A 40,701-nucleotide genomic window follows, 5' to 3' on the forward strand; every position below is an offset into this window, starting at 1 on the left:
CAGGCCGGCAACGGCATGGCCGGTGGACGCGCGCAGAACGGCGGCCTGGACGCCGGTGCCGGCATGGACGCCGACGGCGCCCTGGTCGGCGGCGGCGCGAACTAGGGGTTACCCGGCCAGGAGGCCGACCCACCCGTCGAGCGTTGACGTAGGGGAACCGCCGGGCGGCGTGCGCCTGTCGACGGCGCACGCGCCCCGAGGTTCCCCGGACCGACGCTCACGCTCGTCCGACTGGTCACGGCCGTCGCCCGCCGGGCGACCGGGCTGCCGTCAGGGAGTGATCGTGGCAAGGACCGCTGGCGTCCGGAAGGGGCCGACCATCGCCGCGCCTTGTTGTCGGTGGGTAGGTCTAGCGTCGGTGGTTGCAGGAGACCAGCGCGCTAAGGAGACACCGTGACCACACTCGAGAACCGGCCGAACACCGCACTCCTCGTCGTCGACGTGCAGAACGGCGTCGTCGAGGGGGCGCACGAGCGCGACGCGGTCGTGGCGAACGTCGGCAGCCTGGTCGAGAAGGCGCGGCGGGAACAGGTACCGGTTGTCTGGGTCCAGCACTCCGACCACCATCTCGTGAGAGGAAGCGACGCCTGGCGGATCGTCCCCGAGCTGAAGCCGGGCGACGCCGAGCCGCTGGTCGAGAAGAGCTACGGCGACTCCTTCGAGGACACCACCCTCGAGACCGTGCTGTCGGGCCTCGGGGTCGGTCGACTCGTCGTCGTCGGCGCGGAGACCGACGCGTGCGTCCGCTCGACGCTCCACGGCGCCTTCACCCGGGGGTACGACGCGACCCTGGTCGGCGACGCGCACACGGCCGGGGACAAGACGGCATGGGGGGCGCCGGCGCCGGACCAGGTCATCGCGCACACCAACCTGTACTGGGCCTATCAGACTGCGCCGGGGCGGACGGCCGGGACGGTCGACACCCGGGATGTCGACTTCGGCGGCGCCTCCTGACGCCGGGCACCGCGGAGGCGGGTCGGGCCGTACGTCAGACCAGGCCCGCGTCCCGCAGCAGCTTCCACAGGCCGGCGCCGTCCGGCGCGGAGAGCCACTTCTGCCCGACCGGTCCGGCGGACGGGCGGCCCGCGGGCGCGGGCAGGCTGCCGGCGAGCACCGACTGGGTCGGTGACAGCCGGCGGATCGCCACCCCTGCCACGTTGTCCGGGTGGGCGGCGGCGAACTCGCGGTAGATCTCCTGGTCGTGCTGGCCGTCGTCGCCGATCAGCAACCACCGCACGTCGGGGAACTCGCGGGCCAGCCGGGCCAGGGTGGCCCGCTTGTGCTCCCGGCCGCTGCGGAACCAGCGGTCGGCCGTGGGACCCCAGTCGGTGAGCAGCAGCGGCCCGGCCGGGTACAGGTGCCGGGAGAGGAACCGGGTCAGCGTCGGGGCGACGTTCCACGCCCCGGTGGAGAGGTAGAAGACCGGCGCGCCGGGGTGCGCGGTGACCAGCCGCTCGTAGAGCACCGCCATCCCGGGCACCGCGGCCCGGGCGTGCTCGTCGAGGACGAAGGTGTTCCACGCGGCGAGCAGCGGGCGGGGCAGCGCGGTGACCATGACCGTGTCGTCGATGTCGGAGAGGATGCCGAACCGGACCTCGGGGTCGAGGATGCGGACCAGCGCCTCCACCGGCTCGGCGTCGGGCACGCTGAGGCGTACGGAGGCCCAGCCGGGGGCGAAGTCGGCCTCGATGACGGTGTCGACGAAGCCGCTGCGGTCGGCGGTGGCCTCGTGTCGTACGCCGCCGGCCTCGATGGTGACGGTGGCGTGCTTGGCGGGCAGGGTGGCGAAGCTGCGCCAGCCACGTACCTTCTCCAACCGGCCGCGCTGACGGATGTCCGGGCGGCCGAGCAGCACCCGGCAGAGCACCCGCGCCCAGCCCGGGCCGCCGTAGCCGGCGTACGCGATGATGTTGACCCGCCACCCGGTGCGCCGCAGCCGACGTGCCACCAGGTTGTGCACGGCGTCCTCGATCCGCGCTGCCCGGTGCAGGTTCGGTACGGCCAGTTGGCCAGCGGCTGTGGGTGGCACGCTGCCACCCTGCCACACCCGGGCGAGGGCGGCCACGCGAGTGGGCCCGGGAACCGGCTCCGCCGATCCACCCCGCCGCCGGCGGTCACCGTGACAAACTGCGGTCGGGACGACGACGGGGGCGTTGGTCGTGTCGACACCAGTGCAGGACGGGCGGTGGCGCCCGACGCTCGACCGGCCGGCGCTCGTCGCGCTGCTGCTGGGGCTCGCGGGGGTCGGCTACCGGCTGGTCCTGACCCTGCTCACGCTGCCCGCCTCGAACAGCGACGAGGCGACGTTCGGCCTGGCCGCGCTGCACATCGCCGCCGCTCGGGACCGGCCGGTCTTCCTGTACGGCCAGCGCTACATGGGGATGCTGGAGTCCTATCTGGCGGCGCCCCTGATCGGGCTGGCCGGGCCGAGCTGGCCGGTACTGCGGCTGCCGCTGCTGGCGCTCTACGCGCTCTTCCTCTGGCTGATGTACCGCCTGACCCGCCGGCTGTTCTCCCCGTGGTTCGCCGTCCTGGTCGTCGGCCTGCTGGCGCTCGGCTCGGAGCGGGTGGTCCGGGACCAGCTCACCGTGGTCGGCGGCCGGCCCGAGGTGAAGCCGGCGGTGGTGGCGATGCTGCTGATCGCGGTGGCCCTCGCCGAGCGCCGGGTCCGGCACCGCTGGCTGGCCACTGGCCTGTTCGGGCTGCTCGCCGGGGTGTCGCTCTGGTCGGACTGGCTGATCGTGCCGTACCTGCTGGTGGCCGGGCTGTTGCTGGTCTGGGCCGCGCCCCGCGATCTGGTGGGCTGGCCGGGGGTGCTGCTGGTGGCCGGGTTCCTGCTCGGGGTGTCGCCGATGATCAAGGACAACCTGGTGGCCCCGGACGGGCAGGACTCGCTGTCGGTGTTCCGGGAGATCAGCACCAAGGCCGGGACGCCGCCGCCGTGGTCGGACCGGCTGCGCGGCGGGCTGCTGGAGGGGGTGCCGCTGGCCTCCGGGCTCTGCCCGATGGACGGCTGCGCCCGCTGGCAGCAGTGGTTCGGCCTGCTCTACCCGGTGCTGCTGGTGGCCGCCGCGGTGGCCGCCGCGGTCGCGTACCGGCGGGCCGCCCACCGGGCCGACCGGGTCCGGGCGGTCGCGCAACTCGCCCTGGTCGCCGGCGCCACGCTGACCCTGCTCGCGTACGTCCGCAGCCCGCTCGCCGCGACCGACCCGTTGGGCAACTCGCGCTACCTGTCGGTGCTGCAGATCTCCCCTGCCGGCGGTGCTCTGGCCGCTGTGGCTGGCCGCGGTCCGCACCGGCGGGGCGCGGCCGGGACGCGGACCGGCCCCGGCGGGGCGGGGGCGCGGCCGACGGAGACGAGCTGCTGCTTGTACCGGGCGGCCAGGTCGGTGTGGTAGCCGCGGAAGCCGCCGTACCGGCCCCGGGCGAGCCGGTTGAGCCGGCGCCGGGTGCCCCGGACGTACGTACCGGAGCCGGGTTTGGTGATCAGGATGCCCTCGACCCGCAGCTGGTCGACGGCGCGCTGCACGGTCTGCTTGGCCACGCTGAACATCTCGGCGATGGCCGGGATGGACGGCAGCCGCTCGCCCGGCGCCCAGTCGCCGCGGCGGACCTGGGCCTTGAGCTGCGCGGCGATCTGCCGGTGCGGGAACTCGGCCGCGCCCGGGTTGATCTGCATGCCCGCCTCCTCATGACAGCTAGGTTCCTAGGATGCCCTAGCGGGTGTGACGGCGCCAGCCCGGACACGCCGAAGAAGCGGGCCCCGGACGAGTCGTCCGGGGCCCGCTGAGCGACAGGGGGGAGGGGCCGGCTACCAGGAGCCGGCGGTCGGGCCGGCGGAGCCGCCGCGGCGGCGCAGGTACTTCTCGAACTCCTGGGCGATCTCGTCCCCGGTCAACGGGGTGATGCCGGCGTCGCCGACCCGCTCCTCCAGCTCGCGGACGTACTCGCCCAGCTCGGCGTCCTGCTCGGCGGCGCTGCGCACCCGCTGCTCCCACTCGGCCGCCTCCTCGGCCAGGTCGGCCATCGGCACCGGCAGGTCGAGCACCTCCTCGACCCGATGCAGCAGCGCGAGGGTGGCCTTCGGGCAGGGCGGGTTGTTCGCGTAGTGCGGCACGTGCACCCAGAACGAGACCGCGTCCACCTCGGCGCGGGTGCAGGCGTCGTGCAGCACCCCGACGATGCCGGTCGGCCCGTCGTAGCGGGTGGGGGTGAGCTGGTAGCGCTGGGCGGCCTCGGCGTCGGACGCGCTGCCGCTGATCGGCAGCGGCCGGGTGTACGGCACGTCGGCCAGCAGGGCGCCGAGCAGCACCACCCGCTCGACCTCCAGGCTGTGGCAGATCTCCAGCACCTGCTCGCAGAAGGTGCGCCAGCGCATGCTCGGCTCGATGCCGCGGATCAGCACCACGTCCCGCTCGGTGCCCTGCGGGCTGGCCACCATGAAGCGCGTGGTGGGCCACTCCACCCGGCGGGTCTCGCCCTCGGCCATGGTGATGGTCGGCCGGCTCACCTGGAAGTCGTAGAAGTCCTCCGGGTCCAGCTCGGTCACCTGCCGGGCCTGCCAGACCTGCTCCAGGTGCTCCACGGCGGCGGTGGAGGCGTCCGCGGCGTCGTTCCAGCCCTCGAAGGCCGCGATGGCGACCGGGGACCGCAGCACCGGCAGCCCGTCGAACTCGGTCACGCCGTCACCTCGCACTGCTCGTCGGGAGCGGCGCCGGGACGCTGCCCCGACATCCGCCCGCCGGGCACGCTGGCGTCCCTGATGTCCTTCACGTCCGCCAGCCTACGTGCCGGCTGGGGATGCGGCCCGCCGGCCGCGCCGGTCGCGGGTCGGACCAGCCGCGCCAAACAGTCAAACCGGACTCGGTGATCCCGCTGACAGTATGTGGGAAGGCCAGCATGGCTCGACCAGGGCGCGAGACGTCGCACTAACCTGGCCGTGTGCGGACTTCGTTGCTGGATGTGCTCGCGGACCGGATCCTCATCGCCGACGGGGCGATGGGGACGATGCTGCAGGCGGCCGACCTGACCCTCGACGACTTCGAGGGGCTGGAGGGCTGCAACGAGATCCTCAACGTCACCCGGCCGGACGTCGTCCGCGGGGTGCACGACGCCTACCTGGCGGCCGGCGCGGACTGCGTCGAGACCAACACCTTCGGCGCGAACCTCGCCAACCTCGGCGAGTACGACATCCAGCACCGGATCCGGGAGCTCTCCGCGGCCGGCGCGCGGATCGCCCGGGAGGCCGCCGACGCGTACGCCACCCCGGAGCGGCCCCGCTTCGTGCTCGGCTCGATCGGCCCGGGCACCAAGCTGCCCACCCTCGGGCACGCCGCGTACGTCACCCTGCGGGACGCGTACCAGGAGAACGCCGCCGGTCTAATCTCCGGCGGCGCGGACGCGCTGATCGTGGAGACCTGCCAGGACCTGCTCCAGGTGAAGGCCGCGGTGGTCGGCTCGCATCGGGCGATGGCCGAGACCGGGCGGAAGGTCCCGCTGATCTGCCACGTCACCGTGGAGACCACCGGCACCATGCTGTTGGGCAGCGAGATCGGCGCGGCGCTCACCGCGATCGAGCCGCTCGGCGTGGACCTGATCGGCCTGAACTGCGCGACCGGCCCGGCGGAGATGAGCGAGCACCTGCGCTACCTCTCCCAGCACGCCCGGGTGCCGCTGTCGGTGATGCCCAACGCCGGCCTTCCGCAGCTGACCTCCGACGGCGCGGTCTACCCGCTGACCCCGGTGGAGCTGGCCGACGCCCTCGAGCGCTTCGTCTCCGAGTACGGCGTCTCGCTGATCGGCGGCTGCTGCGGCAGCACGCCGGAGCACATCCGGGTAGTAGCGGAGCGGCTGCACGGCGTCCGCCCCGGCCCCCGGGAGCCGCGGCAGGACGCCGGCGTCTCCTCGATCTACCACCACGTGCCGTTCGCCCAGGACGCCAGCGTGCTGATGGTGGGGGAGCGGACCAACGCCAACGGCTCGAAGGCGTTCCGCGAGGCGATGCTCGCCGCCGACTGGCAGGCCTGCGTGGAGATCGCCCGTAGCCAGGCCCGGGACGGCTCGCACCTGCTGGACCTGTGCGTCGACTACGTGGGCCGGGACGGCACGCAGGACATGCGTGAGCTGGCCGGCCGGTTCGCCACCGCCTCCACACTGCCGATCGTGCTGGACTCGACGGAGCCGCCGGTGATCGAGGCCGGGCTGGAGATGCTCGGCGGACGCTGCGTGGTCAACTCGGTGAACTTCGAGGACGGGGACGGCCCGGAGTCCCGCTACGCCCGGGTGATGCCGGTGGTCGCCGAGCACGGCGCCGCCGTGGTCGCCCTCCTGATCGACGAGGAGGGTCAGGCCCGTACGAAGGACTGGAAGGTCCGGGTCGCGAGCCGGCTGATCGAGGACCTGACGACCCGGTGGGGGCTGCGCCGCTCGGACATCCTGATCGACGCGCTGACCTTCCCGATCGCCACCGGCCAGGAGGAGACCCGCCGGGACGGCATCGAGACCATCGAGGCGATCCGGGAGATCGCCGCCCGCTACCCGGGGGTGAACTTCACCCTGGGCATCTCCAACGTCTCCTTCGGGCTCAATCCGGCGGCCCGGCAGGTGCTCAACTCGGTCTTCCTGCACGAGTGCGTGCAGGCCGGGCTGACTTCGGCGATCGTGCACGCCAGCAAGATCCTGCCGATGTCGAAGATCCCCGAGGAGCAGCGGGAGGCGGCCCTCGACCTGGTCTACGACCGGCGTCGCGAGGGGCACGACCCGGTGCAGCGGTTCATCGAGATCTTCGAGGGGGTGGACGCCGCGTCGGCGCGGGCCACCCGGGCCGAGGAGCTGGCCGCGCTGCCGCTGGACGAGCGGCTGAAGCGGCGGATCATCGACGGCGAGCGCAACGGCCTGGAGGCCGACCTGGACGCGGCGATGGCCGGCGGCCGGTCGCCGCTGTCCATCATCAACGACCTGCTGCTCGACGGCATGAAGGTGGTCGGCGAGCTGTTCGGCTCCGGCCAGATGCAGCTGCCGTTCGTGCTCCAGTCCGCCGAGGTGATGAAGACGGCGGTGGCCTACCTGGAGCCGCACATGGAAAAGGCCGACGACGGCGGCAAGGGCCGGATCGTGCTCGCCACCGTCAAGGGCGACGTGCACGACATCGGCAAGAACCTGGTCGACATCATCCTGTCCAACAACGGCTACGAGGTCGTCAACATCGGCATCAAGCAGCCGATCAACGCCATCCTCGACGCGGCCGAGCAGCACCGGGCCGACGCGATCGGCATGTCCGGGCTGCTGGTCAAGAGCACCGTCATCATGAAGGAGAACCTGGCCGAGATGGCCACGCGCGGGGTCGCCGAGCGCTGGCCGGTCCTGCTCGGCGGGGCGGCGCTCACCCGGGCGTACGTCGAGGACGACCTCCGGTCGGTCTTCCCCGGCCAGGTGCACTACGCCCGCGACGCGTTCGAGGGGCTGTCCCTGATGGACCGGGTGATGACGGCCAAGCGCGGCGGCGCGCCCGTCGTCGACCCGGAGCGGGAGGCGGCCCTGGCCGCCCGGCGGGCGCGGCGGGAGCGGCAGCGGGCGATGGTCAGCGAGGCGCTGCCGGAGCTGGACGATGCCTCGGTCCGCTCCGATGTGGCCACCGACGTAGCGGTGCCCACCCCGCCGTTCTTCGGCACCCGGGTGGTCAAGGGGGTGCCGCTGGCCGACTACGCGGCGCTGCTCGACGAGCGGGCCACCTTCCTCGGCCAGTGGGGGCTACGCGGCGCCCGGGGCGGCACGGGACCGTCGTACGAGGAGCTGGTGGAGACCGAGGGGCGGCCGCGGCTGCGGTACTGGCTGGACCGGCTGATCGCCGACCAGGTCCTCGAGGCCGCGGTGGTGTACGGCTACTTCCCGGCGTACTCAGAGGGCAACGACCTGGTGGTGCTGGACGAGAACGGCAACGCGGAGCGGGCCCGGTTCTCCTTCCCGCGGCAGCGGCAGGAGCGGCGGCTCTGCCTGGCCGACTTCTTCCGTCCCAAGGGCGACGAGCTGGACGTGGTGGCGTTGCAGCTGGTCACCGTCGGGCAGCCGATCAGCGAGTACACGGCGAAGATGTTCGCCGCCAACTCCTACCGCGACTATCTGGAGGTGCACGGGCTCTCGGTGCAGCTCACCGAGGCCCTGGCGGAGTACTGGCACCGGCGGATCCGCACCGAGCTGACCCTGCCGGGTGGGCGGACGGTGGCCGAGGACGATCCGGCGGACCTGGCCGGCCTGCTGCGCACCGACTACCGCGGCTGCCGGTACGCGTTCGGCTATCCGGCGTGCCCGGATCTGGAGGACCGGGCGAAGATCGTGAAGCTGCTGGGCGCCGAGCGGATCGGCGTGCAGCTGTCCGAGGAGTTCCAGCTGGTGCCGGAGCAGGCCACCGACGCCATCGTGGTGCACCACCCGGAGGCGAACTACTTCAACGCCAAGTGACGGCGGTGGCGGGCGGCCCGCCCGAGCCGACCGGCCCGGCCGCGTAGGCCATCCGGGACGGCGCCGGCACGGCCACCTACGGATCCGGCGGATCGACGGCCGAGAGGTGACCTCGGCTCGTAGGCTCCCCAGCCATGGGGTCACTTAAGCCGTCGGTCGTCGCCGTCCTCTGCTTCCTGGTGCCGTTCGCCATCGCGGCCGCGGCGATCTGGTGGGCCACCCGCCGACGCCGAAAGTGAAGGGGCGACCGATGGTCAGCATCGGTCGCCCCTTCAGATTCGGCACCTGCGTTCCGAATCAGCCCTGCTCGCGTAGCCACGCCTTCAGCTCGTCGACCGGCCGCTCGCCGTCGATCTCCGGCATCTCGCCACGCCGGCCGCTTCGGCAGGTCGTGGCCGCCCTGCTCGCGGCTCAGCTCGGCGAGCAGGCTCGGGTCGCCGTTGGCCGCCGCGTCGGCGCCCGGGCCAGCCGGGTGATCTGCTCGTCTCGCACCTGGTGCCGCTTCGCCTCGTCGGCCCGGCCGCACTCGTAGCCGGTATCGAAAGCCACGTCGAACTCGTGGTCGGAACCGTAGGTCCGGCGCTGCCGGCGGACCCTCTTTCGCCGGTACCGGCGGACGTCGGGCGTGGAGGCGTGACCGTGGCCTACTCCCCCTTCACCCCGGTCCGCTCGGGTTCGGCCGTCTCCGGCCGTCTCAGCCGGCCCCTTCCGTTGATCGCTGCCGGCCGCCTGCCGGCGTGCGTCGCGGCGGGTCAGCTCGTCGAGGCAGGCACCGCGGCGGGCAGCGGGGCCACCCCACCGCGGCGAGGGCGTCACCGCGACGGTGCCGCCCTCGGTCAGCGGATGCGTGGCCGGGCTTGCTTCGCTACGCCGACTTGCAGGTCTGGTACGCCTTCCGGAAGCCGGGGTCGCTGGCCGCGTCCGGCGCGGCGGTGAACTCGCCGTCGCCGAACCCCCACCCCGCCGGCGCGCCCGTCGAGGCGTCCGCCAGCCACAGGTTGCGGCCGTTGTTGCAGCGGAACGCGCCGAGGACCCGGACATCGCCGGCAGGGTCGAGACATCCACCCTCAGCCTTCGCCTGGTCGATCTTCTGGCCCGGCTTCAGCAGGTCGCTGCATGCAGGCAGCGTGGCCGGGGCCGGCGCGGGCGCGGTGCTGCTGCTGCTGTCTCCACCATCCCCGCATCCGATCAGGGCGAGCAGCAGGGCAGTGGTGGCGGTGTGTGTGAGCATGCGGACCATGGCGGGCACCATACAGAAATCGGCCGAGCTCTCGCTGCCCCTATCGGCGCGCCTCGCGAGCCGAACGGTGGACTCTGTCCAGGCCAAGGATGCGGACGACCTCGCCCACCCCCATCTGACCTGGACAGAGGAGCCCCGGTCGCGTCCTCGGTGACCGGGGCCCCTTCGCGTCAGGCGAGGTCGTACCGGTCCAGGTTCATGACCTTGACCCACGCCGCGACGAAGTCCCGGACGAACTTCTCCTGCGCGTCGTCACTGGCGTAGACCTCCGCGATGGTGCGGAGCTGGGAGTTCGAACCGAAGACGAGGTCGACGGCGGTGGCGGTCCACTTGACCTCACCGGTGGCGCGGTCCCGAATTTCGAACACGTTCTCGGCCGAGGTGGACGCCTTCCACTCGGCGCCGTTGTCGAGCAGGTTCACGAAGAAGTCGTTCGTCAACGTCTCGGGCCGGTCGGTGAAGACGCCGTGTCGCGCCTGCCCCACGTTGGCGTTCAGGGCCCGCATGCCGCCGATCAGGACCGTCATCTCCGGAGCGGTCAGCGTCAACAGGTTGGCCCGGTCCAGCAGCAGGGTCTCCGGCGACAACTTCTCTCCGGCTCGCAGGTAGTTGCGGAACCCGTCCGCCTTCGGCTCGAGCACGGCGAACGACTCCACGTCGGTCTGCTCCTGGGAGGCGTCCGTGCGCCCCGGCGCGAACGGGACCGTGACGTGGTGCCCGGCGTTCCTGGCCGCCTGCTCGACGGCCGCGCAGCCGCCCAGGACGGTCAGGTCGGCGAGCGAGACCTTCTTCCCACCGGACTGTGAGTTGTTGAAATCCTGCTGGATCCGCTCCAGGGTCTGCAGCACCGTGGCGAGTTCGGCCGGGTCGTTGACCGCCCAATTCTTCTGCGGTTCGAGGCGGATCCGCGCCCCGTTCGCCCCGCCGCGCTTGTCCGTGCCGCGGAAGCTCGCCGCCGACGCCCAAGCGGTCAGGGCCAGCTGCGAGATGGACAGTCCCGATGCGAGCAGCTTGGCCTTGAGGTCGGCGATGTCCTCGTCCGCGATCAGCTCGTGGTCGACCGCTGGGACGGGGTCCTGCCACAGCTGCGGCTCCGGAACCCACGGGCCGAGGTAGCGCGTGGCGGGTCCCATGTCCCGGTGCAACAGCTTGTACCACGCCTTGGCGAACCCCTCCGCGAACTGGTCCGGATTCTCCAGGAAGCGCCGCGAGATCTGCTCGTAGATCGGGTCGACCCGCAGCGCGAGGTCGGTCGTCGCCATCATCGGGGCGTGCCTGACCGAGGGGTCGTGCGCGTCGGGCACGGCGTTCGCCCCCGCACCGTCCTTCGGCTTCCACTGCTTCGCGCCGGCCGGGCTCTGGGTCAGCTCCCACTCGTACCCGAACAGCGTCTCGAAGAAGCTGTTGTCCCAGGTGATCGGGGTGGGCGTCCACGCGCCCTCGAGCCCGCTGGTGATCGTGTCCTTGCCCTTGCCGCTGCCGAAGGAGTTCTTCCAGCCGAGGCCCTGATGGTCGATGGGGCAGCCCTCGGGCTCGGGGCCGACCAGGCTCGGGTCGCCCGCACCGTGGGTCTTGCCGAATGTGTGGCCGCCGGCGATGAGTGCGACGGTCTCCTCGTCGTTCATCGCCATGCGGCGGAAGGTCTCCCGGATGTCCCGGGCGGACGCCAGCGGATCCGGGGTGCCGTTGGGACCCTCCGGATTCACGTAGATGAGGCCCATCTGCACCGCGCCGAGAGGACCGGCGAGTTCCCTGTCACCGGCGTAGCGCTCGTCTCCGAGCCACGTGTCCTCGGGCCCCCAGAAGATCTCCTCGGGCTCCCAGATGTCCTCTCGCCCGAAGCCGAAGCCGAAGGTCTTGAAGCCCATCGACTCCAGGGCGACGTTGCCGGCGAAGACCAGGAGGTCGGCCCAGGAGACCTTCCGGCCGTACTTCTGCTTGACCGGCCAGAGCAGGCGGCGGGCCTTGTCGAGGTTCGCGTTGTCGGGCCAACTGTTCAGGGGGGCGAAGCGCTGGGCGCCGTCGCCGGCGCCGCCACGGCCGTCTTCGATGCGGTACGTGCCGGCGGCGTGCCAGCTCATCCGGATGAAGAGCGGCCCGTAGTGGCCGTAGTCGGCCGGCCACCAGTCCTGCGACGTCGTCATCACGTCGAGGACGTCCTGCTTGAGTTCCTCCACCTTGAGGGTCTTGAACTCCTCGGCGTAGTCGAAGTCGTCGCCCATCGGAGTGGCTCGCGGCGCATGCTGCTGGAGAACCTGCAGGTTCAGCTGATTCGGCCACCAGTCCTGGTTCGTCCTCGGCCGCCAAGTCGGCTTGGGAGCCGGGGAGGGGATTGCGGGGTTCTCGCTTTCGCTGATGCTCTCAGTCGCGGCCTTCTTGTCAGACACGTCGGTCCTTCTCCTGTCTTGATGTCTCGTCCTGTCAACTGTTTGCTGGTGCCGCGAGACACTCGGGGCACACGCCCCAGTAGGTGACCTCGGCCTCGTCGATCGAGAAGCCCTGGTCTTCGGACGCGGTCAGGCAGGGAGCCCGGCGCCCGGTCGGCGCCGTCGCTGAGACGTCGGGGCCGAGGAGCCGTCCCGGACATCCGCCGCCACGGATCCGAGGGTAGGTGGGGATCAGTCCACCCGGCCGCAGGCGAGCAGCGCGGCGGTCGGCAGGGCGAGCTGCGCGTCGGTGTCGCGGTAGCGGGCGCTGAGCAGGTCGTACTGCTGGCGGATCCGCTCGCGCACCGCCGTGGGCTGCCGTTCCAGCGCCAGGCCGATGGTCCCGATGCCGTTTGCGGGGCCGGCCCACCAGGCCTCCGGGTCGGCGCGGTGCTCCCAGGCCAGGGTCACGCACCGCACGTCGGTCAGGCCGGCCGCCGCCAACAGGCCGGTCAGGCCCTCCTCGGTACGGGGGAAGTCGTGCTCCGGCGCCAGGCGGGGCAGGTCCGTCGGTGTCTCGACGCCGGCGGCGGCGACCGCCTCGCCCCAGAGCCGTTGCAGCGGTGGCCGCGGACTCGGCCAGATGGTGACCGCCACCGCTCCGCCGGGTCGCACCACCCGGCGCAGTTCGGCTGCTGCGGCGGCCGGGTCCGCGACGTGGTTGAGCACGAAGTTGGCCACGGCCGCGTCGAAACCGCCGGCCGAAACTGCGCTCGTACGCTGCGGCCCGCCCGACCCAGCGGGATCGTTCGTCGGCGTCGAAGTCCGTGGCGATCATGGACGGCAGGGTAGTCGTGTCTCGCCTGACCAGCCGCCCCACGACATGCGCGCGGGTCCTACCGTGCAGGGCATGATGACGACTCTGGTGGTGCTCGCGGTGGTGGCCGCGGTCTTCGCGGCCGGGTACGGCTTCGTGGCCTGGCGTGATCGGGCCCGCCAGGCCTCCGGCGAGGAGTCCGCCGCCGCCCGGGACGCCCGCGCCCGGCAGCAGCGGTACGAGGCGGAGCGGCACGGGGCGCAGGGCGAGGCGCGGCACCGCGACCGCGGTCAGTCCCCCTTCTGACCCGAGCGCCGGAGCGGCCCGGCCGGCCCCCCATCGGGTGCGCGACCGTCCTACCGTTCGGGCATGAGGAGTCTCGTGGTGGTACTCGCGGTCCTGACCGTGCTCGTGGCGGCGGCCGTCGCGTACGTCAGCTGGCGTGACCGTCGGAGGCTGAGCTCCGACGATGACCCGGAGGTCGTCCGGGCCGCCCGGGGCGAGCGGCACCGTCGCGAGGCCGAGCGGCAGCACGCGCAGAGCGACGGCTGGAACCGCGGTGGCCACGGCTTCACGGGCTGAACGGGCGAGCGGCAGTACCCGTTGGCTCCGGCGGACGTTCTGGGCCCGGACCGGGCACTGCTACGGGGTTCGCCGCTGCGACCCGTGAACGATCGCCCGCGGTGGTGCGTGATCACCGGTGGGCATCATCCGCGCGCGGTCGGGGTACTGGGCAGGGACAGTTACGAGGCCGGGAGGCAACCGTGGGGGAGAGCGCGGGACGTCGGCGGCCGGGCCCGCTCGCCGGTCTGCTGGTGGCGGTGGTGGTCGCCGCCGGCTGCATGGGGGGCGGACTGGACCAGGGTGAGCCGCAACAGCCGGGCCCGCGGCAGACCCGGCAGCCCGCCTCGCCGGGGGCGCAGACCACCCGGGCGGACGCACCACCAGTGTCGCCGAGTTCAAGCAGGACTTCAACGACGCCGTGGGCAGCGCCGAGGCCTACTGGACGGCCCAGTTCCAGGCCTCCGGCAAGCGGTTCCAGCCGGTCCGGCGGGTGGTGCCGTACACCCGGGAGGGGGAGGTCTCCTGCGGCGGGCAACGGCTGCCGCGCAACAACGCCGTGTACTGCTCGGCCGGGGACTTCATCGCCTACGACGTGAACTGGTCGGTGGCCGCGTTCCGGCAGATCGGCGACGCGTTCCTGTTCTATCTGCTCGGCCACGAGTACGCCCACGGCATCCAGGTCCGCCTCGGCATCCGCTACAACTTCACCATCCAGCAGGAGTTGCAGGCCGACTGCATGGCCGGGGCGTACCTGGGCGACTCGGTCCGCGACGACCGGTTGACCGTCGAGGAGGGCGACCTGGACGAGTTCCGGGAGGGGCTGCTCGCGGTCGGCGACGACCCGGACCAGCCCTGGTTCGCCGAGGGCTCGCACGGCACCGCCGAGCAGCGCACCGACTCGTTCTTCCGCGGCTACGAGAAGTCCCTGGATGCCTGCGGGCTGGGCTGAGCGCGGTGATGCCGCAGGTCACGCCCGGTCCATCCGGCGGGCGGCGGACCGGGCCCGGCTGAGAGGATCGGCGGGTAGGCCCGCATCCGTCAGGAGGCTCCGCTGAGCAGCAACCATCCCGCCGCCGTGCTCTTCGACATGGACGGCACCCTCGTCGACAGCGAGAAGCTGTGGGACGTCGCGTTGCAGGAACTCGCGGCGGTGTACGGGGGCAGCATGTCCGACGCGGCCCGCAAGTCGATCATCGGCACGAGCATGGCCGACTCCATGCGGATCCTGCACGACGACCTCGGCCAGCCCGAGCGTGACCCGGAGGTCAGCGCCGCCTGGATCAACGCCCGCATCCTGGACCTGTTCCGCACCGGCCTGCGGTGGCGGCCGGGCGCGTTGGCGCTGCTGCGGGCGGTCCGCGCGGCGGGCATCCCCACCGCCCTGGTCACTTCCAGCGGCCGGCCGCTGGTCGAGGTCGCCCTCGACACGCTGGGGCGGGACAGCTTCGACGCGGTGGTCTGCGGCGACGAGGTGGACGCGGCCAAGCCGCACCCGGAGCCGTACCTGACCGCCGCCCGGCTGCTCGGCGTGCCGATCGGCCGCTGCGTGGCGATCGAGGACTCGCCGACCGGGGTGGCCAGCGCCCTCGCCGCCGGAGCCGCCGTGCTGGCCGTACCGGCGGAGGTGCCGCTGCCGCCCACGGACGGCGTACACCAGTTGGAAAGCCTGACCGCGGCGGACCTGGAGCTGCTGGCGGCGCTGCTCGGCGAACCGCCGGCCTGACCGCGACACGAAGGGGGCCCCGCCGGGTCGGCGGGACCCCTCGTCGTGTGCGGGGTCAGTCGTGGGCGATGGCGCCCAGCACGTTGATCCGCGCGGCGCGCACCGCGGGCAGCACCGCGGCGATCACGCCGATGATCGCGGCCAGGACGAGGAAGACCCCCATCTGGCCCCAGGGCAGGATCAGGTCGGTGATGCCCTCGTCCTTGAGCGCCCGGACCACCGCGGCGCCCAGGCCGGTGCCGACCGCCACGCCCAGCAGCGCCCCGAAGATCGAGATCACCACCGCCTCGACGGTGATCATGCGCATGGTCTGCGCCCGGCGCAGCCCGATCGCCCGCAGCAGGCCCAGCTCGCGGGTCCGCTCCAGCACCGACAGGGCCAGGGTGTTGATGATGCCGAGCACCGCGATCACGATGGCCAGCGCCAGCAGGATCTGGATCATCCGCAGCGGGGTGTCCAGCTGGCTGGTCTGCTGCTTGATGAACGCGTCCCGGTCGGCCACCGACACCTCCGGGCTGTCGGCCAGCAGCGTCTCCACCCGCGGCTGCACGTCGGCGACCTTCGCGCCGGGCGCGAGCTGCACGAAGCCCTGGATGGGCTGCGGGATGGCGAAGTCGGCGGCGCCTGCGGCGGCAGCAGCACCGGGTTGGTCAGCTCGGAACTCTCGTAGATGCCGCTGACCGTGTACGTGCGGGCCTCGCCCCGGGACAGCTGCACCGTGACCTGGGAGCCGACCGACACGTTGCGCGACTTGGCGGTGTCGGAGCTGAACAGCATCTGATCGGGGCCGAGCCGGCTGATGTCACCGGCGGTGGCCTTCGCGCCGAAGATCCGCTGCAGCGCAGCGACGTTGCTCGACGCCGCCACCCAGGTACGGGTGCCGTTGACCGTGCCCATGTCGCCGTACTCCCCGTCGACCAGCTGGACGCCCGGGATCGCCGCGGCCTTCTCCAGCACCGCGGGGTCGAAGCTCGGCGGGCGCGGCCCGCTCTGCGCCCCGGAGATCACCAGTTCGGCCTTGATGGTGTCCGCGGCCAGCTTGCTGATGCTGCCCTTGGCCGAGTCGAGGATCACCGTCACCCCGGTCACCAGGGCGATGCCGACCATCAGCGCGGCCGCGGTGATCGCGGTGCGGCGCGGGTTGCGGCCCGAGTTGAGCCGGCCCAGCTTGCCCGGCACCGACCAGGAGAAGAGCGCGCCGAGCAGGGAGACCACCGGCCGGCTGATCAGCGGGGTCAGCAGCGCCACCCCGATGAAGGCGAAGAGCACGCCGCCGAGGATGGTGGCCAGGGTGTTGTCGCCGGCGTGACCGTCCAGGCCGAGGAAGAGCAGCACGGCGCCGATCGCGGTGACGATCCCGCCGGCCACCGTGACCTTGGTCAGCGGCCGGTCCGGGGTGGCCACGTCCTGCATCGCGGCGATCGGCGGGATCCGGGACGCCCGCAGCGCGGGCAGCAGCGCCGCCACCACGGTGATCACCAGGCCGACGCCGAAGGCGCCGATCACCGCCGCCGGCGGCACGCCGAGCCCGGCCAGGCTCAGCCCGCCGGCCAGCTTGCCGAACAGGTACGCCAGCAGCGCGCCCACGCCGATGCCGGCGGCCAGCCCCAGTACGGAGGCGATCAGGCCGACCGCGATGGCCTCCAGCACCACCGAGCCGATGATCTGCCGCCCGCTCGCCCCGATGGCCCGCATCAGGGCCAGCTCCCGGGTGCGCTGGGCGACGATGATCGAGAAGGTGTTGAGGATCAGGAAGGTGCCGACCAGCAGCGCCACCGCGGCGAAGCCGAGCAGGACCTTGTTGAAGAAGGAGAGCGCCTCCTTCAGGCTGGCCGCCTGGTCGGCGGCGGCCTGCTCGCCGGTCTTCACCTCGTAGCCGGCGCCCAGGGCGGCCGACACGTCGTCGCGCAGCCGCTCGGCCGACACGCCGTCCGCGGCCTGCACACTGACGCTGCTGAACGTGTCCGGCTTGCCCAGCATCAGCCGCTGCGCCACCGGGGTGGTGAAGACGACCTCGTTCACCCCGCCCATCGAGTCCCGGCCACCGCTGTAGCCGAAGACGCCGACGATGGTGAACTCCTTCTTCGGCTCCAGGGTCAGCACACCGACCCGGTCACCGACCTTGACCTTCGCCGCGTCCGCGAGGGCCTGGTTGATGACGATCTCGTCGTCGGCCCGGGGCTCCCGGCTGCCGTCGCGGAGCTGGATCAGGTCGTTCTCGCCGACCCAGTTCTCGCCCAGCTGCGGCGGACCGAACGAGGTCACCACCTTGCCGTTGCTGCCGATCAGCCGGGCGCCGTCGGCGTTGACCAGGCCGGTGACGTCCGTCGCGCCCGGCACCTTCGCCTTCACCTGGTCGACCACGGACGCCGGCACCGGGGCGGCGACCTGCTCGCCCTCGGCCTCGCTGAGCTCGACCTTCGGCTTCGCCGAGACGATCACGTCGATGTTCGAGTACCCGTCGGCGAAGACCGCGTCGAACGACCGGCCCAGGGTGTCGGTCAGCACGAACGCGCCGGAGACGAACATGACGCCCAGCACGACGGCCAGGCCGGACAGCAGGAGGCGCACCTTGCGCGCCAGCAGACTCTTCCACGTGGCGCGGAACATCAGCGCGCCACCTCGGCGGGAGTGTCGAGCTTCTTCATGGTGTCCAGCACCGTGTCGGCGGTCGGCTCCACCAGTTCGGAGACGATCTGCCCGTCGGCCAGGAAGATCACCCGGTCGGCGTACGCGGCGGCGGTCGGGTCGTGGGTGACCATCACGATGGTCTGGCCGTGCTCGCGTACCGAGTTGCGCAGGAAGTTGAGCACCTCCGCGCCGGAACGGGAGTCCAGGTTGCCGGTCGGCTCGTCGGCGAAGATCACCTCGGGGCGGGCGACGAGGGCCCGCGCGCAGGCCACCCGCTGCTGCTGGCCGCCGGAGAGCTGCGCCGGCCGGTGCTTCAGCCGGTCCCGCAGTCCGACCGTGTCGATCACCGTGTCGTACCAGGCCGGGTCCGGCTTGCGGCCGGCGATCGACAGCGGCAGCAGGATGTTCTCCTGGGCGGTGAGCGTGGGCAGCAGATTGAACTGCTGGAAGATGAAGCCGACCTTGTCCCGGCGGAGCTTGGTCAACCCGGAGTCGCCGAGCCCGGTCACCGTCGTCTCGCCGATCGACACCGTGCCCCGGGTCACCGAGTCCAGGCCCGCCAGACAGTGCATCAGCGTCGACTTGCCCGAGCCGGACGGCCCCATGATCGCGGTGAACCGGCCGCGCTCGAACTCCGCGGTCACCCCCCGCAGCGCGGCGACCTGCGCCTCACCGCTGCCGTACAACTTCCACACCTCGTTGGCCCGGGCCGCGGCCTGCACCTGCGGACCCACCGTCGCGGTCACGTCATCTACCTCTTCCGTCTGCCTGCTTTTTCCGCACCGCCCCCGCTGGCCGGTGCGGCAGTTTCCATCCTCGGCCCGGCGGCTGGAGGATCCGTCCACCCCCGGACGTATCCGGTGCCGGAGATCGCGCTGCGGGTCGGCCCCGATCCCGACTCAGGGTTGCCCCTGACCCGGCCGGAGTCGACCGGTTTCCCGCACCGCCGGGACGTCGTCGTCGACGCCGACGCTAGGGCCTGACGTCGCGTCATGGTCAACCCCGCCGCGCCGCCGATGGTCACGGTAGGTGACAAGGGCAACTGCGCGGCCGGGCCGCCGATCACGCCCCCGGACGCACCAGACCCGTCTCGTACGCCAGCACGACCGCCTGCACCCGGTCGCGCAGCCCCAGCTTGGTCAGCACGTGCCCGACGTGGGTCTTGATGGTGGTCTCGCTTACCGACAGCGCCCGGGCGATCTCCGCGTTGGACAGCCCCCGGGCGACCTGCACCAGCACCTCACGTTCGCGCTCGGTCAGCGTCTTGAGGGCCTTCGGCGGGCTCGCCGCCGGGTCGGGCAGCGCGTCGGCGAAGCGGTCCAGCAGCCGCTTGAGGATCCGCGGCGCCACCACCGCCTCCCCGGCGGCCACCGTCCGGATCGCGGTGACCAGGTCCTCCGCCGGCACGTCCTTGGCCAGGAACCCGCTCGCCCCGGCCCGCAGCGCGCCGACCACGTACTCGTCCAGGTCGAAGGTGGTCAGGATCAACACCCGGACCGGCAGCCGGGCGTCGACGATGGCCCGGGTCGCGGCGACCCCGTCCATCCGGGGCATCCGGATGTCCATCAGCACCACGTCCGGCAGCAGCCGCCGGGACAGCTCCACCGCCTCCAGGCCGTCCCCGGCCTCGGCGACGATGTCCAGGTCGTCCTCCGTGCCGAGCACCATCCGGAAGCCGGTACGCAGCAGCGGCTGGTCGTCGGCGAGCAGGATCCGCACCGGCCGCGCCGGCGCAGTGCTGTCGGTCATCGGATCTCCCCGTCGTGCTGCTCGTGCCGCCCCGGCCCGCCGGGCCGACGTCGTCCGTCGTGCCGGCGTCGCCCGCGTCGGCCGGTCACGCGAGAACCACCCCGACCGGCTCCAGCGGGATCCGCGCGTACACCCGGAAACCGCCGCCCGGCCGCGGACCGGTCCGCAGGATCCCACCGTAGAGGGCGACCCGCTCGCGCATGCCGACCAGCCCGTGCCCGATCCAGTCGGGTGTCGGACCCGGGCCGCGCCCGGTGTCGGTGACCTCCACCGCCAGGGGGAACCGTCGGCGAAGGTGAGCCGGACCAGCGCCGTCGCCGTCCCGGCGTGCTTGAGCGCGTTGGTCAGCGCCTCCTGCACGATCCGGTACACGGTCAGCGCCACCCCCTCTTCCATCGGGCCGGGCCTGCCGTCCACCCGCAGCGTCACCGGCAGGCCCGCCTCCCGCACCTGCTCGACCAGCGCCTCGATGCCGGCCAGGCCGGGCTGCGGGCGAGGTCGGCGGCCGGCTCCGCGTCGGTACGCAGCACGTCCAGCAGCCGGCGCAGCTCCCGCAGCGTGGCCCGGCTGGTCTCCTCGATGGTGGCGATCGCCTCGTCCGCCGTGTCCAGGTCCCGGCGCAACACCCGGCGGGCGCCGGTGGCCAGCAGCTGCCCGAACACTTGCTGAAGGCCGACCACAGGCGGCCGATGCCGAACCACCCTCCCCCCCTCCCTGGGGAGGAGGCTCACTCGTCCGCGCCCGGGGCGACCGGCCCGGACCGGGCATCGCGCAGCGGATCGGTGATGGCGGTGGTCGGGAAGGGCGGCGGGGTGCCGCCGAAGCTCGGGCAGTGCGCCTGGTGGCTGCACCAGTCACAGAGCCGGCTGGGCCGGGGCCGGAAATCCTGCCGCGCGGTGGCCTGCTCGATGGCCTGCCAGAGCGCCACCACCGTGCGCTCGAAGCGCAGCAGCTCCTCGGCGTCCGGGGTGTAGTCGCAGATCTCGGCGTCCTTGAGGTAGAGCAGCCGCAGCACCCGCGGCACCACCCCCCGGGTCCGCCACAGCACCAGGGCGTAGAACTTGAGCTGGAACAGCGCCCGTGCCTCGAAGGCCTCCCGCGGCGCGCCACCGGTCTTGTAGTCGACCACCCGCAGCGCCCCGTCCGGCGCGACGTCGAGCCGGTCCAGGTAGCCCCGGATCAGCAGCTCGTCGTCGACCACCGCGGAGATCAACGCCTCCCGCTCGGCGGGCTCCAACCGGCGCGGATCCTCCACCGCGAAGTAGCCCTGCAGCAGCGCGGCGGCCGAGCGGAGGAACTCGGCGGCGCCGGCGGCGTCGCCCTCGGCGAACAGGCCCGCCAGCTCCGGCTCCTCGGTGACCAGCCGGTCCCACTGCGGGGCCACCAGGTCACCCGCGGACTCCGGCGTGCGGGCCGCCGCCGGCAGGTCGAACAGCCGCTCCAGCACGGCGTGCACCAGCGTGCCCCGGGCCTGCTCCACGGTGGGCCGCTCGGGCAGCCGGTCGATGCTGCGGAACCGGTAGAGCAGGGGGCAGGTCTTGAAGTCCGCCGCCCGCGACGGCGACAGCGACGCCCGAACCGTGGGTGGCACCGCCGCCGGGGCGAGGCTGTCCTGTGCGTCGATCACCGGTTCCGCCGTCATGTCCGGAAGGTTAGGGCACCGGTGTGACAGGGCCGCCGTCGCCGCACCGGCGCATGATCCGCCCCCGTAGCATCGGTGCGGTGCAGCAGCCGTCCCCACCACCACGCCGGCGCGGGCGCCGTCCCGGCCTGACCGTGGGCCGGGTGTTCGGGGTGCCGCTGCACCTGGACGCCTCGATGCTCCTGCTCACCCTGGTGGTGACCGTCGCGTACGCGGCGCTCGCCCGCCGCCAGCTCGACCTCGGCCCGGTGGCCGGCTATCTGATCGGCGCCGGCTTCGTCGTCTCCCTGCTCGGCTCCGTCCTGCTGCACGAGCTGGGCCACGCGCTGACCGCCCGGCGCTACGGCATCGGTGTGAGCGGGATCACCCTGGAACTGCTGGGCGGGTACACCGAGCTGGACCGGGATGCGCCGAGCCCCCGGGTCGAGCTGCTGGTCTCGCTCGCCGGCCCGGCGGTCTCCGCGGTGCTCGGCGCCGCCGCCGTCGCGGCCACCCTGGCCCTGCCCGACGGCACCCTGGCCGACCAGCTCGCCTTCCAGGTCGCGGCGAGCAACGTGGTGGTGGCGATCTTCAACAGCCTGCCCGGGCTGCCGCTCGACGGCGGCCGCGCGCTGCGCGCGGCCGTGTGGGCGCTCACCCGGGACCGGCACCGGGGCACCGAGGTGGCCGGCTGGGTGGGCCGCGCGGTCGCCCTCGGCACCCTGGCCCTGGTCGTCCTGGTCACCCTGCGCCGGGCGCTGCCCCCGTTGCTGCTGCCGCTGCTGCTGCTGGTGGCGTTCACCCTGTGGCGGGGCGCCGGGCAGTCGATCCGGCTGGCCCGGATCAGCCGTCGATTCCCGCTGATCGACCTGGCCCGGCTGGCCCGACCGGTGCTGCCGGTGCCCAGCGGCACCCCGCTGGCCGAGGCGCAGCGCCGCCGCGCGCAGGGCCCCACCCCGCAGGCCGCGCTCGCGGTCGTCGACTCCGCCGGCCGGCCGGTCGCCCTGGTCGACCCGGCCCGGGCCGACGCCGTACCCCCGGAACGCCGGCCGTGGCTCGCGGTGGACGCGGTGTCCCGCGGCCTGGACACGGTCCCGACGCTGCCGGTCGGCGCGGACGGCGAGCGGGTGATGCAGACCGTGCAGACCCACCCGGGCGCGCAGTACCTCGTGACGGCAGGCGAAGATGTCGTCGGCGTTCTGCACATCGCGGATCTGGCGCAGCTCCTGGAACCCAAACGGAAGATGAACACGTGACCGCACAGCCCTCCACCGTCCCGGCCGACCCCGCCGCCCCGGCGCTGCCCCCCGTGCACCGGGGGCCGTTCCGCCCCGGCGACCGGGTGCAGCTGACCGACCCGAAGGGGCGGATGCACACCGTGACGCTGGAGCCCGGCAAGGAGTTCCACACCCACCGCGGCATCCTCAAGCACGACACCCTGATCGGGCTGCCCGACGGCAGCGTGGTCACCACCACCGGCGGCGGCACGGCCTTCCTGGCGCTGCGCCCGCTGCTGTCGGACTACGTGCTCTCCATGCCGCGCGGCGCCCAGGTGATCTACCCGAAGGACTCCGCGCAGATCGTCGCGATGGGCGACATCTTCCCCGGCGCGAAGGTCCTCGAGGCCGGCGCCGGCTCCGGGGCGCTCTCCTGCTCGCTGCTGCGCGCCGTCGGCACCGAGGGTGAGCTGCACTCCTTCGAGGTGCGCGAGGACTTCGCCCAGATCGCCAAGCGCAACGTCGGGGCGTTCTTCAACGGGCCGCACCCGGCCTGGCGGCTGCACGTCGGCGACGTCGCGCAGTGTCAGGAGACCGGATTCGACCGGATCATCCTGGACATGCTCACCCCGTGGGAGAACCTCGACATGGTCGAGCGGGCGCTGGTGCCCGGCGGCGTCTTCATCGGCTACGTGGCCACCACCCCGCAGCTGTCCGAGCTGGTGGAGGCGCTGCGCGAGCGCGGCGGCTGGACCGAGCCGCGCGCCTGGGAGTCGCTGGTCCGCGACTGGCACGCCGAGGGCCTGGCCGTCCGCCCGGACCACCGGATGATCGCGCACACCGCGTTCCTGGTCTCCGCGCGCAAGCTCGCCCCGGGCGTGACCGCGCCGCCGCGCCGCCGCAAACCGAGCAAGGGCACCGAGGCGTACGTCCAGCGGCGGCAGGCGCTGCGCGAGGCGGAGGCGGCCCGGCAGGCGGCCGCCGCCCAGGTCGACGGCGTCGAGACGGTCGTGCCGGCGGAGGAGCCGGACCAGCCGTGACTCCGGTGGGTCGGCCCGGCAGGGGACAGGCGATCATGTGTCCCGGCGCGGACGGGCGCCGGGACGACACCCTGCACGCTCTGGTTGCAGAACGATCCCGTGATCACCCGTTGGCCGGCTTCGAGTCCGCGGCCGTACCGGTGCAGCAGCGCGCAGAGGCGCGACAGCGACAGGAACGGGTCGTCCATGGCATCACCGGGGGTCCGGGTGGCGACCAGGGCGTCGTCGTGCCACAGTTCGACCGTGGTCCCGGTGAGGGCGGACCGCACGGGCGCCTCCGGGCCGACCACGATGCCCCAGTTGCCCAGGCCGTCGGCGATGGTGGTGGGGTCGTCCGCCTGCGCACTCAGCCGGCGTTCGTTCAGTTCGAACGCCGGCGCGACCGCCCGCACGGCGGACCTCGCGGCTGCCGGATCGATGCGGTCGCCGCGCAACGGCGCGCCGAGCACGAGGCACAGCTCCGGCTCCAGGTAGCACGACCTGATCCGGTCATGGCCGAGCACGTCCCCCGAGCCGAGCGTACGGCTCTCCAGGAGATAACCGAACGGCCGGAAGCCCTTCCCCATCACGTCTCGACGCGGGCCGGAGGTGAGTCCCACCTTCCAGCCGGCCAGTCGCTCGCCTGCGGCCACCAGCCGGTCGAGGACGGCCAACTGCAGGCCCAGTGCCTCGTGGACGTCCTGAGTGGCGGCGGTCGCGCCGGGGCCGGCAACGCCGTTCAGTCTCGCCTCGGCGAAGGCCCTCACCAGTTGCTCGTCGTACACGTCGTGTCCTCTGTCGGGTCTGCGGCGACCGGCTTTCACCCGCCCTCGGCCGGCAACGGGAGCGGGGAGGGACGGACCGCCCGTCCCTCCCCGCTGCCGACGTCAGGCCGGCCGTCGGCAGATCGCCGAGTTGCGCCGGGCGCGGATCAGAGCCAGCCGGGCACGACGAAGATGAGCCACGTGACGATGGGGACGATCACCACCATGCTGAAGCCCCAGCGCATGAGGCCCTTGTAGACGTACTCCCGCTGTTCGTCGGTCGCGTTGGCGACGGTGAGCGCACCGCTCGTCGAGTACGGGCTCGAGTCGACGATGGACGACGAGAGCGCCAGAGCGGTGATCAGTCCGACCGCCCCGACGGCGTTGCTGCCGGTCAGGAACGGTACGGCGAGCGGAATCAGGGCGCCGAGGATGCCGGTCGTCGAAGCGAACGCGGACACCGCACCGCCGATGAAGCAGATGACGAGTGCGGCCATCAACGGGGCACCGATGGTGGCGACCTCCTGACCGAGCCAGTCGATCGTGCCGATGCTCTGCATGACGCCGACGTACATGACGATGCCGCAGACGAGCAGCACGGTGGGCCAGGCGACGTGGTTGACGGCGTTCTTGGCCGACTCCGGTGAGAGCAGGGTGAGGATCGCGGCCACGGTGACGGCGACCATGCCGACGTTGAGGTCGAAGAAGAGCGCGGCGACGGCGAGGCCCAACAGCCCGATCACCGTCATGATCCGTTCCCGGTCCAGCCTGAGCGGCGCCTCCGCCTCGGCCGGCACGGTCGTGGTGGTGGTGGCGGCTCCCCCCGACGACCTGGTCGCCTGGGCGGGCACGGGCGAAGGGGCCGACCCCGCGGCGACCGCGACGGCGCCGCCGGCCGGACGGGCGCCGGCGGCGTCTTCGTCGGCGAGGCTGACGCCGGAGTCCGAGGCTCCCTCCGTGGCGGGGTCGCGGCCGGCTCCGCGCGCGGTCCCTCGTCGTACCGGTGCGGGTGGCGCTGACCAGGTCCGCTTCGTCGATGGTGCCGGTGCCGGTGTCGAGGGCCCGGCGGGTGAGCAGTTCGCGGCCGCCCCACATGAAGTACGCGGCGAGGCTGATGGCGAGGTTGACGAGGAACGAGGCCAGGAAGAGCAGGGTCGGGTTGCCCGGCAGCCCCGCCTTCTCGACCACACCGTTGGTGATGCTGCCGAAGATGCTGATCGGCGAGAAGCCGCCGGCACTGGCCCCGTTGATGATCAGCAGGCCCATCATGAGCGGGTTGATCTTGTACCGCCTCGCGAAGCCCAAGCCGATCGGGGCGATGATCGCCACCGCCGCCGGGACCACGGCCCCGATCGCGGTGAGGCAGGCGGTCACCAGGAACATGATCCACGGGATCAGCCCGACCCGGCCCCCGACCAGTCGGACCGCGGTCTGGATGAGCCAGTCGACCGTGCCGTTGGCCTTCGCGATGGCGAACAGGTACGTGACGCCGACGAGGATGACGAACAGATCGCCAGGGAAACCGGCGAAGACGGCATCGGTCTTCTCGCCGAGGTCCTCCCCGTCGAGGACCGAGATGCCGACGATGAAGGCGGCGACGATCGCGAGCGCGCCGAGGTTCACCGGTCGGATCGTGGCTATCACGAAGATGAGGGCTAGGACGAGGATCGAGACGAGCTCTACCGACATGGGAGCCTCCCGGGTGAGGGGTCGGAGGTCAGCGGGATGGTGGGGCAGGAGCCGTGCCAGCCGGCAACTCGGTCTACTTCGGACGGTGCGCCGTCTGCCTCCCTCGGACTCGAGCTGGCAGATGTCCGTCCCGCTTGGACGGGCGGAGAAGACATCTGGACGGACGCGTACCGGTGGCGGGAACCGGGGGGCTGCACCCGCCGCGGCACGGACCGCATAACACGGACCTGTTTCCGCAATGCGAAAATTAAATTTCGTTCTCGGGAGTATGTGCTATGTCACATCGACCGTCAAGACCACCGACCGGCCGGCCCGTGAGCCGTCCAGCCGGGACAGACCGCGGCGGCCCGCCGGACGGTCGGATGCTTGCGCTCTCCCGGCCGTTCGTTGATACGGTCTCCGTTATGCGGTAGACAACTTCCGCATGGCGGACTTTGTTACCTGAGAGGCAGCCTCGGTATGACCCCCACCGGCCGTCACTTCCTCCAGATCCCGGGCCCCACCAACACGCCGGACCGGGTGCTACGCGCCATGGCCGCGTCCACCATCGACCACCGCGGCCCCCAGTTCGCCGAGCTCGCACTGGAGGTGCTCGAGGCCGTCAAGCCGGTCTTCGGCACCACGCAGCCCGTCGTCATCTATCCGGCGTCGGGCACCGGCGCCTGGGAGGCTGCCCTGGTCAACACCCTCAGTCCCGGGGACCGCGTGGTGTGCTTCGAGACGGGCCACTTCGCGACGTTGTGGCGGGAGATGGCGCGCAGACTCGACCTCGAGGTCGACCTCGTGCCCGGCGACTGGCGGCACGGGGTCGACCCGCAGACGGTCGCCGACAAGCTGCGCGACGACACCGGCCAGCGCATCAAGGCCGTCCTGGTCGTACACAACGAGACCTCGACCGGCGTGACGAGCCGGGTCGCCGAGGTGCGGAAGGCGATCGACTCGACCGGCCACCCGGCACTGCTGCTCGTCGACACCATCTCGTCGCTGGGATCCATCGAGTACCAGCACGACGCGTGGGGCGTCGACGTCACGGTGGCCGGCTCCCAGAAGGGGCTGATGCTGCCGCCCGGGCTCAGCTTCAACGCGGTCAGCCAGAAGGCACTGGACGCGTCGAAGAGCGCGCGGCTGCACCGGTCGTTCTGGGACTGGCAGCCGGTCATCGAGGCCAACAAGCGCGGCTTCTTCCCCTACACCCCGGCCACCAACCTGCTCTACGGGCTGCGGGAGGCGCTGCGCATGCTCGACGAGGAAGGCCTGGCCAACGTGTACGCCCGCCACCAGCGGCACGCCGAGGCGACCCGACTGGCGGTCCGCGGCTGGGGCCTCGAGGTGCTCTGCGCGGACGAGCGCGAGCATTCGGGATCGCTGACCGGCGTCATCGTCCCCGACGGGTACGACGCCGACAAGATCCGTGCCGTCATCCTGGACCGGTACAACATGTCGCTGGGCGCCGGTCTCGGCAAGCTCGCCGGACGGATCTTCCGGATCGGCCATCTGGGTGACTTCAACGACCTGATGCTCGCGGGCACCCTCGCCGGTGTCCAGCTGGGCCTCGTCGCCGCCGGGGTTCCGATCGACACCACCGGGATCAACGCGGCCCTCGACCGCCTGCAACGCCCCTGAGCCGCCCCGGATCTCGCCCTCGCCCGGTCCACAGAGGAGGCCAGTAACCGTGACCATCAGTGACGATCGCGTCGACCGGGACGTCGAGGAGCTCGGCCGGGACCTTGCCCGGGACCTCGAGCACGCCCTCGACGGCGAGACCGGCTTCGACGCGTACACCCGCCACCTGTTCTCCCGGGACGCGAGCATGTACGCCATCCAACCGATCGGTGTGGTGTTCCCGCGGCACGCGGACGACGTCGCGGCCGCCGTCTCGCTCGCCGGGAGGTACGGCGTACCGGTGGTCCCACGCGGCGGTGGCACGAGCCTCGCCGGGCAGACGATCGGCCCCGGCCTGGTGCTCGACCTGTCCCGGCACATGCACCGCATCCTGGACATCGACGCGGACGCCCGGGTGGCGCGGGTGCAACCCGGAGTCGTGCAGGACCAGCTCAACCGCGCGGCCGCCGCGCACGGCCTGATGTTCGGGCCGGACACGTCCACCAGCAACCGCGCCACCATCGGTGGGATGCTCGGCAACAACTCCGCCGGGAGCGGGTCCGTCCGCTACGGGATGACGATCGATCACATCCGCGAACTCGACGTCGTGCTCGCCGACGCCTCCCGGGCCCGCTTCGCCCCGCTGGATCCGGCGGAGCGGGCCCGTCGCGCCGCCCTGCCGACGCTGGAGGGGAGCCTCTACCGGCAGTTGCCGCACCTGCTGGAGACGTATGCGGGCGCCATCTCGAAGGACTTTCCGGCGTACTGGCGACGGGCCTGCGGCTACCGCCTGGACCGGCTCGCCGGCGACCCGTCGTTCAACCTCGCCCCGTTCGTCGTCGGGTCGGAGGGAACCCTCGTGATCGCGACCGAGGCCCTCGTGGACCTCGTGCCCAAGCCACGCCGGACGGTGATCGCGGTCGGCCATTTCACGTCGGTCCTCGGCGCCATCGAGGCGACCGAGGACGCCCTGGCCTGCGACCCGGCGGCGGTCGAGATGATGGACCGCACCATCCTCGACCTGTCCCGACAGAAGATCGAGTACGCCGACCTCGGGCGGACCCTCGAAGGCGACCCCGAGGCGCTGCTCTTCGTCTCCTTCAGCGGGGACGACGAGCGCCAACTCGTCGGTCAGCTCGATCGCCTGGCCGCGCTGTGGAGCAGGCACGGCCACGGGTATCACACGCTGCGCGCCGAGACGGCCCAGCAGCAGGCCCCGTTGCTCAAGGTGCGCAAGTCCAGCCTCGGCCTGCTGATGGCCGCCGGCAGCGGGACCCGGCGTCCGCTCGCGTTCGTCGAGGACACCGCGGTCGACCCGAAGCACCTCGCCGACTACACCAGACGCTTCCGCGAGGTGCTCGACCGACACGGCCTCCAAGCCGGCTTCTACGGGCACTGCTCGGTCGGTTGCCTGCACATCCGGCCCTTCGTGGACGTCAGCAGACCCGAGCAGGTCCGCGCGATGCGCGCGGTCGCAGAAGAGATCAAGGATCTTGTCCGGGAGTACGGCGGGGTCAACTCCAGCGAGCACGGCGACGGCCTGGCCCGCAGCGAGTTCAACCGGGAGATCTTCGGCGAAGAGCTGTACGAGGCGATGCGCACCGTCAAGGGCATCTTCGACCCGGAGAATCTCATGAACCCGGGCAAGATCGTCGACGCCCCGTCGATGACCGAGAACCTGCGTGACGCCGCGCTCCCCCCGGCGCCGCCGATCAGGACGCGGTTGACCTTCGACGTTGTCGGGGGCATGCGGGGGGCCGCGGACCGGTGCATGAACATCGGGCTGTGCCGCAAGAGCGAGACCGGTGCCATGTGTCCGTCGTACATGGCGACCCGGCAGGAGGAGCATGCCACCCGGGGACGGGCGAACGCACTGGTCAAGGCGCTCTCCGAGCCGGACCCCGCGACGGCGCTCGGTGACGAGCGGCTGCACGAGATCCTCGACCTGTGCCTGATGTGCAAGGCGTGCAAGAGCGAGTGTCCGCTCGGGGTGGACATGGCATCGCTCAAGGCCGAGGCCCTCGCACAGCACCACGACGTCCACGGCGTACCGCTGCGCTCGCGGCTCTTCGGCGCCATCCGGCTGCTCAACCGCCTTGGCTCGGCCGTGGCGCCGCTGTCCAACCTGCCCGGCCGTGTCCGGCGCTGCGCGGGCTGATGGACCGAGCCGCCGGCATCACGCCGAACCGTCCGCTGCCCGCCTTCCAACGGCGCAACCTCGTCCGCTGGTTCCGCCGCCACGCCCGCTCGGTGGACGGGACGGCACCGCTGGGCGAGGTGACCCTGCTCGCCGACTCCTTCACCACCTTCACGGAGCCGGGAATCGGTCGGCAGCGGTGGAGCTGCTGGAAGCCGCCGGCTGGACGGTCCGGCTGGAGAGCGGGGGATGTTGCGGTCGCGCCAGCTTCTCCAAGGGCCTGCTCGACGACGCCAGAAGGAAGGCAGGGTCGCTGGCCAGAAGGTTGGCCCGCTCGTCGACGCCCGGATCTCCGATCGTCGGGTGCGAGCCCTCGTGCATCCTGACCCTGCGCGACGAACACCGGCAACTGCTTCCCGACGACCCTGACGTGCGGGATGTCTCCGGCCGGGTGCGTCAGGTCGAGGAACTGCTGGTCGAGGCCATCGACTCCGGCCGGCTGCGGCTCGCCGAGTCGGGGCTGTCCGGCCGACGCATCCTCTACCACGGGCACTGCCATCAGAAGGCCGAGGTCGGTACGGCCGCCACCGTGGCGTTGCTGCGCCGCATCCCCGGCGTCGAGGTGGTCGAGCTGGACGCCGGATGCTGCGGAATGGCGGGTTCGTTCGGGTTCGAGTCCGAGCACTACGAGCTGTCGATGGCGGTGGGCAACGACCGGCTCTTTCCGGCCGTCCGGGCGGAGCCGGCCGACACCGTGGTGGCTGCCACCGGCGTGTCCTGCCGTCAGCAGATCCGGCACGGCACGCAGCGGGTCGCCCGGCATCCACTCGAGCTGGTCCGCCAGTCGTTGGCCGCGAGCTGACCATCGGCAGCCGCTGACCCAGGTGCCGGCCGATGACCGGAGGGTGGGCGCAACGGCGCGTTCCCGGTGCGGCCCCGGCGGCGCTGCTGTCGCAGCCCCGCCGGGGTTCACCTGCTGCTCATGCTTACTTCTCGGAGGAAACCTGGTACGCCGGAAGGGTGAGGAAGTCGGCGTAGTCGTCCGCCAGGGCGACCTCGAGGACCAGCTTCCGGGCCTGGGCGAACCGCTCCTCGTCGAACTGCTCCTTCCCCAGGGCGTCGCAGATCTTGGCCAGCTCCTCGTCGAGAATGCGCTCGACCAGCTCGCCCGTGACGGTCGTACCGGTGTCGAGCTCGACGTCGTTGTGCACCCACTGCCAGATCTGCGACCGGGCGATCTCGGCGGTCGCCGCGTCCTCCATCAAATTGTTGATGGCCACCGCACCGTTGCCGGCCAACCACGAGGCGAGGTACTGCACCGCGACGCTGATGTTGTTGCGCAGCCCGGCCTCGGTGACCGCGCCGGGGGTGCTTCGCACGTCGAGCAACTGGTCCGCGGTGACCGAGACCTCCTCGCGCAGCCGGTCGAGCTGATTCGGCCGGCCACCGAGCACCCGGTCGAAGACCTCCTGGCAGATGGGCACCAGGTCGGGGTGCGCGACCCACGAACCGTCGAAGCCGTCCCCGGCCTCCCGCTCCTTGTCCTCGCGGACCTTCGCCAGCGCCAGCTGGTTGACCTGCGGATCACGTCGGCTGGGGATGAAGGCCGCCATCCCGCCGATCGCGAACGCCCCGCGCTTGTGGCAGGTGCGCACCAGCAGCTCGGTGTAGGCGCGCATGAAGGGGGCCGTCATCGTCACCGAGTTTCGGTCCGGCAGCACGAAGTCGGCGCCGGAGTCGCGGAAGTACTTGATGATGCTGAACAGGTAGTCCCACCGGCCGGCGTTGAGGCCCGACGCGTGCTCCCGCAGCTCGTAGAGGATCTCCTCCATCTCGAACGCCGCCGGCATCGTCTCGATCAGCACGGTCGCGCGGATCGTGCCATGGGCGATGCCGAGCCGCTGCTGCGCGAAGGTGAACACCTCGTTCCACAGCCGCGCCTCGAGGTGGCTCTCCATCTTCGGCAGGTAGAAGTACGGGCCACTGCCCCGGCGCAGGAGTTCCTCGGCGTTGTGGAAGAAGTACAGGCCGAAGTCGACCAGGGCGCCCACGACCGGCCTGCCGTCGACGAGCAGATGGCTCTCGTCGAAGTGCCAGCCGCGCGGTCGCACCACGATCGTCGCGAGTCGCCTGTCCTCGCGCAGCGCGTACTCCCGGCCGTCCGGGGAGGCGAAGGAGATCGCCCGGCGCACCGCGTCGTACAGGTTGATCTGCCCGCCCACGACGTTGCCCCAGTGGGGCGTGTTCGCGTCCTCGAGATCGGCGAGCCAGACCCGGGCGCCGGAGTTGAGGGCGTTGATCGTCATCTTGCGCTCGGTCGGTCCGGTGATCTCCACCCGGCGGTCCCGCAGGTCGTCAGGGGCTGGAGCGACGGTTCACGCGGTCTCCCGCACCTCCCGCGTCTCGGGCAGGAAGTCGAACCGGTGGCTGCGGGCGACGGCGTCCCGGCGCTGGCGGCGCAGGTCGAGCAACTCGTCGCGGCGGGCGCCGAACAGCTCCTGCAGCTCGGCGACGAAGGCCAGCGCCTCGGGGGTGAGAATCTCGTCGCCGCGCGCCACCGGGCCGCCGGTCACGTCGATCTCGGGCATCCGGATCACCTTCTCCTGTCTCCCGCGGCCGATCTGGCCGAAGTCTTCGGCGCGGCACGAGCCGACCCCGCCGGGCGCCGATCCGCGCCCTTCATCATTGTGGATAATAATTTCCGCTTTACGGAAGTCAAGGGGAGGGGCGCGGAGGAGCCCCGGTCACGCCGGATAGACTTCTGCGATGCGGAAATAGCGCCGCGTGGCCGGTGACCCTCCCAGGCGCATCCGGGCGAAGGAGGATCTGAGTGACCGAGTCGAACCTGGACCTGGCTGCCGACGGCCCGCAGCCGAAAGGTCGGGTGCCCGGTGGCGTCCAGTCGCTGGAAAGAGCCTTCGAGCTGCTCGAAATCATGGCGGACGCCGGAGGCGTGATCGGACTGTCCCGGCTCGCCCAGGAGTCCGGGCTCGCGCTGCCCACCATTCACCGGCTGATCCGTACCCTGGTCGACCTCGGCTACGTCCGGCAGGAGCCGTCCCGGCAGTACTCCCTGGGCCCCCGCCTCATCCGGCTCGGCGACAGCGCGAGCCACCTGCTGGGCACCTGGTCCCGGCCGTACCTGTCCCGACTCGTCGACGCCCTCGGCGAGAGCGCGAACCTCGCGATGCTGGACGGTGACCGCGTCGTGTACGTGGCGCAGGTCCAGTCCAGGCAGTCGATGCGGATGTTCACCGAGGTCGGACGGCGCGTCTTCCCGCACTGCACAGCCGTGGGCAAGGCCCTGCTCGCCCACCTGCCGCCGAGCGACGTGCATACGCTCCTCGAGCGCACCGGCATGCCGGCCCAGACCGAGCACACCATCACCGAACCACGCCGGTTCGCCGAAGAGATCGACCGGGTACGGGCCCAGGGCTACGCCATGGACGACGGCGAGCAGGAGATCGGCGTGCGCTGTGTCGCCGTACCGGTGCTCGGCATCGCGAACCGGCTGGCCGTCTCGGTCTCCGGGCCGGCGCCACGCATGACGCCCGACGTGGTCGAGCGGGCCGTACCGCTGCTGCGTCAGGCCGCCGAGGACCTGGCCGACGAACTCAGCGTTCCCCGTTCCGCGGGACCGGATCGCATCGCCGGCTGACGCCCGGCCCGGTCGTCAGAGCAGGGCTGTCGCCGCGGCGTGCGCGCGGGCCCGCTCGACGTACCCCGCGGCGTCGCGCACGATGCCCACGCGTTCCGCCTCGGAAAGGTGACGCCGCACCCGTGCGGGCAGACCCGCGACCAGCGAGCCGGGCGGGACCACCGCACCCGCCAGCACCACCGCACCGGCGGCGACCAGCGAGCCGGAGCCGATCCGGGCGCCGTTGAGGACGACGGCTCCCATGCCGATCAGGACGTCGTCCTCGATGGTGCAGCCGTGCAGCACGGCGCGGTGCCCGACGGAGACCCCCGAACCCACCACTGTCGGAAAGTCCGGGTCGGCGTGCACGACGCAACCGTCCTGGATGTTGCTGCCGGCGCCGATGCTGATGTCCTCGGTGTCGGCGCGCAGCACGCAGCCGTACCAGACGCTGGCACCGGCCGCCAGCCGGACGGAGCCGACGATGGTGCAGCCCGGCGCCGCCCAGGCCTCGGGATGGATGTTCGGCGTGCGGTCACCGAAGTGGACGACCAGCGCTTGAGTGCTCACGATCGGGGCGCCTCCAGTCCAAGGGCAGTGTCGGAGCGGGACCGGCCGAGCCGTTCCAGCCAGGCCTCCGCCGCGGCCGAGCGGCCGCCGAGCGAGTGGCCGAGTTCGAGGACGAAGGTGTGCTGCCCATGGTCGGTGAGCATCTCGAGGACCTCCTGCGGGTCCCCGCGCTCCAGGGTCGCCAGGATCGCGCGGTGCCGTTCGACGATTCCCCACAGCCCCTCGCCGGCCACCCTGGCCCGCTGGTTCATGCCCATGCAGAGCCGCATCTGCAGAGACAGGGAGCGGTAGGAGTCCTCGAGCCGGCGGTGGCCGGCCAACCCCACCACGGCCAGATGGAAGTCGAACGCGCGATCCGTGACCGTCGCGGCGTCGCCGGCCCGGGCGGCGTCCTCCAGGTCACGTAGCGCCGCCCGGCAGCGCTCGAGACGATCCGGCGATCGCACGGGTACGCCGAGCTCGACCGCCATCCGCTCAAGCTGATCGCGGAGCGTGAAGATCTCGTACACGTCGTGCAGGTTGATCGGGACGACGATCACCCCGCGCCGGGGCTGCTGGACGAGCAGGCCCTCCTGCTCCAGCACGCGCAACGCCTCGCGCAACGGCGGCCGGGACACACCGAGCTGGTGAGTGAGCTGGTTCTCCACCACGCGGTCACCCGGCTGCAACTCGCCGGTGAGGATCATCTTCCGCACGGCGTCCGCGGCGAGCCGCGCCATGCTCGGCGGAGGCGCGATCCGGCGGGCCGCCTCGTCGGGCCTCGTCACCGTCGTCCTCTCCGCCATCGGAACTCCTCGCCACGGGCCTTGTCTTCTGTAGACAACGGTGGACTCTACCGGTAGCTTTCCCATCCGAACACCCTGTGCTCTCCCGTGCGGCACGGGTTGTCCCGTGATCACGTACCGGCGCCGATCACCCGGAGGCAGGTCGATGACCAACGAACGCACGCCGCCCCTGACCGGAGTGACCGTGTTGGAGATCGGGGCGTTCATGGCGGCGCCGTTCGCCGCCCTGCAACTCGCCGACCTCGGGGCGAAGGTCATCAAGGTCGAGCACTCGACCGGCGGTGACCCCGTACGCCAGACCGGTCCGTTCCTCGGGACGGAGAGCTCGCCGTTCGTGCGCATCAACCGCAACAAGCGCTCGGTCGCCCTAGACCTCAAGTCGCCGGACGCGCGGTCGGCGTTCCTCCGACTGGTCGAGCGGGCCGACGTCCTCGTCGAGAACCTCCGCCCCGGCGCCATGCGCCGTCTCGGTCTCGGTTACCAGGACCTGCGGGAGATCAACCCCCGTCTGGTGTACGCCTCCGGCTCCGGCTGGGGGCAGGACGGGCCGCTCGCGAATCTGCCGGGGTTGGACATCATGGCGCAGGCGCGTAGCGGGCTGATGAGCATCACCGGCCACCCCGGCGGTCCACCGGCGAAGGTGGGCGTGCCGATCTGCGACCTGGTCTGCGGCCTCTACCTGGCGCTCGCGGTCACCGCCGCGCTCAGGGAACGGGACCGCTCCGGAACGGGGCAGCACATCGACGTTTCGCTGTTCGAGGCCGGGGTGTCCTTCGCCGTCTGGGAGGCGGGAAAGTACTTCGCAACCGGCGAGGTGGGTGGCCCGATGGGCTCGGCGCACCAGAGCAACGCTCCGTACCAGGCGGTGCACAGCAGCGACGGCTACGTGACGATCGGCGCCACCACCCCCCGCAACTGGCAGGCGTTCTGTGCGACCCTCGGGCTGACCCGGCTGCTCGCGGACCCGCGCTACGCGGACGCGTTCTCCCGGCTGGAGAACCGCGCGGAGCTGATCAAGAGCATCGAAACCGTGACGAGCACGATGAGCACGGCGGAGATCATCGAGCGGCTCAACAAGGCCGGCGTGCCGTGCGCCCCGATCGCCGACTACGGCGAGGTCTTCACCGACGAGCACCTCGCGGCCCGCGGCTTCTTCTGGGACGCCCCGCACCCGACCCTGGGGTCGGTGCGCCAACTCGGCTCGCCGATGCGCATGTCCGAGACCCCGGTTCAGCGCGCGGGCGCGGGTCCCGTCCTCGGCGCCGACACCCGGGAGGTGCTGCTCGCCGCCGGTTGCGGCGCGGCGGAGATCGATCACCTCGTCGCCTCCGGCACCGCCCTGGCCGACGACGTCGGCGTCGCCACGACCACGAGCTCCGCCACGACAACGACGACCAGGAGGTAGGCAATGCCCTCGTCGCCCGGTTCCCGCTCCGAGGTCCTGGTGGAAAAGCAGGGCCCGGCCCTCGCCGTGACCTTCAACCGACCCCGGCAGCGCAACGCGATGACGTGGGCGATGTACGACGGCCTGTACCAGGCGTGTGAACGGGCCGACGCGGACGACGACGTGCGGGTGCTCGTGCTGCGCGGGGCGGGCGAGGACGCCTTCGTCGCCGGCACCGACATCAGACAGTTCGCGGACTTCACCGGCGGCGCCGACGGGGTCGAATACGAGCGGAAGATCACGCGGGTGCTGGACCGGCTGGAGGACGTCAACGTGCCGACGGTCGCGGCCATCCGTGGCTACTGCGTCGGCGCGGGCCTGGCGATCGCCGCCGTGTGCGACCTACGACTTGCCACCCCCGACGCGCGGTTCGGGATCCCCATCGCCAGGACCCTGGGAAACTGCCTGTCGATGCCCACCTATGCGCTGCTGCTGCACCACCTCGGGCCGGCCGCACCCTGGATCTGCTGCTCAACGCGACGTTCTACTCCGGTCGGGAGGCGCACGCGGCGGGCTTCGTGGCCGAGTCCACGGAGGATCTCGACAAGGCCGTCCAGCAGACCGTCGACCGCCTGGCCGGGCATGCCCCGCTGACCATGTGGGCGACGAAGGAGGCGATCCGACGGCTACGCCGGGGCCGCGCCGACGGCGACGACATCGTCTCCCGGGTCTACGGCAGCGACGACTTCCGAGCCGCCGTCCGGGCCTTCACGGCCAAGCAGCCGACGACATGGACCGGACGGTGACCACGATGCGACGAGGGAGCGGAGAAGTGCTGCTGCCGGCCTTGTCCGGGGCGTTCGGTGACGACGCGGACGCGATCCGGGTCGGGGACCAGCGGGCGTCCCGGGAAGCGGTGTTGTCCGCCGCCACCGCCCTCGCCGACCGCATCGCCGGCGGCGACGCGGTGGCGATCTGGGCGACCGCCAGCATGGAGACCGTGGTGGCGGTCGTGGCCGGCCTGCTCGCCGGGGTGCCCGTCGTACCGGTGCCACCGGACTCCGGCCCCACCGAACGGGACTACCTGCTGCGCGACTCGGCCGCCTCGCTGCTGCTCGTCCCCCCGGCCAGCTACGGCACCGCGCCGCTGGCAGGTACGCGAGTCCCCGTCGCCGCTGTCGACCTGACCGGACGCTCGGCCACCAGCTATCCCGAACCCGCGCCGCAGAGCACCGCGCTGATCCTCTACACCTCCGGCACCACCGGAGCGCCGAAGGGAGCCCTCATCCCGCGGCAGGCGATCGCCGCCGACCTGGACGCGCTCGCGGACGCATGGTCGTGGACCCCCGACGATCTGTTGGTGCACGGCCTCCCCCTGTTCCACGTGCACGGCCTCGTGCTCGGTGTACTGGGAGCACTTCGGGTCGGGTCCCGGCTGGCCCACACCGCCCGGCCCAAGCCGGACGCCTATGCCGCCGCCGCCGGAACCCTGTACTTCGGCGTGCCGACCGTGTGGTCAAGGGTCTGCGCCGAGCCGTCCGCCGCCCGAGCCCTGTCGTCGGCCCGGCTGCTGGTCTCCGGCAGCGCACCGCTGCCGCTGCCCGTCTTCGAGCAGCTCGCCGAGCTCACCGGACAGCCGCCCGTCGAGCGCTACGGGATGACCGAAACGCTGATCACCGTCAGCAGCCGCGCGGACGGAGAACGCCGGCCCGGGTTCGTCGGCACGCGACTCGCCGGGGTGGACAGCAGGCTGGTCGGCGAGGACGGCACCCCGGTCGCGCCCGACGGTGAGTCCCCGGGCGAACTCCAGATACGTGGACCGATCATGTTCAGCGGGTACCTCAACCGGCCGGAGGCCAACCGGGAGTCGTTCACTTCCGACGGCTGGTTCCGTACCGGGGACATCGCCACCATCGACCCCGACGGGTGGCACCGGATCATCGGCCGCGCCTCCATCGACATGATCAAGAGTGGCGGGTACCGGATCGGCGCGGGCGAGGTGGAGAATGCGCTGCTCGCCCACCCCGCGGTCCGGGAGGCCGCGGTGATCGGCGCGCCCCACCCCGACCTCGGGCAACAGGTGGTCGCCTACGTGGTCGCCGACGCGGTGACCGAGGCGCAGCTCATCGAGTTCGTGGCCGGTCGGATCTCCGCGCACAAACGCCCGCGGCAGGTCCATCTGGTCGAGCAACTACCTCGCAACGCGATGGGCAAGGTGCAGAAGAAGCTGCTCGCCGGCGGGTGAACGCGGCCACGACGCGGCCGGTCAGGACGGCACGGTCACGGAGATGTGTGCCCACGTCTGGGTGAACCAGAGCTCGCCGTCCACGGTGAGAGGGCGCATGCCGGTCGGAGCGTCGCCGGAGAGCTCCCCGGACAGCTCCTCCTCGATCTGACGAGCGACATCGCCACCTGTACCGGCCTGCTCGAGCCACGGACGAAGCGGACGCTCGACGTCGAAGACGTCGGACGTCTCGACCGCGGCCCCGGCCGACGTGAGCAGCCGGAGGATGGCCTCGGCACCGAGCATCGCTCCGTGGGACGGGTCGCGCAGCCGCTCCACCCGGTCGGGGTCGCCGGGCAGCTCCGGCTTGATCACCATGTCGGCAACCACCACCCGCCCGCCGGCGCGGCACACCCGCACCATCTCGGCCGCGACCTTGTCCGGCTCGGCCACGTGGTGCAGCGAGAACCTGGAGATCACGAGCGAGAACGAGCCGTCGAGGAAGGGCAGTCGCGCCGCGTCGCCCCGCTGGAACACCACGTTGGACACGCCTTCGGCGTCGGCCCGCGCCTTGCCCGTCTCCAGCATCTCGGGAGTGGCGTCAAGCGCGGTCACGTGCCGGGTACGCACGGCGAGCCCGCGGGCGACCAGTCCGGTGCCGCAGGCGACGTCCAGGCAGACATCCTCGGGGTCCGGCCTCGCGAAGTCGACGAGGCGCTGGAGATGCCGGGTGAAGGCACCGTTGAGACGTGCGTCCTCGAAGCTGCCAGCCTGCCGGGCGAACTCCCGCAGGATCAGGTCATGGCGTACCACGTCATTGTCTCTGGACCGCATCGCAGGCGCTTCCTTAACAGCCGGAACGAGACCGGAGACGTTAATGGTAGAACGTTCACCAGGTCCAGGCCCGGTGCCTCGGCGTCAACGCGATGGGGCAGAAGGCCGGATCAGCTGGTGACGGCGGTCCGGTCGATGAGCGGGCCCAGCGTGACGGACTCGTCCACGCCACGGCCGACGACCAAATCGCGGAAGCGCTCCGCGAGCCGGTCCGCGAAGGACCGCGCCATGGCTTCGTGGACGTAGAAGCGGTTGGCGGCCGTGCACGCCTCACCGTTGTGGCGCAGCTTAGCCTCCATCGGCTCGTCCATCGCGTGGTCGTGGTCCTCGAACGACGGACAACGAGCGTGGTCGGGCGGCACCCGGTGCCGCCCGACGGCTTGTTCTAGTTGCTGCCCTCGTCGTGCGGGACGGTGACGGTGACCGTGCAGCCGACCGGTCGCCCGATCTCGTCGTGGCCGGCGTACGTCAGGTTGTACACCCGGTCCCCGCCGTCTCCGGCCCGTTCCGCCCGTAGCATGCCGCTGGTGTCCGGCGTGTCGGTGGTAAAGCCGCTGGCGTCCGCGGCGTCACCGCCGGTCACGCCGGTCAGGGTGAACGCCCTCGGGCCGAGCACACCGTCGCGAAGGTCCACCGTCACGGTGACGTCGACCAGTTCGTGGTTCGGCGGCCAGAGGACCGGTCGGTCCACCGCACAGTCCAGCTGCCGCACCGGCACCGGGTTGGCGAGGGCTGCGGTAGCGTGCCCGATGGTCGCGGTGAGTCGGCCGCCGGCCTCGTAGTACATGTGCGCGGTACGACCATCGAAGTAGAACGTCGGCGCGGCCGATCGTCCGAGGTCGGGCCCACCAGGCATCGAGTCGTGCACGATGCCGAGGTGGATCTCCTGGTCGAAGTCCGCTCCGACGTCCACCGCGTGCATGTTGCCGTCGGCGGCGTGGTAGATCACCAGGTTGCGGTCGTACCAGCGCAGGAAGAACGGCCCTGAGGCGTTCGGGCCTTCGATGCCCTGCGGGGTCACGATCGGTTCGGGTTGGATCGTCCAGGTCCGCGCGTCGTTGGAGACCGCCCAGCGGATCCGCCGGGACACCGGCCCGGTCGGGCCGGGCAGCGCCGCGGTGGGATTGTCCATGAAGAGCATCAGGTACCGGGTGCCCAGGCGCGGCACGGACTGCTCGAACACCCGGGCGTAGGAGGTTTCCCCGCCGGTCGTGTCGTCCCGGCTTACCGCAGTGCCGCCGTAGCTGAAGTGGATACCGTCGTCGGAGGTGGCGTAGCGGGTGATGGAGTTCTCGCCGTGGAAATAGAGGAACAGCTTGCGCTCGCCCTCGATCCACACCGCGTGTGGTGAGGAGACGTGGCTGACCGTGGAGTAGTGCGGCAGCCAGGTGTTGCCGATCAGCGGGTTGGCGGCGTACTCGGTCCACGGGCCGTCGATCGAGTCGGAGTAGGCGAGGGCGATCCCGCCGGGACGCTCATGGGGGGCGTAGTACATGTAGTAGGTGCCCCGCGGGTTCGGGAAGTAGTCGGCGGCCCGGATGACACTCGGGAAGATGAACTCGTTGGTCGGGTTGTAGGCGAGCGCGCTCTTGTCGAACGCGGTACCGGCGTAGGTGAAATGCGGGAAGTCGAGTGCCGCCTCGGCGGTGGCGGGCGCGGCGCCGCCGACGG

At 71.9% G+C, this 40,701-nt stretch carries 31 protein-coding genes and 7 pseudogenes; 17 read left to right on the forward strand and 21 right to left on the reverse strand.

Going from position 1 to position 40,701, the window contains the following annotated elements:
• Positions 1–393 precede the first annotated feature (393 nt).
• On the forward strand, positions 394–954 hold the full coding sequence (locus JNW87_RS06045; RefSeq protein WP_109803206.1) for a cysteine hydrolase family protein: 561 nt from the start codon (positions 394–396) through the stop codon (positions 952–954).
• A gap of 34 nt (positions 955–988) precedes the next feature.
• Here the strand turns inward: JNW87_RS06045 and JNW87_RS06050 are convergent, their stop codons facing one another.
• A complete protein-coding gene (locus tag JNW87_RS06050) occupies positions 989–2,029 on the reverse strand; it encodes an App1 family protein (RefSeq protein WP_109803216.1) in 1,041 nt (346 codons plus the stop codon).
• Between the two features lie 90 nt (positions 2,030–2,119).
• Between JNW87_RS06050 and JNW87_RS06055 the strand changes: the two are divergent.
• Positions 2,120–3,294: pseudogene (locus JNW87_RS06055) on the forward strand (hypothetical protein); the annotation flags it as partial.
• Between the two features lie 34 nt (positions 3,295–3,328).
• On the opposite strand, the pseudogene JNW87_RS06060 reads toward JNW87_RS06055, so the two are convergent.
• Together JNW87_RS06060 and JNW87_RS06065 are read right to left on the reverse strand one after the other, a co-directional pair.
• Positions 3,329–3,679, reverse strand: a pseudogene (locus JNW87_RS06060) (GntR family transcriptional regulator); the annotation flags it as partial.
• A 132-nt stretch (positions 3,680–3,811) separates the two neighbouring features.
• Complete coding sequence (locus JNW87_RS06065) at positions 3,812–4,681, reverse strand: PAC2 family protein (protein ID WP_109802332.1); 870 nt, start codon at positions 4,679–4,681, stop codon at positions 3,812–3,814.
• A 260-nt stretch (positions 4,682–4,941) separates the two neighbouring features.
• Between JNW87_RS06065 and metH the strand changes: the two genes are divergently transcribed.
• Complete coding sequence (metH, locus tag JNW87_RS06070; RefSeq protein WP_201749686.1) at positions 4,942–8,457, forward strand: methionine synthase; 3,516 nt, start codon at positions 4,942–4,944, stop codon at positions 8,455–8,457.
• 411 nt (positions 8,458–8,868) lie between these two features.
• Here metH and JNW87_RS06075 read toward each other — a convergent pair whose 3' ends face one another.
• From JNW87_RS06075 to JNW87_RS06095, 4 genes and pseudogenes are all read right to left on the reverse strand, one after another.
• The gene (locus JNW87_RS06075; RefSeq protein ID WP_238453259.1) at positions 8,869–9,006 is read right to left on the reverse strand and encodes a hypothetical protein; all 138 of its coding nucleotides are present in this window, start codon (positions 9,004–9,006) and stop codon (positions 8,869–8,871) included.
• A 316-nt stretch (positions 9,007–9,322) separates the two neighbouring features.
• Entirely contained in the window at positions 9,323–9,697 is a 375-nt protein-coding gene (locus JNW87_RS06080; protein ID WP_146231102.1) for a hypothetical protein, read from the reverse strand.
• Between the two features lie 170 nt (positions 9,698–9,867).
• Positions 9,868–12,084, reverse strand: coding sequence for a catalase/peroxidase HPI (gene katG / locus JNW87_RS06085; RefSeq protein WP_109802335.1), 2,217 nt, complete (start codon positions 12,082–12,084; stop codon positions 9,868–9,870).
• Positions 12,085–12,315: 231 nt separating this feature from the next.
• Positions 12,316–12,822, reverse strand: a pseudogene (locus JNW87_RS06095) (class I SAM-dependent methyltransferase); the annotation flags it as partial.
• A 151-nt stretch (positions 12,823–12,973) separates the two neighbouring features.
• Between JNW87_RS06095 and JNW87_RS06100 the strand changes: the two are divergent.
• The 4 genes and pseudogenes from JNW87_RS06100 to JNW87_RS06115 all read left to right on the forward strand — a co-directional run bounded on the left by JNW87_RS06100 (position 12,974) and on the right by JNW87_RS06115 (position 15,167).
• The gene (locus tag JNW87_RS06100) at positions 12,974–13,186 is read left to right on the forward strand and encodes a hypothetical protein (RefSeq protein ID WP_109802337.1); all 213 of its coding nucleotides are present in this window, start codon (positions 12,974–12,976) and stop codon (positions 13,184–13,186) included.
• 63 nt (positions 13,187–13,249) lie between these two features.
• Positions 13,250–13,462, forward strand: coding sequence for a hypothetical protein (locus tag JNW87_RS06105; RefSeq protein ID WP_146231103.1), 213 nt, complete (start codon positions 13,250–13,252; stop codon positions 13,460–13,462).
• Between the two features lie 182 nt (positions 13,463–13,644).
• A pseudogene (locus tag JNW87_RS06110) lies at positions 13,645–14,393 on the forward strand (neutral zinc metallopeptidase).
• Positions 14,394–14,519: 126 nt separating this feature from the next.
• Positions 14,520–15,167: an HAD family phosphatase gene (locus JNW87_RS06115; RefSeq protein WP_109802339.1), complete on the forward strand. Its 648-nt coding sequence runs from the start codon at positions 14,520–14,522 to the stop codon at positions 15,165–15,167.
• A 55-nt stretch (positions 15,168–15,222) separates the two neighbouring features.
• Here JNW87_RS06115 and JNW87_RS06120 read toward each other — a convergent pair.
• The 6 genes and pseudogenes from JNW87_RS06120 to JNW87_RS06145 all read right to left on the reverse strand — a co-directional run bounded on the left by JNW87_RS06120 (position 15,223) and on the right by JNW87_RS06145 (position 21,189).
• A pseudogene (locus tag JNW87_RS06120) lies at positions 15,223–17,777 on the reverse strand (ABC transporter permease).
• On the reverse strand, positions 17,777–18,544 hold the full coding sequence (locus JNW87_RS06125; RefSeq protein ID WP_109802341.1) for an ABC transporter ATP-binding protein: 768 nt from the start codon (positions 18,542–18,544) through the stop codon (positions 17,777–17,779). The pseudogene JNW87_RS06120 and the gene JNW87_RS06125 overlap by 1 nt, the downstream one beginning before the upstream one ends.
• A 316-nt stretch (positions 18,545–18,860) precedes the next feature.
• Positions 18,861–19,547 (reverse strand): response regulator transcription factor, encoded by a 687-nt coding sequence (locus JNW87_RS06130; protein WP_109802342.1) that lies wholly within the window; start codon positions 19,545–19,547, stop codon positions 18,861–18,863.
• An 85-nt stretch (positions 19,548–19,632) separates the two neighbouring features.
• Positions 19,633–19,818 carry a hypothetical protein gene (locus JNW87_RS06135; protein ID WP_236647948.1) on the reverse strand — a complete coding sequence of 62 codons (186 nt, stop codon included), beginning with the start codon at positions 19,816–19,818 and terminating at the stop codon, positions 19,633–19,635.
• Positions 19,819–19,972: 154 nt separating this feature from the next.
• The gene (locus JNW87_RS06140; RefSeq protein ID WP_238453260.1) at positions 19,973–20,209 is read right to left on the reverse strand and encodes a histidine kinase; all 237 of its coding nucleotides are present in this window, start codon (positions 20,207–20,209) and stop codon (positions 19,973–19,975) included.
• 65 nt (positions 20,210–20,274) lie between these two features.
• Complete coding sequence (locus JNW87_RS06145; protein ID WP_238453261.1) at positions 20,275–21,189, reverse strand: PD-(D/E)XK nuclease family protein; 915 nt, start codon at positions 21,187–21,189, stop codon at positions 20,275–20,277.
• Positions 21,190–21,332: 143 nt separating this feature from the next.
• On the opposite strand from JNW87_RS06145, the gene JNW87_RS06150 reads away from it, so the two are divergent.
• Together JNW87_RS06150 and JNW87_RS06155 are read left to right on the forward strand one after the other, a co-directional pair.
• Complete coding sequence (locus tag JNW87_RS06150; protein ID WP_375373468.1) at positions 21,333–22,424, forward strand: site-2 protease family protein; 1,092 nt, start codon at positions 21,333–21,335, stop codon at positions 22,422–22,424.
• Positions 22,421–23,425, forward strand: coding sequence for a tRNA (adenine-N1)-methyltransferase (locus JNW87_RS06155; RefSeq protein WP_309233914.1), 1,005 nt, complete (start codon positions 22,421–22,423; stop codon positions 23,423–23,425). The genes JNW87_RS06150 and JNW87_RS06155 overlap by 4 nt, the downstream gene beginning before the upstream one ends.
• Before the next feature lie 910 nt (positions 23,426–24,335).
• Here JNW87_RS06155 and JNW87_RS06160 read toward each other — a convergent pair.
• Together JNW87_RS06160 and JNW87_RS41335 are read right to left on the reverse strand one after the other, a co-directional pair.
• The gene (locus JNW87_RS06160; RefSeq protein ID WP_238453262.1) at positions 24,336–24,917 is read right to left on the reverse strand and encodes an SLC13 family permease; all 582 of its coding nucleotides are present in this window, start codon (positions 24,915–24,917) and stop codon (positions 24,336–24,338) included.
• A 298-nt stretch (positions 24,918–25,215) separates the two neighbouring features.
• Positions 25,216–25,857, reverse strand: a pseudogene (locus tag JNW87_RS41335) (SLC13 family permease); the annotation flags it as partial.
• 459 nt (positions 25,858–26,316) lie between these two features.
• Between JNW87_RS41335 and JNW87_RS06170 the strand changes: the two are divergent.
• The 3 genes from JNW87_RS06170 (at position 26,317) to JNW87_RS06180 (ending at position 30,458) form a co-directional block, all read left to right on the forward strand.
• A complete protein-coding gene (locus JNW87_RS06170; protein WP_238453264.1) occupies positions 26,317–27,480 on the forward strand; it encodes an alanine--glyoxylate aminotransferase family protein in 1,164 nt (387 codons plus the stop codon).
• A 49-nt stretch (positions 27,481–27,529) separates the two neighbouring features.
• A complete protein-coding gene (locus JNW87_RS06175) occupies positions 27,530–29,617 on the forward strand; it encodes an FAD-binding and (Fe-S)-binding domain-containing protein (RefSeq protein WP_238453265.1) in 2,088 nt (695 codons plus the stop codon).
• 178 nt (positions 29,618–29,795) lie between these two features.
• Positions 29,796–30,458 (forward strand): heterodisulfide reductase-related iron-sulfur binding cluster, encoded by a 663-nt coding sequence (locus JNW87_RS06180; RefSeq protein WP_238453266.1) that lies wholly within the window; start codon positions 29,796–29,798, stop codon positions 30,456–30,458.
• 124 nt (positions 30,459–30,582) lie between these two features.
• Here JNW87_RS06180 and aceB read toward each other — a convergent pair.
• Positions 30,583–32,184, reverse strand: a pseudogene (gene aceB, locus JNW87_RS06185) (malate synthase A).
• A 242-nt stretch (positions 32,185–32,426) separates the two neighbouring features.
• Here aceB and JNW87_RS06190 point away from each other — a divergent pair.
• The gene (locus JNW87_RS06190; RefSeq protein ID WP_309233915.1) at positions 32,427–33,254 is read left to right on the forward strand and encodes an IclR family transcriptional regulator; all 828 of its coding nucleotides are present in this window, start codon (positions 32,427–32,429) and stop codon (positions 33,252–33,254) included.
• 15 nt (positions 33,255–33,269) lie between these two features.
• Here JNW87_RS06190 and JNW87_RS06195 read toward each other — a convergent pair whose 3' ends face one another.
• Together JNW87_RS06195 and JNW87_RS06200 are read right to left on the reverse strand one after the other, a co-directional pair.
• The gene (locus tag JNW87_RS06195; protein ID WP_238453267.1) at positions 33,270–33,803 is read right to left on the reverse strand and encodes a gamma carbonic anhydrase family protein; all 534 of its coding nucleotides are present in this window, start codon (positions 33,801–33,803) and stop codon (positions 33,270–33,272) included.
• A complete protein-coding gene (locus JNW87_RS06200) occupies positions 33,800–34,588 on the reverse strand; it encodes a GntR family transcriptional regulator (protein ID WP_238453268.1) in 789 nt (262 codons plus the stop codon). Before JNW87_RS06200 ends, JNW87_RS06195 begins: the two co-directional genes overlap by 4 nt.
• Positions 34,589–34,733: 145 nt before the next feature.
• On the opposite strand from JNW87_RS06200, the gene JNW87_RS06205 reads away from it, so the two are divergent.
• The 4 genes from JNW87_RS06205 to JNW87_RS06220 are packed head-to-tail and all read left to right on the forward strand — an operon-like array spanning position 34,734 to position 38,217.
• The gene (locus JNW87_RS06205; RefSeq protein ID WP_238453269.1) at positions 34,734–35,993 is read left to right on the forward strand and encodes a CaiB/BaiF CoA-transferase family protein; all 1,260 of its coding nucleotides are present in this window, start codon (positions 34,734–34,736) and stop codon (positions 35,991–35,993) included.
• Positions 35,994–35,996: 3 nt separating this feature from the next.
• On the forward strand, positions 35,997–36,626 hold the full coding sequence (locus JNW87_RS06210; RefSeq protein ID WP_238453270.1) for an enoyl-CoA hydratase-related protein: 630 nt from the start codon (positions 35,997–35,999) through the stop codon (positions 36,624–36,626).
• A gap of 2 nt (positions 36,627–36,628) precedes the next feature.
• Positions 36,629–36,778, forward strand: coding sequence for a hypothetical protein (locus JNW87_RS06215; RefSeq protein ID WP_238453271.1), 150 nt, complete (start codon positions 36,629–36,631; stop codon positions 36,776–36,778).
• Positions 36,763–38,217: an acyl-CoA synthetase gene (locus JNW87_RS06220; protein WP_238453272.1), complete on the forward strand. Its 1,455-nt coding sequence runs from the start codon at positions 36,763–36,765 to the stop codon at positions 38,215–38,217. The genes JNW87_RS06215 and JNW87_RS06220 overlap by 16 nt, the downstream gene beginning before the upstream one ends.
• A gap of 21 nt (positions 38,218–38,238) precedes the next feature.
• Here JNW87_RS06220 and JNW87_RS06225 read toward each other — a convergent pair whose 3' ends face one another.
• From JNW87_RS06225 to JNW87_RS06235, 3 genes are all read right to left on the reverse strand, one after another.
• Complete coding sequence (locus JNW87_RS06225) at positions 38,239–39,030, reverse strand: class I SAM-dependent methyltransferase (protein WP_238453273.1); 792 nt, start codon at positions 39,028–39,030, stop codon at positions 38,239–38,241.
• Positions 39,031–39,140: 110 nt separating this feature from the next.
• Entirely contained in the window at positions 39,141–39,392 is a 252-nt protein-coding gene (locus tag JNW87_RS39305) for an aldehyde dehydrogenase family protein (RefSeq protein ID WP_309233916.1), read from the reverse strand.
• Positions 39,393–39,415: 23 nt separating this feature from the next.
• Positions 39,416–40,701 (reverse strand): hypothetical protein (locus JNW87_RS06235; RefSeq protein ID WP_238453275.1); only part of this gene is annotated, 1,286 nt, incomplete at its 5' end.

The sequence above is a fragment of the Micromonospora sp. ATA51 genome (genome assembly GCF_016802855.1).
In the GTDB taxonomy this organism is placed as follows: Bacteria; Actinomycetota; Actinomycetes; order Mycobacteriales; family Micromonosporaceae; genus Micromonospora; species Micromonospora sicca.

Coding starts and splice junctions, on each gene's coding strand:
- JNW87_RS06200 (WP_238453268.1), bottom strand. CDS start 34,588: ATGGCGGAGAGGACGACGGTGACGAGGCCCGACGAGGCGGCCCGCCGG.
- JNW87_RS06210 (WP_238453270.1), top strand. CDS start 35,997: ATGCCCTCGTCGCCCGGTTCCCGCTCCGAGGTCCTGGTGGAAAAGCAG.
- JNW87_RS06220 (WP_238453272.1), top strand. CDS start 36,763: ATGGACCGGACGGTGACCACGATGCGACGAGGGAGCGGAGAAGTGCTG.
- JNW87_RS06100 (WP_109802337.1), top strand. CDS start 12,974: ATGATGACGACTCTGGTGGTGCTCGCGGTGGTGGCCGCGGTCTTCGCG.
- JNW87_RS06105 (WP_146231103.1), top strand. CDS start 13,250: ATGAGGAGTCTCGTGGTGGTACTCGCGGTCCTGACCGTGCTCGTGGCG.
- JNW87_RS06080 (WP_146231102.1), bottom strand. CDS start 9,697: ATGGTCCGCATGCTCACACACACCGCCACCACTGCCCTGCTGCTCGCC.
- JNW87_RS06145 (WP_238453261.1), bottom strand. CDS start 21,189: ATGACGGCGGAACCGGTGATCGACGCACAGGACAGCCTCGCCCCGGCG.
- JNW87_RS06170 (WP_238453264.1), top strand. CDS start 26,317: ATGACCCCCACCGGCCGTCACTTCCTCCAGATCCCGGGCCCCACCAAC.
- JNW87_RS06160 (WP_238453262.1), bottom strand. CDS start 24,917: ATGACGGTGATCGGGCTGTTGGGCCTCGCCGTCGCCGCGCTCTTCTTC.
- JNW87_RS06130 (WP_109802342.1), bottom strand. CDS start 19,547: ATGACCGACAGCACTGCGCCGGCGCGGCCGGTGCGGATCCTGCTCGCC.
- JNW87_RS06205 (WP_238453269.1), top strand. CDS start 34,734: ATGACCAACGAACGCACGCCGCCCCTGACCGGAGTGACCGTGTTGGAG.
- JNW87_RS06225 (WP_238453273.1), bottom strand. CDS start 39,030: ATGCGGTCCAGAGACAATGACGTGGTACGCCATGACCTGATCCTGCGG.
- JNW87_RS06215 (WP_238453271.1), top strand. CDS start 36,629: ATGTGGGCGACGAAGGAGGCGATCCGACGGCTACGCCGGGGCCGCGCC.